The 57,671-nt window shown below is 51.2% G+C and carries 40 protein-coding genes and 1 pseudogene (1 of these 41 running past the window's edge); 13 read left to right on the top strand and 28 right to left on the bottom strand.

The window, feature by feature from the left end; all coding sequences use genetic code 11:
• Both M0R33_RS17890 and M0R33_RS17885 read right to left on the bottom strand, forming a co-directional pair.
• Positions 1–1,955: the 5' portion of a glycoside hydrolase family 3 N-terminal domain-containing protein gene (locus M0R33_RS17890; RefSeq protein ID WP_292572408.1), read on the bottom strand. The gene continues 295 nt to the left of window position 1, outside the view; the window shows 1,955 of its 2,250 coding nt (coding positions 1–1,955); its start codon is at positions 1,953–1,955; its stop codon lies beyond the left edge, outside the window.
• A 224-nt stretch (positions 1,956–2,179) separates the two neighbouring features.
• On the bottom strand, positions 2,180–5,179 hold the full coding sequence (locus tag M0R33_RS17885) for a bacteriohemerythrin (protein ID WP_292572406.1): 3,000 nt from the start codon (positions 5,177–5,179) through the stop codon (positions 2,180–2,182).
• A 688-nt stretch (positions 5,180–5,867) separates the two neighbouring features.
• Between M0R33_RS17885 and M0R33_RS17880 the strand changes: the two genes are divergently transcribed.
• On the top strand, positions 5,868–6,080 hold the full coding sequence (locus tag M0R33_RS17880; RefSeq protein WP_292572403.1) for a hypothetical protein: 213 nt from the start codon (positions 5,868–5,870) through the stop codon (positions 6,078–6,080).
• Positions 6,081–6,442: 362 nt separating this feature from the next.
• Here M0R33_RS17880 and M0R33_RS17875 read toward each other — a convergent pair whose 3' ends face one another.
• From M0R33_RS17875 to M0R33_RS17845, 7 genes are all read right to left on the bottom strand, one after another.
• Entirely contained in the window at positions 6,443–7,261 is an 819-nt protein-coding gene (locus tag M0R33_RS17875; protein WP_292572400.1) for a class I SAM-dependent methyltransferase, read from the bottom strand.
• Between the two features lie 491 nt (positions 7,262–7,752).
• Positions 7,753–8,703 carry a YfdX family protein gene (locus M0R33_RS17870; protein ID WP_292572397.1) on the bottom strand — a complete coding sequence of 317 codons (951 nt, stop codon included), beginning with the start codon at positions 8,701–8,703 and terminating at the stop codon, positions 7,753–7,755.
• A 387-nt stretch (positions 8,704–9,090) separates the two neighbouring features.
• Complete coding sequence (locus M0R33_RS17865; RefSeq protein WP_292572394.1) at positions 9,091–9,672, bottom strand: hypothetical protein; 582 nt, start codon at positions 9,670–9,672, stop codon at positions 9,091–9,093.
• 169 nt (positions 9,673–9,841) lie between these two features.
• A complete protein-coding gene (gene clcA, locus M0R33_RS17860) occupies positions 9,842–11,173 on the bottom strand; it encodes a H(+)/Cl(-) exchange transporter ClcA (RefSeq protein ID WP_292572391.1) in 1,332 nt (443 codons plus the stop codon).
• A 78-nt stretch (positions 11,174–11,251) separates the two neighbouring features.
• The gene (locus tag M0R33_RS17855; protein WP_292572388.1) at positions 11,252–11,887 is read right to left on the bottom strand and encodes an ABC transporter substrate-binding protein; all 636 of its coding nucleotides are present in this window, start codon (positions 11,885–11,887) and stop codon (positions 11,252–11,254) included.
• Between the two features lie 350 nt (positions 11,888–12,237).
• A complete protein-coding gene (locus M0R33_RS17850; RefSeq protein ID WP_292572385.1) occupies positions 12,238–12,414 on the bottom strand; it encodes a hypothetical protein in 177 nt (58 codons plus the stop codon).
• 268 nt (positions 12,415–12,682) lie between these two features.
• Entirely contained in the window at positions 12,683–14,311 is a 1,629-nt protein-coding gene (locus M0R33_RS17845; protein ID WP_292572382.1) for a SulP family inorganic anion transporter, read from the bottom strand.
• Positions 14,312–15,150: 839 nt separating this feature from the next.
• Between M0R33_RS17845 and M0R33_RS17840 the strand changes: the two are divergent.
• Positions 15,151–15,560 (top strand): annotated as a pseudogene (locus M0R33_RS17840) (DUF488 domain-containing protein).
• A gap of 351 nt (positions 15,561–15,911) precedes the next feature.
• Here M0R33_RS17840 and M0R33_RS17835 read toward each other — a convergent pair.
• Positions 15,912–16,334 carry a hypothetical protein gene (locus M0R33_RS17835; protein WP_292572377.1) on the bottom strand — a complete coding sequence of 141 codons (423 nt, stop codon included), beginning with the start codon at positions 16,332–16,334 and terminating at the stop codon, positions 15,912–15,914.
• Positions 16,335–16,669: 335 nt separating this feature from the next.
• A complete protein-coding gene (locus tag M0R33_RS17830) occupies positions 16,670–17,104 on the bottom strand; it encodes an HMA2 domain-containing protein (RefSeq protein ID WP_292572374.1) in 435 nt (144 codons plus the stop codon).
• A 585-nt stretch (positions 17,105–17,689) separates the two neighbouring features.
• On the opposite strand from M0R33_RS17830, the gene M0R33_RS17825 reads away from it, so the two are divergent.
• The 4 genes from M0R33_RS17825 to M0R33_RS17810 all read left to right on the top strand — a co-directional run bounded on the left by M0R33_RS17825 (position 17,690) and on the right by M0R33_RS17810 (position 25,210).
• Positions 17,690–18,535 (top strand): polyphosphate kinase 2 family protein, encoded by an 846-nt coding sequence (locus tag M0R33_RS17825; RefSeq protein ID WP_292572372.1) that lies wholly within the window; start codon positions 17,690–17,692, stop codon positions 18,533–18,535.
• A gap of 552 nt (positions 18,536–19,087) precedes the next feature.
• Complete coding sequence (locus tag M0R33_RS17820) at positions 19,088–22,387, top strand: efflux RND transporter permease subunit (RefSeq protein WP_292572369.1); 3,300 nt, start codon at positions 19,088–19,090, stop codon at positions 22,385–22,387.
• Positions 22,384–23,622 carry an efflux RND transporter periplasmic adaptor subunit gene (locus M0R33_RS17815; RefSeq protein WP_292572366.1) on the top strand — a complete coding sequence of 413 codons (1,239 nt, stop codon included), beginning with the start codon at positions 22,384–22,386 and terminating at the stop codon, positions 23,620–23,622. The genes M0R33_RS17820 and M0R33_RS17815 overlap by 4 nt, the downstream gene beginning before the upstream one ends.
• Entirely contained in the window at positions 23,615–25,210 is a 1,596-nt protein-coding gene (locus tag M0R33_RS17810; RefSeq protein ID WP_292572363.1) for an efflux transporter outer membrane subunit, read from the top strand. The genes M0R33_RS17815 and M0R33_RS17810 overlap by 8 nt, the downstream gene beginning before the upstream one ends.
• A 421-nt stretch (positions 25,211–25,631) precedes the next feature.
• Here M0R33_RS17810 and M0R33_RS17805 read toward each other — a convergent pair whose 3' ends face one another.
• From M0R33_RS17805 to M0R33_RS17775, 7 genes are all read right to left on the bottom strand, one after another.
• Complete coding sequence (locus M0R33_RS17805; RefSeq protein ID WP_292572360.1) at positions 25,632–26,252, bottom strand: hypothetical protein; 621 nt, start codon at positions 26,250–26,252, stop codon at positions 25,632–25,634.
• Between the two features lie 78 nt (positions 26,253–26,330).
• Positions 26,331–28,307, bottom strand: a complete 1,977-nt coding sequence (locus M0R33_RS17800) for a dockerin type I repeat-containing protein (protein ID WP_292572357.1) — start codon at positions 28,305–28,307, stop codon at positions 26,331–26,333.
• A 441-nt stretch (positions 28,308–28,748) separates the two neighbouring features.
• Positions 28,749–28,994: a hypothetical protein gene (locus M0R33_RS17795; RefSeq protein ID WP_292572354.1), complete on the bottom strand. Its 246-nt coding sequence runs from the start codon at positions 28,992–28,994 to the stop codon at positions 28,749–28,751.
• A gap of 18 nt (positions 28,995–29,012) precedes the next feature.
• A complete protein-coding gene (locus M0R33_RS17790; RefSeq protein ID WP_292572351.1) occupies positions 29,013–31,838 on the bottom strand; it encodes a DEAD/DEAH box helicase in 2,826 nt (941 codons plus the stop codon).
• A 10-nt stretch (positions 31,839–31,848) separates the two neighbouring features.
• A complete protein-coding gene (locus M0R33_RS17785; RefSeq protein ID WP_292572348.1) occupies positions 31,849–33,492 on the bottom strand; it encodes a hypothetical protein in 1,644 nt (547 codons plus the stop codon).
• A gap of 228 nt (positions 33,493–33,720) precedes the next feature.
• Positions 33,721–33,915, bottom strand: coding sequence for a hypothetical protein (locus tag M0R33_RS17780; protein ID WP_292572345.1), 195 nt, complete (start codon positions 33,913–33,915; stop codon positions 33,721–33,723).
• A gap of 194 nt (positions 33,916–34,109) precedes the next feature.
• The gene (locus M0R33_RS17775) at positions 34,110–34,532 is read right to left on the bottom strand and encodes a helix-turn-helix domain-containing protein (RefSeq protein WP_292572342.1); all 423 of its coding nucleotides are present in this window, start codon (positions 34,530–34,532) and stop codon (positions 34,110–34,112) included.
• Between the two features lie 136 nt (positions 34,533–34,668).
• On the opposite strand from M0R33_RS17775, the gene tmpT reads away from it, so the two are divergent.
• Positions 34,669–35,313, top strand: a complete 645-nt coding sequence (gene tmpT / locus M0R33_RS17770) for a thiopurine S-methyltransferase (protein WP_292572339.1) — start codon at positions 34,669–34,671, stop codon at positions 35,311–35,313.
• A gap of 11 nt (positions 35,314–35,324) precedes the next feature.
• On the top strand, positions 35,325–36,128 hold the full coding sequence (locus tag M0R33_RS17765) for a sulfite exporter TauE/SafE family protein (RefSeq protein ID WP_292572336.1): 804 nt from the start codon (positions 35,325–35,327) through the stop codon (positions 36,126–36,128).
• Positions 36,129–36,390: 262 nt separating this feature from the next.
• On the opposite strand, the gene tagF is transcribed toward M0R33_RS17765, so the two are convergent.
• The 8 genes from tagF to tssJ all read right to left on the bottom strand — a co-directional run bounded on the left by tagF (position 36,391) and on the right by tssJ (position 49,470).
• Positions 36,391–37,995: a type VI secretion system-associated protein TagF gene (tagF, locus tag M0R33_RS17760; protein ID WP_292572333.1), complete on the bottom strand. Its 1,605-nt coding sequence runs from the start codon at positions 37,993–37,995 to the stop codon at positions 36,391–36,393.
• On the bottom strand, positions 37,992–41,537 hold the full coding sequence (gene tssM, locus M0R33_RS17755) for a type VI secretion system membrane subunit TssM (protein WP_292572330.1): 3,546 nt from the start codon (positions 41,535–41,537) through the stop codon (positions 37,992–37,994). The genes tagF and tssM overlap by 4 nt, the downstream gene beginning before the upstream one ends.
• An 8-nt stretch (positions 41,538–41,545) precedes the next feature.
• On the bottom strand, positions 41,546–42,928 hold the full coding sequence (icmH, locus tag M0R33_RS17750; RefSeq protein WP_292572327.1) for a type IVB secretion system protein IcmH/DotU: 1,383 nt from the start codon (positions 42,926–42,928) through the stop codon (positions 41,546–41,548).
• A gap of 5 nt (positions 42,929–42,933) precedes the next feature.
• Positions 42,934–44,274 (bottom strand): type VI secretion system baseplate subunit TssK, encoded by a 1,341-nt coding sequence (tssK, locus tag M0R33_RS17745; RefSeq protein WP_292572323.1) that lies wholly within the window; start codon positions 44,272–44,274, stop codon positions 42,934–42,936.
• A gap of 35 nt (positions 44,275–44,309) precedes the next feature.
• Positions 44,310–45,800, bottom strand: coding sequence for a type VI secretion system-associated FHA domain protein TagH (tagH, locus tag M0R33_RS17740; RefSeq protein WP_292572320.1), 1,491 nt, complete (start codon positions 45,798–45,800; stop codon positions 44,310–44,312).
• 41 nt (positions 45,801–45,841) lie between these two features.
• On the bottom strand, positions 45,842–48,121 hold the full coding sequence (locus tag M0R33_RS17735) for a caspase family protein (protein ID WP_292572315.1): 2,280 nt from the start codon (positions 48,119–48,121) through the stop codon (positions 45,842–45,844).
• Positions 48,122–48,196: 75 nt separating this feature from the next.
• The gene (locus M0R33_RS17730; protein WP_292572312.1) at positions 48,197–49,000 is read right to left on the bottom strand and encodes an alpha/beta hydrolase; all 804 of its coding nucleotides are present in this window, start codon (positions 48,998–49,000) and stop codon (positions 48,197–48,199) included.
• Positions 48,997–49,470, bottom strand: a complete 474-nt coding sequence (tssJ, locus tag M0R33_RS17725) for a type VI secretion system lipoprotein TssJ (protein ID WP_292572309.1) — start codon at positions 49,468–49,470, stop codon at positions 48,997–48,999. The genes M0R33_RS17730 and tssJ overlap by 4 nt, the downstream gene beginning before the upstream one ends.
• Before the next feature lie 280 nt (positions 49,471–49,750).
• On the opposite strand from tssJ, the gene M0R33_RS17720 reads away from it, so the two are divergent.
• Together M0R33_RS17720 and M0R33_RS17715 are read left to right on the top strand one after the other, a co-directional pair.
• Positions 49,751–51,397, top strand: coding sequence for a serine/threonine-protein kinase (locus M0R33_RS17720; protein ID WP_292572306.1), 1,647 nt, complete (start codon positions 49,751–49,753; stop codon positions 51,395–51,397).
• Between the two features lie 178 nt (positions 51,398–51,575).
• Positions 51,576–52,742 carry an autotransporter outer membrane beta-barrel domain-containing protein gene (locus M0R33_RS17715; RefSeq protein ID WP_292572303.1) on the top strand — a complete coding sequence of 389 codons (1,167 nt, stop codon included), beginning with the start codon at positions 51,576–51,578 and terminating at the stop codon, positions 52,740–52,742.
• Positions 52,743–52,799: 57 nt separating this feature from the next.
• On the opposite strand, the gene M0R33_RS17710 is transcribed toward M0R33_RS17715, so the two are convergent.
• Positions 52,800–53,633, bottom strand: coding sequence for a S1-like domain-containing RNA-binding protein (locus M0R33_RS17710; protein ID WP_292572300.1), 834 nt, complete (start codon positions 53,631–53,633; stop codon positions 52,800–52,802).
• 60 nt (positions 53,634–53,693) lie between these two features.
• Positions 53,694–55,583, bottom strand: coding sequence for a DNA topoisomerase IV subunit B (gene parE / locus M0R33_RS17705; RefSeq protein WP_292572297.1), 1,890 nt, complete (start codon positions 55,581–55,583; stop codon positions 53,694–53,696).
• A 757-nt stretch (positions 55,584–56,340) separates the two neighbouring features.
• On the opposite strand from parE, the gene M0R33_RS17700 reads away from it, so the two are divergent.
• From M0R33_RS17700 to M0R33_RS17690, 3 genes are all read left to right on the top strand, one after another.
• The gene (locus M0R33_RS17700) at positions 56,341–56,574 is read left to right on the top strand and encodes an exodeoxyribonuclease VII small subunit (protein ID WP_292572294.1); all 234 of its coding nucleotides are present in this window, start codon (positions 56,341–56,343) and stop codon (positions 56,572–56,574) included.
• Positions 56,567–57,460 (top strand): (2E,6E)-farnesyl diphosphate synthase, encoded by an 894-nt coding sequence (gene ispA, locus M0R33_RS17695; protein WP_292572292.1) that lies wholly within the window; start codon positions 56,567–56,569, stop codon positions 57,458–57,460. Before M0R33_RS17700 ends, ispA begins: the two co-directional genes overlap by 8 nt.
• 51 nt (positions 57,461–57,511) lie before the next feature.
• On the top strand, positions 57,512–57,671 hold a 160-nt coding region (locus M0R33_RS17690), incomplete at its 3' end, for a 1-deoxy-D-xylulose-5-phosphate synthase N-terminal domain-containing protein (RefSeq protein ID WP_292572439.1).

Here is a 57,671-nt window from a genome sequence, read left to right as displayed (position 1 = left end):
AACGTAATGCTGCTTTTACCCAATTTCAAACCGCTGGTTTCAAAGCGGGTGTAACTCAAACCGTGACCGAACGGATACAGCGGCTTGTATTGGTTGGCTTCAAACGCTTCCATCGGTTTATGGTCGTACGGCGTCACATCGTTCGCGGCGCGCGGATAACTCAACGGCAATTTGCCGCTGGGATTGACGTCGCCGAATAGTATGTCCGCCATCGCCGCGCCGCCTTCCATGCCCGGCAGAAAACCCAATAGCACGGCCTGGGCCTGTTCGGCGATTTCGGTGATAATGCGCGGCCGGCCGCCGAAGGTCACCAGAATCACCGGCTTGCCTGCCGCGAAAATGGCCCGCGCCAGTTGCAATTGCACCGGCGGCAATTCCAGGCTGTCGATATTACCCAACGTTTCGGTATAGGTATTTTCGCCCAAGGCCAGAATCACCACATCGTGCCGGCGGGCCTGGGTCACTGCTTGCTCGATATTGATTTCCTCGTCATAACGCTGACCGCCGACATAGGTAACCTTACCGGCGGTTTTTTGCTGCAGGGCTTTCAATAAAGTTAATTTATCCTGCGGGTACCACTGCTCGGCATCGCCTTGCCAGGTGATGGTCCAGCCGCCGTTCATGACGCTGAGCAAATTCGCGGTGGGGCCGGTCACCAGAATGCTGGTTTGCTTACTCAACGGCAAAATGCCGTTGGCGTTTTTGGCCAACACGATAGCCTCTTCGGCCGCCTGGCGGTTCAGCGCCTGATCCTGCCCGGTGGCAAAGTTGCCTGCAACCGGTATGGACGGTTCGCTACGCTCGAACAATCCGCTTTGCAGCTTCACTCGTAAAATGCGCCCTACCGCTTCGTCAATCCGGCTCAGCGGCACCTCGCCGGTTTTGGCCAGCTCCAGCAGTAAATCGTAAAACGAATAATCGAACGGCACCATGCTCATATCCACACCGGCCATCACGGCGATCTTGACCGCCTCGCGCGGCGACGCCGCCATTTTATCGCGGGTATACAATCGGATGATGTCTTCCCAATCCGAGACGGTAAAGCCGCTAAAGCCCATCTCACCGCGCAGGATTTCGGTCAGATAATGGTAGTTGGCGTGGCCGGGAATGCCGTCCACTTCCGCCGAATTGATCATCACCGTCGGTGCGCCCGCCAGCACCCCGGCCTGAAATGGCGGCAGAAAATATTCCCGCAAGGCCCGTTCGCCTATCCAGGCCGGGGTGCGGTCCTTGCCGTTCAGCGGATAGCTGTAGCCGACATAATGCTTGAGGCAGGTCGGGGCTTTATAGGCGGCGGCAAAATCGTCGCCCTGATGACCGCGAATATAAGCGCTCCCCATGGCGCCGGCTAAATGCACATCTTCGCCGTAGGTTTCCCAAAAACGCGGCCACAAAGGTTGGCGGCCGATATCCATCACCGGCGAGAAATCCCAATCCAGACCGGAAGCCTTGACAGCCCTTGCGGTGATTTCGCCGGCTTTTTCGGATAATTCGGTATTAAAGGTGGCGGCCATGCTGATAGCCTGCGGAAACAGTGTCGCGCCCTGGGTATAGGTGGCGCCGTGTATGGCGTCGATGCCGTAGATTACCGGAATTTTCAGCCGGGTTTTAGCGGCGGTTTCGCGGATGACTTGTGTCATGTTGCGCCATTTTTCAATCGGCTGGGCTTTGTTGTTCGGAGTAGTCGGCGTATTCAAGATCGAGCCGACGTGATGGTTAAACAGCGCATCGTCCAATTTGGCCTGATCGATGGGGTTGTCGGCATCCTGACCGTTCTCCACCGACACTACGCTGAAGTCGATTTGCGTCATCTGCCCGACTTTTTCCTCCAAAGTCATTTGCGCCAGCAAGTGCCTGACTCGGTTTTCAATGACATCGTTTGCTTGTTGTGCGCCCACGGCAGACTCCCATCCAGCGGTTAAAAATAAAATGAATAAAAGGGCTCTAGTTTTCAAGTGTGTTTACTTAGGTTAGAAAGGAAAGCTCGGTTTAACGAAACGCACAGCATATACGAGCCATAGGGCTTTTCAACAACTATTAGTAAGTACGCAAAGAAGGCCGATGTCCCAGCCGGGCGGAATGCTTGCGCCTTGCCGAAACGTTCGAAATTGATAGGTGGGCATAAACGGTATTGCTAACCGTTATCGGCGATTACATCGAAACGCAAGAGCCCGACCGTCTATTGTAACAAGGCCTCAAACTGCCCGACCGGCACAGGCCGGCTAAACAGAAACCCTTGATAATGGTTACAGCCATTGTTGAGCAGAAATAGCCGTTGCTGTTCCGTTTCCACTCCTTCGGCAATGACGTCCAGGTTCAAGCTGTTAGCCATTGCGATTATGGTTCGCACAATCGCTTGATCGCCGCTATCGAATGCAATATCGCGTACAAATGACTGGTCGATCTTGAGTTGGTTCAGCGGCAGTTTTTTCAGATACTGTAACGATGAATATCCGGTACCGAAATCGTCCAGCGAAAATTGCACGCCTATGGCTCCCAACGCACTCATGGTCGCAATGGTATTTTCAATTTTTTCAATCAAGATGCTTTCAGTCAGCTCCAATTTAAGCAAGCGAGGTTCAACTTTGTATTTTTGAATGACTTCCTGTACCTGCGAAACAAAATCGGCCTGGAAAAATTGTTTTGGACTGACATTTATCGATAAAACCAATCCGCGGGCGGCAGGCAATTGTTGCCAGGCCTTGATCTGGGCACAAGCCTGCTCCAACACCCAGCGTCCTATGTCCACAATCATGCCGTTTTCTTCCGCCAATGGAATGAACTCGGCGGGAGACACCACGCCTCGCTCGGGATGAAACCAGCGTATCAAGACCTCCACACCCACCGGCTGATGTGCGGCATTTACTTGCATTTGGTAATAAAGCTGGAACTGTCGCCGACTGAATGCCTTGCGCAGTTCGTTTTCCAAGGAGGCTTTGGCTATCAGCCTGTCTTGCATTTGCGGATCGAAAAAACACAGCGCATTGCGGCCGGAGGTTTTGGCTTGATACATGGCGATATCGGCTTGCTTTAACATCTCATCCGCTTGCTCGATCCCGTTAAACAGTGCGGCGCCTATGCTGGGCGTGCTGATATAGTCGTGTTTGCTGAGTTTGAACGGTTGATTGATGGTATCGAGAATTTTCTCACCGATGCGCTCCGTCTGTTTCGCGGCCGCATAGATATCCTGATCCAATTCTTCCAGCATGACTACAAACTCGTCCCCACCCAACCGGGCTACCGTATCGTTTTCCCGCACACAAGCCTGCAAGCGGGCGGCAACTTGCTGTAGCAGTAAATCGCCCATAGCGTGCCCGAGCGTGTCGTTGAGCGTTTTGAAATTATCGATATCGATAAACAGCAGCGCACCTTTTCGGCCGCTACGATGGCATTTAGCCAGCGCCTGCTTTAAGCGTTCCTGCAGCAAACGCCGGTTGGGCAATCCGGTCAACGGATCGTAGAAAGCCAGACGCTCGATCTCTTCGGCAGCGGATTTTCTAAGGGTAATATCCGTCAGCGTACTGACATAATGCGTCACCCGCCCCTTATGGTCTTTGACGGCATTGATCGTTAAATACTCCGGATAAATTTCGCCATTTTTACGCCGATTCCAGACTTCGCCTTCCCAGGCTCCCTGCTCATGAATTCGCCGCCACATCGCTACGTAAAAATCCTGGTCTTGTCGTGACGAACGCAGAATACTCGGATTTCTACCAATCACATCCTCGGGAGGATAACCGGTGATTTTGGTGAAGGCTGTATTGACTCGCAAGATGCGATTATCGGCATCGGTAACCATCATGCCTTCTTGGGATTCAAAAACCGTGGCGGCTATCCGCAATTGATGTTCCGCTTGTTTACGGGCGGTGATGTCGATGAAGGTTGCAATCGCGCCGGTCAGGATACCGTCGATAATAATAGGTTGAGACCAGTACTCCACCGGTATCGAAGTACCGTCCTTGCGCCAAAAAACCTCATCGACAACATGAACGTCTTCTTGGCGACGATACGCCGTATACATCTTGCATTCTTCGGCGGGATAATGGCTACCATCTTGGTGCGAATGGTGGATAATTTCATGAATATGTTTGCCGATCACATCTTCGCTGGCATACCCCAACATTCGCAGGAACGATTGATTCACGAATCGGCAATTTCCCTCGGTATCGACACCGTAGGCACCTTCAGCCATCGAATTGAGTAATGAATCCATCTGTTGATGGGAGTCGCGCAGCGCTTTCTCAACCCTTTTACGTTCGGTAATATCGTCTTTAATCGCTAAATAATGCGTGACGGTACCATCCGCTTGATGCACCGGTGAAATAAGCGCCAACTCGGTATATTCGCTGCCGTCTTTTCGCTTATTGACGAACTCACCCTGCCAGACCCGTCCTTGGGCCAACACATCCCACATGGTGCGGAAGGTTTCTCCGGACGTTTTACCCGACTGCAAAATCCGCGGATTTCGCCCTACCGTCTCGTCGCGACTGTAGCCGGTTGCCTTTAGAAACGCTTCGTTCACAAACTCAATGGTGCCATCAAGATCTGTTATCACAATGGAACTAGGACTCTGCTCGACCGCCAACAACAATTTTCTTGAGAACTCATCGTCCCGTTTATGCTGAGCTAGCTCTCGCATCAATTGCCAGGTGTTGCTGGACAGGTTCTTGTAAATGGAAAGAATAACGTCGATCAACGCATGGCGCGCCTCTGCTATTTTTTCGTCGGCCTGTTGCTTGGCGGCTTCCAACGGCAACCCGGAGCGCATTGCCAATACGATATAGGCCAAATACCTGTCGTTTTCCAGGATATGTCCCGCTAACCAGCGAGCCAGAAATGACAGTATCTCTTCCAATGCCATGTTTTCGGCTGTAACCATTTGCTCTTGCTTTAGCTTGAGCACGGCTTCCACAAACTCATTGTGAACCTTTTTATGCTGTACCTCTAGCAAATCTTCGGGCAAATACTGATTCCAAAGCGCCTCTTCCGATTGAAAATGATGCCTTGCATAATCGGTCAGTTCGTCAAAAAGGATGTTTACGGTCGGAAGATCGGACTGAAAAGCTACATGACTGGCTAACGAATTCAGTAAGCGCACCAACTTTTTATGTTGCTCATCGATTTCAGCCAGTTCCGTATTGAAATTTTCATTCCATGGAAAAATATCAATTGAATTCATGGCTACTTACATAAGTGGAGTAATGATTTGGTAATGCGAAAATAATGTCATTACAGTGAGTCAATCGTTTTCCCCGCCGACAACCGACGGGCCCGACTAATATAAATATCATCATTTACCAGCGCGATGCCAATAAATACTAAAATTGTCACGCTCGGTACCAGCCCCGTGCGCAACACTCCCGCCTAAAATTATTCGATATCCGCCGCTTTCAAAAAAACGGATGTTGCCAAGCCATTCAGAATTATGCCAAGCAATTCCCAGATTTATTCTATTGGAGGGGTAAGCTGATAATCGATTGAAATGAATTCCGCCAACAAGCTACATCGTTTAGGTGACGACAATGAACAGTAAATTCAACAAATCCAACACACTCGATAAACCAATAGCAACTTCTAAACCTCATCAATATTATCTATATGAGATAGATTTGAGAATTAACAGCAGAAATTGGCTAACCCGAAATGTTCCGACCATTACTGAAAAACATAGCCCAGTCTGCATTTCAGCTATTTAACAGAATGTCGGCTTAACGCCGCCCAGCGAGCAAGCCATAAGTGATTACGCGTACAGTCACCGGTAAAAAAAGCAGCTACGCAACTCGCTAATTCATAAGGGAATTGTCATATTTCTGTCATAAGCCCTCTCTATACTGACTACTGACTTTGAAAATGTAGAGAGAATTAGTGTGTTGAATTGGATAAAAACGCTAGCCGCTTGCGACCTCAATACCGGAGAACTCGATAACCAAGATTTCCCGATCAGATATGAGTTCGTCCTTCCTCCAGAAATGCGGGAATTACTATTTGAAAAGACCGAAATAAATCGCCAGCTTGAAGCCAGAGATAATATTGAAAATGAACGATTGTTTTTAGATGAGCATGAATTGGCGCTCAGCTAAAAATAACCGCGCAACCGCCTAATACCTTTACCAAGGGTTGCCAGCCAACATAAGCACCGCGAGCATCCCTCACCAACCGACACGTCGTTATTACCGCTGCCTGTTATTGTGATTCCCCCCCATCATTGAAGCGGGCGGGGCAATGTCTTTTTTCAGCTGCCTTCCTTCCACGTAGTGCTGTTCGTCGATGCGTACCTTTTGTCGGCTTCTTTGCAGCGGCGATATTTACCAACGCAAGTGGTCAAAATGATCCAGAAACAAGGACTGACGGTTGCGCAAGCCTGCAAAGACATGGGCTTGGGCGAAACAGCGGTGCGGCATAACCTCAAATCATTTCAGCTTGGTTGATTGTTCGATAATAATCAGGACTTTTCAGCAACCGCATATATCACATTTGCTTGCACTGCTTGCAGCCGGGTATTTGCGATGAACGCCAAATTCGCTTGGCGCACATACTCGACCATTTCCGGCTCCAATTGCTCGATAGTGCCCCTGTAACCTGAACCGAGAAGCGTCGTCCACCAGTCTTCCGCCGATGCCAGAGGATGCGTTGCGTCCTCGGCCATGACCCATGGCTTAGTTACCCCTCCTTCGTTTAATATGGCACTGAGTGTAGAGTGCTCGGATATGCGATCCCATGGGTTGAATCCTTTGTATAAATCGGGTCTGACATCGCGAACTGCGTTCCAAAAAACCGTATTGGCCGGTTCAAAGAAATCCACCCCCCATGTAGTAATCGCAAGTTTTCCGCCTGGACGCAGAACGCGCCATAGCTCGCGTATGGCTGCCGCAATATCAGGTACGAAAAAAATCCCGAACACACAAACGACGGCATCGAAACTCGCGTCGTCAAAGCCGGTCTCAAGCATATCGCCATGCCGAAACTCAACATTATTCAAGTTTTTGCTTTTGGCTTTGCTGCTGGCAAGCTGAAGTAGTTTTTCGGCAATGTCGACCCCAATTACATATCCGCTATCGCCAACTTGTTCAGCCGCCGGTAATGCGGATGCCCCACTGCCGCAGCATACGTCAAGCACCGTGGCGCCAGGTTTCAAATCAAGCCGATTGATAGTGTTGCGACCAAATCGATCCCAAAAGGTATTGACGGGATGGTCGAACAAGTCGGCAGCCGCATCATAAGCCGCAGCGGCTTTAGATTTTGCGTCGAGCAAATGAGTCATGCGTTTCCCTTATTGGCTAGCTAGAATCAGACGGCACGGAAAATAGCTGTTGATGCCGCCCAAGTCAAGCCGCCAACAAATAATATCTTCCAACGCATGCCGTTAACCGGGCGAGAAAATTTTAGCCGCCTAAATTCAGGCGAATACAGCCCCTATGCAAGACACTTCACTGCGCAGCTACCTGCTCAACAACGTATCCAGACGCATTGCAGTTGACATCGGCAGGCAGGCTAGCGCTAACACTTTCCGCCGAAATGCAAATACAGCGACTTGAAGCGGATGGTTTCGATAATCCGATAACTGGACCAAATACGGATTTTGGGTAGACCGACAAGGCGTATCTAGCGCCGCCTTTACAAACCAACCGAAAAAAAACCGGCCAAAAAACATTACTACGATTTCTTGGCCGGCAGAAACGGCTGTCGCCGCATTGTGACACCACCTAAAGGAGAAAAACCCCGGGCACTAGGTGAAATGCCCGGGACTGGGTGCTACAAATGATTTTTGATACTTTCTTTCAAATGCGCCAGCGATTGTTTGGCTTTATCCCAAACCGCCGCGGAGCGTTCGGAACGAATCACTTTGTCGATGCCGTCTATGCTGTCGTACAAATTTTCGTAATCGTCATCCGTGCCGTAACCCAGTATTTGCGAGAGTTTCAACTTGTCCTTGGCTGCTTCGGTTAACTCTAAAATGTCGTGTCTGGCATCGGTTTTACTCAAATCGTCCTTATGTTCCAACTGCGATGCCGCCGTCAGCAACGTTTCGGCTTGCAAGACCGGCAAGGCATAGACTTCGGTGGTTTTCACCAGCGATCCCAACACCCCCGCCAACACAACTTTGGCTTGGTCCGGTTTATGGTCATCGATTTCCACAATGGCTTCCTTGATCGCCGGCGGAAAGGTGCCTAGCGGGATACTCACCGTAGTTAAGCGAATTTCGCTGACCAAATTATCCAGAATCCGCCGGGCATCCTGCACTTTACTATCCCCCAACAAATCGTCCGCTCTACTTACCAGCTTTTTGACCTGGTCGGTACTGTCATCCAAGTCGTAAATCCGAGCCGATACATCCGCCGGAATCATAGCCAATCCAGGCCGTTTGGCAAGCAATATGTCAAGTTTGCCCAGCACATCTTTCAACAACGACCGGGCTTTGGCCGAATCGCCATTCTCCAGGGTTAATAGCGCAGTATGGGCGCCGATAATCGCATCGCTGGCTTCATTGGCGATTTGCTGTTTTTTTTCCTCCATCAGTTTCTGTTTTTCCTGATCCGACGGTTCGCCGGGCACGGTAACGGAATGATCGAAGGTAGCGGCTATATGATGAATCACATGCCTTGGGGCAGTATGCGTCTGCGCGGCATGCGCAACAGGCACGCCGGCCAACAGGGCAGCCACAACCACGGTTATTGGGGTTTTGGGATAAATCGGGCTTTTCATGGGAACCTCCAGCTGAATTCGGCAAGCTATTGAGCTTGCTCAATAAGAAACGGACTGTTTGCTGGAAATAATGCAATCGCCGTTCCAATATTAGAATTGCCTGCCCGAAAACCGTTACCGCGCCTTGAAACCTTTAGTCCTTGCGCGTGCAAAGCGATTAAGCCCCCTAGCGACACGGTAAAAGCGCCACTTGAAAAGGTTCGGAAACGGGGAATTGGGTAATATTACCTGAGTGGCTGGTTGATAACCCCCACACAGGTTTGACCGAAAGGCATTGCGGGTGATTTTATCGGCCAAGTGCTCGACTGAATCCGCCGGCTCGATTCCGCGAGGCAATCGTTTAAGCGCAATGCCCGGCTTAAAGCAGTGCCTCAAGCAGCGAAAAACTTATTCTGGCAAGTCTGCTTGCTCGTTATCCTTGATGATGGTACCCACCGACTTAGCCAAATAATGATACAAGGACAGCATGGCTATCGCGGACGCAATCAACACCGCCACATAATGTTCCATATAGGCCACCATAATCAGACATAAGCCCAAAAACATGCCCAACAATCGAAATAGCCAGCCCGTGGTAATACCGCTCAGATAAGTGCCAAGCGCCAGTACCAGCAGTAAAATCAAACCGGTGGTTTGATTATCCAGACTGCCGATTTCGCGCAATATAAAGGTCAAATAAAACGCGATCGCCACCCCTAACCAATGCTGAATTTGCGCCAGTAAAATTTCGCGCGGCGCCATGCTGGCGTGTTGAATGGCTTGCCATTCCAGGTACAGGCAAGCACCGAAAAATACCGGCACCATCCCTACCCAATACCAATGGGCGGCGTATTCAAAAGCATCGGCAATGCCGACCCCCAATATCGATAAAAAAATCAATGCCGTAAAAATATAAACATCGTACCTTACAGATACCAAACCGCTGCCGACAATCCGTTTGGTTTGCAACCATAGTTCTTGCGCACTCATATCGTTCTCCCGCAAATTTAGACAATTGCCATCGTGTCAAAATGAAATGTTCTCTCCGATTCCGAGCGTATTTAACTCGCCACAGCCAAAAATGTGCCAAGCCGTCCACCCCCGAAGTAACCGAAAACAGCGCATCAGGAAAAGACGGCGGCAATCGCCCGATCCTGCTTCAGGATTTTTCATTATTGAGCAGACTCAAGCGCAACAAGGCATCGTATATCGGCGGACTGCCCAGCCAATCCGCAATCAACAGCGCCGCAAAACAGGCAATCAACAATGGCAGTATCAACGCATAATTAGCCGTCATTTCGATAATTAGAATAATGCCGGTTAACGGCGCCTTGACCACTGCACTGAAAAATCCCGCCATGCCCACCACGGCAAATAATTTGGTATTCACAAGCAGTGCTGGGAATAACATATGCGTGGCTTCACCCAAGCCCCACCCCAACAGCGCGCCGACCACCAAGATAGGCATAAAAAAACCGCCGGCGCTACCCGCGCTGGCGCTACCGAGGGTCAGCACAAACCGAATCAGAAAAAACAAGGCGATGGTTGGCAATGTAAAGGTTTCGCCGTCTTGCAGCACCCGGTTGACGAAGTTTTGTCCGCCACCCAATAAATCCGGTTTGACCCAGCCCGTCAGCGTAATGACGGCTGCCAGGAAAAACCAGAAAACCAATTTTGACCCCAACGACAATTGCGGTAGACGCTGTCCCCACAACAAGGCGCGGGTAAACAAGCTACCAAACAGCGCCGACAATATGCCGACCGGGACGAATGCAATCAGCAAATCCAGCGGCGGCGCGCCGGATACCACCACATGAAACTCCGGATGCTGACCCAGGATCAAACGGCACAACATATCCGCCGCCAGACAGGCAATCGCCGCGGCGAAAAACTCCAGCGATGCGCATTGGCGCTCCAGCTCCTCCAACACGAACACCAATCCCGACAACGGTGCGTTGAACGCTGCGGCCAAGCCTGCGCCCCCGCCCGCCGCCGCCAGGATGGCGCGATCGGCAGGTTTCCAATGCGAAAACCGGTCGGCAACTGCCTGCCCGATCGCGCTGCCCATATGCACGCTGGGGCCTTCCCGGCCCAGCACCAGCCCGCCGGCACTGCCGATCAAGGTGCTGATAAACTTAACCGGCAATACCCGCCAGTAACGAAACGGCTGTTGCTCTTGCAGAATTGCTTTCAAGTGCGGAATGCCGCTGCCGGCAGTCTCCGGCGCTAACCAGCGTACGATTTCCGCTGAAAGCACCAACGCACTGATCACATACAGCCACAACGCAAAGATGCCCCACAGAGTGCCGGCATGGGCCAAACCGATCAAATGGCCACGTAACACCTCGCCGGCATCGATGCAAAGATGAAAGCCCACCGACAAACTCCCGGTCAGCAGACCGATCAGGATTGCCGGCAACATCAGCCGGTGCCGTCGCTGCTCTCTGAAAGCCGCCGATTTTGGGGCTGGGCGCGCCCGCGTCAATGTCATGATTTCATTTAATCCTGGATATGCGGCAAGGCCGGGGCCATGCTGTTTCGAGTGTTCCGTTCGAGCCTGCCGATAACGCTATTGCCCGGTGGCGTCCGCCTCCCGGTTGCGTGTGTTCAATTTATCGATCACTTTGTCCAGCGAACCGCCGGCATTGTCGATATCGTTTTGAAAGGAACTACGGTAGGTTGTCACCAAGCTGACCCCGTCAATCAATATATCGTAAACCTTCCAGACGCCTTGTTCGGACACCATGCGGTAATCGACCGCCACCGGTTTCCGTTCGGCCTGAATGACCTGGGTTTTAACGTAAGCCTTGCGGACATCGTCAACGTGATGAAACGGTAAAAATTTGATTGTCCAATTATTGAATTCGACAAAACCTCTGGAATACACCCGAATCAACAAGCTCTTGAAAGCCTGCTTGAAATTGTTTCGTTGGTCGGTAGTCGCGGTTTTCCAATATTTACCCAGCACCAGCACGGAGAACAGATCGAAATCGGTGTGCGGTTCGATAACCGAGGAGACATAGTCGGTCACTTGCTTAAAGTCCCGCGTCGAATTCCGATCCTGCAAGCGGGCCTGAATTTTATTGGATAGTTCCGCGATAATGGATTGCGGATCTTCAGCGGGCTGTGCCGCAGTATCGCCGGCCCAACCGGGGCTGCCGGACATCATGAATGTCCAGGCCATCATTATGCCGAATAGTTTCATAGTCTTAATCGCGCAACACCGTCAACGGGCTTGTTCAGACCAATTCGTCGACCTGAACAATGCTTGAGTGCACAAGCAGAGATTAGAATCCTCGCGCACCAAATTCCGGTTTGTTGATTCACCTAGCCCCCCTCCATCAGGAGGTTGTCGTAAAGCCCTCTCTCCTCGCGGGACAGGGCAGGGGTGAGGGGGGAATGCAACGTAAGCGTTTGGCTTATATCCCCTCCTAACCTTCTCCCCGTGGGAGAAGGAACTGTTTTACTTTTACGACAACCTCAATTGCCTCTCCTGCTGGAGAGTGTTAGGGTGGGGAGAATTTAAAACAGCAATTTGACGAGCGCAGAGTACCTCTACTCCTCTTGTTCTTTAATAAAATTTGCTTCAAAAAAATCGCCGTCCAGGTTGACTTCCATGGGCGCCATCTTGGAAGTTTGTTTCGCTTCCGCATACGCATCGATTGAAAACGGCAGCGCGGAGATCAGCACCAAGGCAGTATATTTGGCAACATTATGAATGTAGTTTCTCATCGTTTTACTCCTTAAGTAATCCACGAAGAACAAGTCATTGCCGGCCTGTTTGACCGATGACTCGAAATCCTTACGCGATTATCATGCCAACAACAGGAAACCCACGTCAGACGCAGGCGGGCGGATTTTGCCAGGCAATAGCCTCTGTATTTTTCAGCGCTTAGTGTTGAAAATAACCACCAATTCCCGAAATTTAAACCAATTTCGCAAATTGTCTCCGCTATGGAATGGGTATCAACCGAATAAACCGAAGCGTTAACCACCCGCTTCAACCGCGCATTTTCCGCGCCGCCACCACCGCATCGTCCACGCTCCAAAACAACCCATCGGCGAAGCTGTCGCCGGCCAAGGTTTGTAACACATTAGCAATAGGATCCTTGACTCTGGCCAGCAGCAGTTTTTGCTGGTGCAAATCCAACTCCACCGCCAATTCAATCAAACATTCGGCGGCGGTAGCATCCAGATCGGCACTTTCTTCCAGACTGATCACCAGAAACCGCACATTGCCGCGAGCCAACAGCTGTTTACGCACTTCCGCCAAAATGCCTTCCGCGCTGGCAAAAAACAACGGTTCTTCCGGACGCAGCACCAGAATATTGTCATGCGGCAAAGCCGCCGGATGGTATTGCTGATCCACATAATCGTGGCCATGTTCCAGCTCGGCCAGCTCCCTGACCACGGGGCGGCTAAAAGACCGGATAGCCGCCGCCAACGACAAAGCCACCGCCAGCAACATGCCGTGCAAAACACCGAATACCAGCACGCCGGCCACGGCGGCCAGCGCCAGATACTGGTCTCTGTCGATACGCCACAGCTTCAGTAATGCGGCGGGGTTCAGCGCATGCCGCAAGGCATTGATCACTGCGGCAGCCACTAAAGGTTCCGGAATATCGCCTATCCATTGCCGGCCGAATATCGCCATCAGCAACAGTATCAGCGCCGCCACCGCGCCGGCCAGCTTAGCGGTGGCGCCCGCCTGTTCATTGGCGGAACTGGCCGAAAATCCCGCACCAACCGGCATGCCGTGCAACAGGCCGGACAGCAGATTGGCGACACCGAGCGCGAACAACTCCCGATTGGGCTCTACCGTTTTACCGTGCCGCAGCGACAGGCTACGAATACTGCCCCAAGACTCGGCCACGATAATCACCAGCAGACCGAAAGCCAGCTCCGTCAGCCGCAGCCATTTATCCATGGAAAGTTCGGGCAGGTCGAGTTCCATCGGTTTTAACTGCAAACTACCGACCAGTGCCACATGCTGAGCGGTCAAATCGACCGCATTGTTCAAGCCGATACCTGCCGCCAATACCAAAAATGCACCGGGTAACTTGGGAAAGCGCGTCAAAACCCACAGCACCAATAAAGCCCCGACACCCAATACCGTACTGTATGGATTCCAATCCTGGTTACGCGCAAACAGCTCCAGCAAAATGCGCGGCGGATCGCTGGCCTGGGTAGCGACACCCAGCAGCTTGGGTAATTGTTTGACAATAATGGTAATTGCCAACGCAAATGAAAAGCCGTACAGCACCGGCCTGGACACAAATGCCGACAGCTGCCCCAAACCAGCCTTGGCAATGGCCAACAATCCGCCTCCGGTTAATATCACCAAGGCGGCCCCCAACCCGGCGTAAGCATCGACACTTTCCGGCCGCAACGACATCACCACCGCAGCCAACAGCGCCGCCGCCGACGAAGTGGTCGAGACGATCGCATACGGGCATTTTCCCAACCAGGCATAGCACAGCAAGCCGGCCAGGGCCGCCGTGATCGCCGCCTGAATACTCAAATGCGCAATCGCGGCATAAGCCACCGCTTCCGGCAACAGGATAAAAGCCACCGACAAGCCGGCGGCAAAGTTAGTCAATAAGAAATTACGGTTAAGCCAGGATTGCATTAGGTTAAAAATCGATTGGTGATTACAAACATTTCGGGAATAGTTTTCATTGTTCCCGATTAATGGATCAAAGGCTAGAGTGAAAAAAAGGGGTAACAGGCTAACTTTCCGGACTGGAATGAGCGGACGGGTGTGAAAGCGCCTGATTAAAATGAGCTGAATCCCACACTAGATTTTGCGAGTTCGGCTGGCTTATATATAGCCGACAAAGCTTCAATTCGGCAGGGATCGGCGCAGGCTGTGTAAAAACGCAAAAAACCAAAAGGCGATGGAAAAGGCGATGGAAAAATCAATCGACTTATCTCCACCGTTTTACCTTTGTGTGAAAAAGTTTATTTCTCAAGCCTAAGAAATAATCAACCAAGTGGAACAATATTATATTTTTGTATTTCATTTTTACGTTTTTACACAGCCTCGGTCAAAGGCTGCCCACCAAAGATATTTATCTAGCGTCTTAAAATGGATTACTAGCTGACACTTAAAACCCCCAAATCAGCAGCTAAATTTTCATAACTTGATCCATTGCGCGTATTGCTTGTAATGCTGATCCTGCCATGCGCCATAGCAGAACAAAGCCGCCGATCATAACAGCGCACTTATTGGACAACCACGCCTACCGCGACAAAGCGACGCCACACTGGTCAGCGATTGGGTGAATAATCCTAGGCATAATAATGAGCGGTGCATTGCTGGTCTGGGCGAATATCAGTATACAAACCTATCGGTTCAGCCTTGCATCGGCTAAACTATTGCCGAGAGGGTAAAACAATGGCGATTTTCACAATAGGCTACGAAAGCATCAATATTAATGTTTTTCTGGCACTTTTAAAAAATACAATATCGACACCGTAATAGATATCCGCGAATTCCCAGGTTCACGTAAACCAGGTTTTGCGAAAACTGCGTTATCCAACTCACTCAACCTCTCAGGAATAGAATACGTGCACGTCGTGGCGTTGGGTTGCCCAAAACCAGTCAGGGACAATATAAGCAAGACAACAACTGGAAACGCTACACACAAGGATTTTTGGAACACCTGAATAACCAAGATCAAGCCATCGCGTACGTGGCGGACACAGCAGCCTACTCAAATTGCGCCTTACTTTGCTACGAAGCCGATTACCGCTTTTGTCATCGATCCATGGTGGCAAATGCCGTCCGCCAATATAACGGGATCGATATCGTGCATATCAACTCGGCCGAAACTAAAACAAGGAAAATTGCGTCACCTCCTGTGGCTATAGCTTAAACTAATAATTAGCCATTGGTGCTGAAAACGGTGCTGATTACCCATCAGAAACATGAGGTCTTTGCTTGGCAGATGATGTTCCAACATGGCGCGAAATGGCGCTTCCCAATTTGGCCCGTGCTTGTAAAAACAATTCCAATAGAGCGCGCCCGACTCCCAATCGACAATCTTATGGTGATATTCCTTCTCGCCGGACGCCGCATCACAAAGGTAATGGTAGTAAAAATCGAACGGTAATTTTTTCAATGTCGCAATGTCGCGTTTCGCGTCCTCTTGCGAAAACAGGTCTCCCTGCATCTATTCCCGCATCAGTTTTTCTTTTTCTTCCGGCGTCCACTCCAGGCTTTTGGCTTAGACAATTTCTAGCTTTACGACTTTTTTCGGTCGCAGCAGCGCAAGCGACAGACCGTCGTCGATACGTGCACGCTCGATGGTGTCGAAACTATTAAACAATGGGATTTGCTCTATCCAAGCCTGCCTAAATGCCCAGTTCTGCTTGTTTCCGATCTTTTCGCCGCACGCCAACGTATCCACATATAGTCGATAGCTCTCTGCTCGATGATCCTGAGTTGCCTTGCGGGTTCTAACGTCAATCCACTGCCATTTACTAAATTGCTGCTTATCCTCAAGTAATCGGAATGGCACAGGATAAAGACGTCGCATCAGTCTCTTATCGGAAATTCCGGCGACACAAGACGTTTCCATATATTTGGAACTCGGCGACGGATAGGTTTTTGCGAGAATTATAATCCGTTCGATGGAAGAATTTGGCACAGGTCGTCCTTATACTTGATCGATTTATTGATTAATTTGTTAATATTTTTCACAGTTTGCCATAGCGTATGCATCACCCCGTTCGCACCTTTGGCATAGGGCCGTATGCCGGGTAAGAGCAAAGCGAAACCCAGCAAATGCTTTGAAATAATCGAGTGTCTTTGCATTCAACTTACTCGTTAGAATTACAAAATTTGTTAGCTTCAAAGCTGGGTTTCATTATCATTCGACCCAGCCTACTTCTGCAAATCCAACGTCGACGGGTTATCAATGGACATTGGCAAAACTAGAGCGGCTGTCGGTTTTGCTCATTCAATTCTAACGGCGCCACACCCTCAACGAAATAGGGTTTTGCGATAGATAATCATGTGCACGGCGACACTGGCCACGAATAAATAACCAGTCAATGCATGCCAACGTCTCCAGTGTTTGCGCCTTGCGGTAGTCAGCGCTAACGACGCGGCCAAACTCCCAACCATGGCGATTTTGTTATAGCGGTTGAGCTGTTTTTTGGTGATGGGCGGTGGTATTAATTGTTCGTTCAAGACTTGATCAACAGCGGCATCCAGCTGTGCCTCCAATGCGGCAATTTCGATGGCAGCGGGATCGAAATTCACCACGACGCTGCCGGTACGAACATCGGCTTGCACGGCGCTAATAGCCGCTATTTTGGCTAGCTGTTTTTTAAGTTCCGTCAATCGCGCCTGGTCACGTAGGCGTTTGTCCCGTACTCTGATGCGGCCCGGCAACGAAGATACTATTCTGCTCATTTTCCACTCTTACCCGTTAGATAGTTTAAGTTGATGTTATTTGATCCGGTTTAGACGATGCGACACACTGTCTTTCATTCGGCATTACGCCCAGCTCGCCAAAATCAGGAACACAGGAGACGAGCTGCGGTCGTTTTTTATCGTGTGGTTTGCGCCCCAATCCCGGGCTTTTTCTTTAAACAAATCCGTCATGTTGTTATTCCATTAGATCAGAGCCTTTGAAAACGGGGCTTAACTCTCGACAAAAAGCCTTGGCAGCGCAAGCCGGCTAACTTTACAACACGATCGGCAAACTATCAAAGTTACCAACCATGCGGATATAGACTTGTCACACCTCAAATTTCGGATTTTAAATTTTCCTCACCCTAACCCACTCCGGCAGGAGCGGGAATTGAAGCGCCGAAAATTAACAAGCAAAAGATTTAAAATACCCAACCAGGGCCAGCGAGGCGCTGGGCATTTGCAAGCGTGCATTTTAACCGTTTGCCTTGGCGTAGTTTGCCGCTTGGGGTGGACAGCCTTATCATGACGACGGCACGTTCGCTTTTTCCGGCCTGCCACGCCCGACTTAACCGGAGCAGCACCATGAAATACAGCAAGAAATTCCGGGTCAAACCCGGCAGCCGACTGGAACTGGATAAGATCGATCCCGGCTACAAGGCCAAACACGACTGCCACCAGCAGGCGCTGCCGGAAATTGAGGCCTACAGTCAAACTTTGCGTGAGCTGCAGTATTTGTTGTACGCGGAAGGCAAGCGTTCCTTGTTGATTTGCCTGCAGGGCCGCGACGCGGCCGGTAAGGACGGCACCATCAACCACGTGTTGGGGGCGATGAACCCGCAGGGCTGTAAGGTAACGGGCTTCAAGGTACCTTCCAAGGAAGAAGCGGCTCATGACTTTTTGTGGCGTTACCACCCGCATGCCCCCGCCAAGGGCCAGGTCGCTATTTTCAACCGCTCGCATTATGAAGATGTGCTGGTGCAGCGGGTGCACGACATGGTGCCGAAGTCAGTATGGTCCAAACGCTACGATCGCATCAACGATTTCGAAAAAATGCTGTACGACAACGGTACGTATATTCTGAAGTTTTATTTGCATATCGATGCCGAGGAACAGCTGCGACGCTTCAAACAGCGCATCGACGATCCGGCCCGGCATTGGAAAATCAGCGAAGCCGACTATGCCGAACGTCCGTTCTGGGACGATTACACCAAGGCTTTCGAGGATGCCTTGAGCCATTGCAGTACCCAGCATGCGCCTTGGTTTGTGATTCCGTCCAATCACAAATGGTTTCGTAATCTGGTCATTTCCCGCATCGTTTGCGAACACCTGGAAGCCTTGGACATGCAGTTTCCCGAGCCAAGCGTGAATATCGAGGAAATCAAGAAAAAGTATCATGCCATCGAAACGGCTGAAAGCCTGAAAACCTAAGGCTATTAGTATCCATCAGGGATAAACTTCCGCCCTGCCAGGTAGCGAGCACACCATTCCACAGCTTTTCGGTAGTGGGGCAACGGACACCTGCCGTCGGCAACGATCCGCGGCGTTTATATTCCCGCCCCCCCCCAAAAAAACCATGCAAACCTCCGTCTATCAGGTAAGGCTCGGCTTTGCCAGCGTTACCGGGCTAAATTCAATTGGTTCAGATCAGCATTTTTGGTGACTCACGCGTGGGAATTTTCCCCACTCATATTTTCTCACCACTAAGCTATTGATTTAAAGGCATTAAAAAATGGCCCTCTTATTGCTTTCCCAAAACGGTGTCGTTGTTGAATTCGGTCAGCCGAATCGGCGGCGACAAGCTATTTAAACCGATACAAAGGATGAGCGAATGAATAAAACACATAGTTATCGCCGGGCCGGCCGCCATGCCGAACGCTGCCTTGCCCCGCCGGTGGACCTTTCACCACGAGTTACTGGTTGGCTGCAATCAACACAAGCTAGCAGGCGTCGCCGCGCTCACGCTTTGACAAGGATGCCGTTATGAACGAAATCGTCGTCATTGCCTTAAGAAGGCCTTATACATTTGTGGTTCTATCCATCCTGATTTTGATATTCGGGGTCAAGGCCATCGTCAAATCGCCGACCGACGTATTTCCGAATATCAAGATCCCGGTGATTTCGGTGGTGTGGTCGTATGCCGGCATGCTGCCATCCGACGTATCCGGACGGATCACCTTCTTCTTCGAACGGGCGCTGACGTCCACCGTGGAAGGCATAGAACGTATCACCAGCCAGTCTTATTTCGGCAGCAGCATTATCAATATCCTGTTGCAACCGGAAACCAATTTGTCGGGCGCCGAAGCCGAGGTGGCGGCTATCTCGCAAACCATTACCAAGGCACTGCCGCCGGATATTTCGCCGCCGATGATCATGCGCCTGGAAGCGTCTTCGGTACCTGTGGCCATGCTGCAGGTCACCTCGGACAGTTTGACCCCAGCCGAGTTGTACAACGTCGCCTACATGCAAATCCGTCCGTTGTTGGTCACCATACCCGGTGCCATTCTGCCGCATCCCTACGGCGGCAAGCCCATGCAGCTGCTGGTATCTCTGGACAAACAAAAACTGCTGGCCCACCACTTGTCGCCGATGGATGTGCACAAAGCCTTCGGCGATCAAACCCTGGTACTGCCGGCCGGCGACCAGAAAATCGACAAGACCGACTGGATGGTGATGACCAACGCCTCGCCGCTGGCGGTCGAGGATTTTAACCATATTCCGATCAAAACCGTCGGTAATACCACCATTTATATGCGCGACGTGGCAGACGTGTCCTTGTCCGGCCCACCGCAAACCAACTCGGTACTGGTGGACGGCAAACAGGCGGTGATGATCGTGGTGATGAAAAGCGGCGACGCTTCAACCTTGTCCGTAGTGGATGGCATTAGAAAAGCCCTGCCGCGCATCCAGAAAATCGTCCCTGCCGACGTCGGGGTGAAAATCCTCAACGACGCTTCGGTATTCGTGAAGGACTCGATCAAGGATGTGTTGCACGAAATGGTGTTGGCTTCGGCGCTGACCGGTCTGGTGGTATTGCTGTTTCTCGGTTCCTGGCGCGCCACCACCATCATCGCCACTTCGATACCATTATCAATACTGTCCTCCATCATTTGCTTGAACTGGATGGGCGAATCGATCAACGTGATGACCTTGGGCGGTTTGGCGCTGGCGGTCGGCATTTTGGTGGATGACGCTACCGTGATGATTGAGAACATCGACACCCATATGGAAATGGGCAAGCCGTTGGAAACCGCGATTATCGATGCCGCCAACCAGATCGTCATCCCGACTTTCGTAGCTACCTTGGCCATCGTCATCGTCTGGTTTCCGTTGTTCGAACTCAGCGGGGTCTCCGGCTGGCTATTCCTGCCGATGGCCGAAGCGGTGGTGTTCGCGATGTTGGCCTCGTTCATCCTGTCGCGCACCCTGGTGCCGACCATGGCCAAATTCATCCTGGTGGACCATAACGCCCCGCATGCGCATCAACCCGGTGCCAGAGCGGCAGAGCACGACGCCGAAAAAGCCTATGCCTTGGCAAACTGGGACTCCGAGATCGAAGCCTTGCAGAACATCGGCGGCACTCATTTTGCCGAGGCCGTGCCTGATCCCGAGCTGGAAGCCGAAAAGTCCCGCACCGTGTTCGGCCGGATTCAACAAAGCTTCGAACACGGCTTCAACCGCTTCCGCGACCGTTATGACGAGTTGTTGGCGCAAGCCGTGGCCCATCGCCGCGGCTTTATCGGCATTTTTCTGGTCATTACGCTGGCTTCTTTAAGCCTGTTTTATGTCAATGGCCGCGATTTTTTTCCGGAAATCAAATCCGGCACCTTGCAAATGCACATGCGGGCGCCGTTGGGTACCCGGATAGAAGTGACCGGTCGCATTGCCTCCTTGGTAGCCGAAGACATCAAAAAACTGTTGCCGGGCCAAGTGGAAGACATCATCAGCAACTGCGGCCTACCGGTCGGCCCGCATAATCTGGCCTTTATCCCCACCCCGACCATAGGCACCCAGGATTGCGACCTGACCATCAGCCTGAAAAACCAGCAATCGCCGGTATGGGAATTTCGCCGCACCTTGCGCAAAGGTTTGGGCGAGCGTTATCCGGGTACAGTGTTCACCTTTCAGCCGGCCGATTTGACCGCCAAGATTCTGAACTTCGGTTCGCCATCGCCTATCGACGTGCAAATCAACGGCATGGACTTGGAAGCCAACTACGCCTTCGCCCGCAAACTGCAAGGCAAATTGCGCAAAATCAGCGGCACCAGCGACGTGACCATTCAGCAAACCATGCGCACGCCGACCTTGATGGTCAACGGCAACCGTAGCTTGGGTTTGAATATCGACTTGCCGCTGAAGGACGTGGCCGACAACATGCTGCTGTCCACCTCCGGCAGCCAGCAGATCGACCAGCAATATTGGCTGGACCACAAGACCGGCATGTCTTATCAGGTGAATATCTACACCCCGCAACCGCAGATGACCCGCATCGAGGATTTGCTGACCGTGCCGGTGGATACCGGCAAACTGGACGCCACGCGGGAAAACAATGTGCAACTGCTCGGTAACGTGGCCACCTTAACCGCTACCGGCACGCCCGGCGTGGTCACGCATCAGGACATCATGCCGTTGATCGATGTGTACGTGTCCGCCGAAGGCCGCGATTTGGGCAGCGTGCTGGCGGATGTGGAAGATGTGGTTGCCGACATGCAAGATCAGTTGCCGCGCAGCGCTGCTATCGAAATCAAAGGCCAGGCCGAAACCATGCACGAAGCCTATCTGGAATTGCTGGGCGGACTGGTGGCGGCGATCGTGTTGGTGTACTTGCTGATCGTGGTGAATTTCCAGTCCTGGTTGGACCCGTTCATCATTATAACCGCTCTGCCCGGCGCCTTGGCCGGCATCGCCTGGGCGCTGTTCGTCACCCACACCAATATTTCGGTGCCGGCCTTGACCGGGGCGATCATGTCCATGGGCACCGCCACCGCTAACTCGATTTTGGTGGTGTCCTATGCCCGCGAGCGGCTGGAACTGCACGGCGATGCGATCCGGGCCGCCATCGAAGCCGGTTACGCCCGCATTCGTCCGGTGATCATGACCGCCTCGGCCATGATAATCGGCATGCTGCCGATGGCCATGAGCAACTCGCAAAACGCCCCGCTCGGCCGTGCCGTAATGGGCGGTTTGACCGTGGCCACCTTTGCAACCTTGTTTTTCGTGCCCTGCGTGTATGCGCTGATCTACCACGCCCGTAACACCCGTCTAAAGGAAATACACTCATGAATAACACTCGAACCATAAAACACACCACCACCCTTTGGGCTTTGATACTGTTGGCGAGTTACTTGGGTTACCAGTTTTACCAACGCCGGCAGGACGCGGAAGCGCTACGGGAACAAACCCTGGCAGCCGCCATACCGACTGTAGCGCTCACCAGCGCTACCCCGGGCGAAGCCAGCGAAACCATCACCTTGCCCGGCACCATCGATGCCTGGTACCAGGCGCCGATTTACGCCCAGGTCTCGGGCTATGTGAAGATGTGGTACAAGGACTACGGCGCCCAGGTTAAAAAAGGCGAAAAGCTGGCGGAAATCGCCGCCCCGGCCCTGGATGCCCAATTCGCCCAGGCCCAAGCCGACCTGGAAGCCCAGCAGGCCAAATACAACCTGGCGGTGGTTACCGCCAAACGCTATTTGGCCATGCGCGAATCGCACGCGGTCTCCGAGCAGGCCATTTCGGTGCAGCAAGCCAACATGTTGGCGGAAAAAGCCCAGGTGAACGCGGCCAAGCACAACGTCAGCAACTTCGACGCCAAAATGCGCTTTAAAACCATCGTCGCGCCTTACGACGGCATCGTCACTCGCCGCAGCATCAACGTCGGCGATTACATCAATAACGAAGGCTATATCAGCAGCAGCATCAACGACGGCAGCACCATGTCGGACTTGTTTCAGGTAGCCGACATTCATAAGATGCGGCTGTTCATTTCTGTGCCGTCGCCGTTCGCCCGCTTCCTGAAATCCAGCATGACGGCGGACGTGACGGTACCGCAATTTCCAGACCGCCATTTCACCGCCCGGTTTTTGACCACCGCCAACGGTATCGATCCCAATACCCGCACCGTGGTGGCCGAATTTACCATCGACAATGAAGACCATGCCTTGTGGCCCGGTTCTTACGCCACGGTACGCATCAGTGCGCCGGTCGACCAAAATGTGATGTCGATTCCGTCCAGCGCCATGGTGTTCGACGACCAAGGTACCCAGGTCGCCACGGTAACGAAAGATGACCGCATTCACTTCAAGCCCATCAGCGTCAGCAAGATTCTGGATGCCACGGTGGAAGTGATATCAGGGGTGTCCGCCAGCGACCGCATCGTCAACAACCCCAGCGCCGCGCTGCTGGAAGGTGATGAAGTACGCATCGTCACGCCGGCGCCTGGTTACGATAATCCGCAAACCAAGGTGGAAGTGGATCACGCCGCGGCTGCAAAACAGACGGTGGCGGATCATGGTTAAGATACGCAAACTTCGCGCTGCTCGCCGCACGCTGCGGCACGGCGGCTGGCTGTTGCTGACTTTGTCAATATCGGGCTGTATGCGCGGACCGGCGGTCGATCTGGCGCCGGACTATCAACCGGCCCGGTTTGTGGTACCCAATTCATGGCATGGAGCCAGTCCATTCGTGGATGCCGTGCCTGCCGATGGCGAATTGCGCGCCGATTGGTGGACGCTGTTTAACGACACTATCTTGAATCAGTTGGAACAGCAGGCCATGGCGGCCAACCCGGATTTGCAGGCCGCGGCCGAACGCTTCGTGCAGGCCCGCGATACCATGATGAAAATCCGCTCCCGCCTATTGCCGCAGATCGGTATTGAATTCGGCGCCTCGCGCAACAAGCAGTCCGACAACAGCCTGTTTCGCGCGCCGGGCGAACCCAACTACGACACCAGCATCAATACCGGCGGCATCGCCTCCTGGGAGCCGGATTTCTGGTCGGAAATCCGCAACGCCGCCCGCGCCCAAACCTATCGGGCCGAACAAAAAGCCGCCGACTTTGCGCTGGCCCGTTTGAGTTTACAGGCCGAAATAGCCTCAGATTACTTTAGCCTGCGCGGCCTGGATGCGCAAAATGCCACCTATAAGGCCTCGATAGACTATTACAAACAATCGTTGAACATCGTCAAAACCCAATTCAACGGCGGCATCGCTTCCGATCTGGACGTGGCGAGGGCCGAGTATTTGCTACACAGTACCGAAGCCAAACTGCTGGACATTCAGGCCCAGCGCCAAGTGATGGAGCATGCCATTGCGATACTGGTGAACCAAGCACCGGCCAGTTTTCAAATCGCACCGGTGGACGAACTACGCCTGGCGAATTTCAAAATACCGGCCAAATTGCCGTCTACCTTGCTGGAACGGCGGCCGGACATCGCCGGCATGGAACGGCACATGGCGCAGGCCAACCGTGAAATCGGTATTGCCCGGGCGGCGTTCTTTCCAAGAGTGACCTTTCAGGCCGGCGGCGGCTTCGAAGATAAAGGCATAGACATGATCAAACTGGCCAGCAGTTTATGGTCTTACGGTTCGTCGGTATCGCTGCCGATTTTCGACGGCGGTTTCCGTAGAGCCCAATTGCAACAATCCTGGTCCGCCTACCGGGAAACCGAAGATAGGTACCGCTCGACGGTGCTGAATGCTTTCCGCGAAGTGGAAAATGGCTTAAGCCAAACCCGGCTGTTTGCCGAGCAGGCACAAACCCAGGAAGCCGCGGTCGGTGCGGCGCTGAAATCGCAAAACCTGTCCATGGAATTGTTCCGGGGCGGGCTTAACTCCAGTCTGGATTTGATCTACGCCCAGGTCAACACCCTGGAGGCGCGCATCACGGCAGTCGAAGTCAAAACCGCGTTGTTGAAATCCTCGGTGGCGTTGATACGCGCGCTGGGCGGCGGCTGGAACCGTAACCAGTTACCGGCCGACGAGCAAATACAACCTTTCGAACCCTTGCAATATAGCGGTCTGGACAAGCCGGTGGCAGCCGGCAACATCGATGTGGATACAAGCAATAAGGGCACGTTCAACGATTTAACCAAGGGCAGCCATTAACGCGACACGGTAAACGCCGGACCTTGGGCCCGGCGTTTTGCGTTGATCATCGGTCGGCTGGGAACCGGCTACAAGTTATCGTGCCAATGTTTGGCGGATTGCCCGGCACAGCTAATCAGCTGTTTGAAATAGCCAGGGGTACAATCCGGTGAGAACAGTTGACGCTGACGACCAAAAGACCACTGCCCCGCTTTTCAAATAAATGACAGGTCGTAGCCCCTGAGCAGCCATTCAATGCTTCCATAATAGATTGAGGAACAAGTACGAAGATTCAAAACGTGGACTTTTAAAAGAGCCTGATGTTTTCAATAACCGAGAAGGCCGTATGTGCTTTTAGGCTTTTAGAAACCCTCCGCCCTACTATCGGACCTTCGGCAAATTAAAATGGAAGCTAGTGGCATGATTGCTTGCTTAACCTGAATCAGCCAATCGATAGCCTATTTCTCTGTCTTGGCAGGGATCGCATCATCGCTGCTACTCCAACTCCAATAAGCATCCCCAAAGGCGGCTCTGGAATATTATTGTTTGCGACAACAGTTATACTAGCGTTAGTAACGGGAGGAATAAAATTGACAAGCCCTGGATCTTCAGGAATAAGTCCTTCTGTAAAAAAGAAATTTAGGTCATCAGCCAAAAGATCAATCGTCGCGGTCCCTAAACCGATAGCTTTTAGATCTAAAGTGCCCAGCAGAATGCCGCTTCCGGAAATGGCTGGACCAAAAAACAGATCACCGTTTGACGCACCGCGAATACCATCGCTGTCGCTGAATGGAGCAAGATTTAAAAGATCATCAGCGAATAGTCCTCCTGGGGTAAACCCCACAAAATCAAGTACTCCTCCTGAGCTAAGCGAAAGATCGAACCCAAAGCCTATAATGGATTCAGATACGTCTATATCGGCTAAAACTGCTACCTGTACGGTATTGCTGAACAATACCGTTGTACTTGAGGGAGTCAAGTTAATCGATGCTGCATTTGCGGTTTGAAAAACGGCAAATCCGATCGAAAACAAAGTTCCGCAAAGCATTAATTTTTTTGACATATCGTGCTCCATATTTTGTGTTTATTCGTTTAGCCGATTGAATAGAGCGGTCAATACCCCGACCGCTCCGTCCATGACTCACGGCCTAGATTTTTTAATCAGTTCGCGAAGTATGCGCAGGTCATTGATGGTAACCCGACCATCGCCATCGAGATCAGCGTCCGGATTGTACTTCGCATCGCCTATCACACTGCCTAGGCTTTGTTGGAACAGCGTCACATCGGCCTGATCCACTTTGCCATCGCCGTTGATATCTCCCGCTATTTTGGCTACGTAACCCTCGAGCTCGCTAGCCGTATAATCTGAGGTCGCAGCTACATCTGTGGCTACCAGGTTGGTGCTAGTCCCGTACATCAATAGGCTCTTGACGAAATAAGGCCCATCTCTACCGTTCTTGCCGATTCGGGTGCCGTCAAAGACAAAATCAATTTGGCTGTTGCCGGCATTTAAGAAAGCTCTCTTAGTGTAGAAACCTATCTCAGTGCCGCGTGAATCGACCAAACGCGCACTCCATTCGTAAGTACCGCTGTTTATCAGTTTCACGGCCACACCGACCTGAAGTTGATTAAACAAACCGTTCCCGTCAGTATCGATGCCCTGGTCGTTTGAGGCGCCAGTTAAAGTAATGGCTGATATATTCCGAGACGAATCGAAATCGGTATACAGGTATTCCTTGGTTTCTTGTGGCAATGCTAGCCGGTCAATGACTTCCTGAGTCGATGGGTCGCGGAGCGAAACTTCGATCCGGTAAGGACCGTCTATTTGCTGCCCATAGATATCGGGGCCGGCGAAATTGAGAGACACTTGCCGGGTGCCAGGTACAACGGTGATCAGTTGTTCGCTGAACACGGTGTTGTTTCCGGCTGCATTACTGAGGGCACCGGTCAACAGGAAGGTTCCACCGCGGGAGAACGACGCCCCAAAGGTGACGGAGAGCGTGTCGTGCAGGCCATTGCCGTTGCTGTCTATGCCTTGGTCCGATTGAGCCCCGACCGGCTCGATCACCGACTCGAAAGCACCGGCTTGGTAGGCTTGCGTCGGAAAATCGAAGCTTGAAACGGTATGACTGTTGCCGTCCTGCAAGTACACCACGCCTTCGTAGGGACCATCCTTTCCGGATCGTTTCAGTGGCAGACCGGAAAATACCAAGGATACGGTCTGCCGGTCGGCCGAGAGCGTAATTTCGGCACTGGCGTTGACCAAGGTTGCGCCGTTTTTGATGAGACTGCCTATCATGCGATAGTTGCCGGCGGCGCGGCCGGTTAATTCGACATTAGCGCGGATGCCTTCCAGCGTGCCATCATTGTTCTCGTCAATTCCTTCGTCGTCTACCCCGGTGATAGTGGTCAGTAGCTCGCAAAAGGAACGATGGTCGTATGCTGGGGTCTGCAGCGTAAGATGGATGTTGTTACCTCTCAACACCAGATCGTAAGGGCCGTCTTGCCCGGATAGATAAATCAGCTCCCCGGAAAATATGATAGTTACCTTTTGGCTACCCGGAGCGTTTACCTGAAAAGTAGCGCGGCTGGATAACTGCGATTCATAAGCCGGCCTGTTTGCCACCAAATTGCCGTTCTTCTCAAGCCGCCCGACTATCGTGTAGCTACCGGCAGTCAACACCTCTACGTCGACATCGGCGGCAATGCCTTCATAAATGCCGTCGCCATTGCTATCGAGCGTTCGGAAACTTGCCGTACCCGGAAGTTGCAGATCCGTGCTTGCCATCGCCAGGGTAGCCGGTGCCATCAACTTGGGAGTGGGAGAAGCCGGCAACGTGTATTCGTAGTCGCCCCAACCTTCATAGTGGCCGCTGTAAAGGTCGTAGACCTTGGCTCCTTCCGTCGTGACATAGTACTCTCGTCCTCTGGCATCGTTCGCGTCAGTAAAAAAAACATCTTGAGAAGGCGGGTCGAAAGGCGAAGATCTTGGCCCTAAAGCGCTACGCGCCAAAATTCGGGGGGCTTTAGGCGACGAGAGCCTGTCGTCACCATCCTGTCCGGCCGCAAGTGCTGCCGGTACCAATAGTAGCAACGCTAAAATCGTGCTTAATGGCATAAATAATCTCTCAAGGGTGTATGGCCTGCGATAATGTCGACGAATTTCCATAAATACTCCATAGGTTATAAAAGTTTTTCGCGCATTTGCACTTTTGGATGAATGAAATTATTAGCAACCCTAATTTGTTACTGTAACGCTCATAAAGGCCTGGCCTCACCCTAGAAAATAAAAGTCAACGTGGCGTTAGTGTTACTGTTTCCATTCGTTTATTGATGACTTTTATAGTCATTTAGCAAAAATAGTTAGAGACAAAATCTAGCCGCTAACATCATTCTCATGAAACTAAATAGACGATCGCTTCTAGGTGCATTCAAGCAAAAAATTGGTTTTTCTGAAATTAGTAGCAAAGAGCGTAACTCATTACCTACAATCGGTTTTACAGCTTCTTTGTAACTGTAACCTTGAAATTCCTCCTCTTTGCTAACCCATGAAGATTATTCACCTTGGTTGGCAGGATAGAAAGATACAAGAATCAAAGGGGTCACCCATTAGTTCTGCTAGTTCACGTTCGGCGTTTTCATCCCAGCTTAATTCCGGCGCTAACGATGAATCATAGCGGTAGTTTTGGGGTGGTTTGCGGTTATTAAATTCCGGTTGAATGCCGATGTCCGGGCGTTGGACGGCTTCCTGCGAGTGGGTGTAGTTACTGGATTGCTGTCCGTTATTGTCGTTATTGCTAGCCATGTAGTGTCCGTGATGTTTTTAATTTTCTATCCAAGCTGCCGTCACCCACTGGTGATTTTCCGGCTGCAAATATTGGTTGCTAACTTGCGCTAAACGCTTGTCGGCGGCTTGTTCGGCTTTTTTGAGTAAGTCTTGGTTGCGCTCTTTATCGATATTTACCTGACCGGTGACGGCGGGTTGCTTCAACCATTCGCCGAAGGCCTGTGGATTAGTTTCTACTTTGCCACTGTTGAGCAATTGATAGACGGTAAACTCTTGGCGCAAGCGATTACCTTGGTCATTTTGCCAGCGCAAGATGCTGGTGAAAACGGCAGGGCCTTTGATGGCTTCGGTTTTGAGGACTGCGGTAAGACCAGCAAAGTCGTAGGCTTTGGCTTTTTGCAGCAGATATTGCATTAAAAACGAATCCAAATCCAACATGTGAGTGTTGGGACGATGCGCGGCGAGTTGCCGATCCAACGTCACTTCATAGCGCGAGCGTTTGCTGTTCAGTTCCTGTTGAATTGTTTCCGGTAAGCGTATCTGCCAAATGGCACCGTTATGAGTAGTTTCAACGATCTCGATATTGAGTTGTTTGAACATGCCTTCAACAAAAGCAACGCTGTGTTCTTTGCTGATGCTCAGTTCATTGCGGGTTTCATTGGGATCGTAGCTGGCGGCATTCTGGAATAGTTCGCGCTGTTTCTCGGTGGCTTCTTTCGCGCGTTGCAAGGCTTCATCGATCCGTTGCTGGGTTCTGTCGATACCGGCTTCTATAGCGTCGTTAAGGATTTGTTTGACGTCAACCAAATCGGCAATTTCACCTAGGATGTCATCTTGTAGTTTTTCGTTGAACTCGTCGCCGTTCATGACGCATAAATCCGATACGACTTGCTCGATGCGGGTGTACATCAAACTCATGATTTGTTCGTCGACGGTGCCGGGCGAGTGGATGTTAAACACCACGACACGATTTTGTTGGCCGTAACGGTACAAACGGCCAATCCGTTGCACCAAGCGCATCGGGTTCCAAGGCAGGTCAAAATTGACCATGATGTGGCATTGGCGTTGTAGATTAATACCTTCGCCACCGGCTTCTGTGGAGATCAAAAACTGGGCTTGATCTTCAAAGTTGTTAATCGCGATTTGCCGATCTTGATGCGACATGGAGCCGTTGATGAGTTCTACGCTCTGGGTGCCGAAACGTTGTTGCAGGGCTTCTTTGAGGTAGTTTTGGGTATTGCGGTATTCGGTGAAGATCAGGATTTTTTGTTGGGGATGTTCCGCCAATACAGTGCCCACTAATTCCTGCATAAACAACTGTAGTTTGCCGTCATTGGCTCTGAGTTGCGCGGCTTCCGCCAGAAGATCGTCAAGTAATGACATTTCGCCGTCGAAAAATTCTTTGGCATCGGTGGCTAACTGTTCTTCCCACTCTCCGGCGTAGCGTTGATCGCGTTCGTCCAGATCGTTAATGGTGTAGCCTTTTTCGTATTCGCCTCGTAAACGATGTTTGCGGCGTTCTAAGGCACTTTGAATAGCGGCAACGCTGGAAGCAGCAAGTTTACGGTAGACGGTCATGACAAACCCGATAGTATTGCCACGAATACCCATGGCTTTACCGGCGGCGTAACCTTGCTTGAGATAGTTTTGTAAGGTCTCGTCAAAGGCTTTAGCTTCGGGGCTGGCCATGACGCGCATAGCTTTGGTGGTTTTGCCGCGAAAGATGAATTCACCGTTGGCATTGGTGACATCGGCTTTATGGTTACGAAACACCATGTCGCGCAAAATTTCCGGATTGAGCGATAGCGTAGTGATTTCGTCTTTGCGCTCGGGATGTAACAATTCCAATAAGGCGGTGAACTTATCGTGCATACCCTGGTGAGGCGTGGCGCTGAGTAAAATCATCGCATCGGTTTTAGTACGTAAGCTTGCGGCTAATTCAAAGCGTTGTGAAGAATCAAGTTTTAGTCCGTATTGACGACGAGTTAAGCGGTGGCCTTCGTCGAAAACGATTAAATCCCACGGATCGGCTTTGAGCAGGCTTTCTAAGTGATTTTCTTCTTTTAACCGGTCAATAGACCCGATGACGTGATCGTACATTTTCCAATGGCGGGTTTCGTTGATTTGAAAGTCTTCCCCGTAGATTTGGAATTTGTCTAACTTGAACTTGTAATGTAGCTCTTCCTGCCATTGCTTAGTCAGTCCGGCAGGCGTAATCAGCAGCACGCGGCGCAAATTGCCTCGCTGTTTGAGCGCCGCCATCAACATACCGGTTTCAATGGTTTTGCCTAAACCAACATCATCTGCGATCAACCAGTTCAGATTGCCGGAGGCCAGGATATGGTGAACCAGATGGATTTGATGTGGTAATGGATCAATGTCCAGATTGGAAAGAGACCCGGTGTTCTCGTTCCATAACTCCAAGGCATGGGCTAAAGACTTGAGTCGAAAACGTTCTGCGCTATCTGCGGGGCCTTTGTCGCAGAGGGTGAAACGATGTTTGACGCCTTTGATTTGTCGTAAATTTTCATAAGGTAACCAGACTTGTTGGCCCAAAGCCAGGAAGTCTACGAGCACCTGATCCCTGCCACCTATGGTGCGGGTTTTTACGATGACGCCTTCACCGAACGTTTTTCTAGTGCGGGAATTTGGGACATCCTGAACATCCATGTTGAGTTTGAAACCGCTACGCAACTCTGACAAGGGCACCAAGCTGCTTTCATGGTTTCCATGCCATTTGACTTTAACTTGAATGCCTTCAGTGCGCGGAATGGTGGCTTCAACGCGACCGATTTTTTCGTCGCCTGAGGTATTTTTCAGCTTAACCCACGAGTTTTGTACTGGTATCAGTCTGTTATTCATCGCTAATTCGTTATTCCTGTGTATTGCAGTAAATGTCTTCCAGTAACGATTTGAATCGCGTGGGTTTAGATTTCAGCAGTGGTTGTGGGGTTACAGGTTCATCATCAAGGTCCTCGGCTTCATCTTCGTCAGCAATAACGGCCTTGGATTTGTTTTTTGGTTTACTGGCAACTTTTGAGTCATCCATGAGATAAAAATTATCCTCATCAATAATGACGGAAGGTTTGACGACGTCATATCTTTGCTCCAAATCTTGCAGCATATTTTCGAGGTCAATACCTTGCTGTTTTAGCGAATCAACACCTTGCGCGAATTTAATTTCCTCTCGTGGCAGTTCAATTAAGGTGTCTTGTTCATATGCGGCTATGAAGGAAAATTGTTCATTTGCTGGCAATGTGTGGCGAACTGAGCCGGTGCGATATTTAAGGTATCGGATAAAGGCTTTATATTGCTTTTGCAATCTCGGACTACAGTACCAATCGTCGTAAATATCATCGACAAACAACTGAATTTCTTCCTCAGAAGGTAGATTGTTGAATACTCTTATAATCCGAAGCGCCTCACGCCAGCTCATACATTTATAAGCGGCTCTGGTTTCTTGACCAGGTTGCTTTGAGGTGTGAATAAACGAAATCCAATATTGTTGGTTCTCAGTCCACAAACTTCTAACAAAAATCGCCAACTCTAATTCAGCCGGCACTAGGCCTCTTGCTAACTCATGTTCTATTGCAACCCTAGCTGCTGCCCAGCCATTTTCATAAAAAACTTGTTGAAGTAAACCGAGATTTTGAATACCCCAATCGTAGGCTTGAATGACCTCGGTTGCGATCTGCTTGGCTCGCTCGACTCTGCTAATCTTGCCACCAATCTTTACCTGATGATCCTGCAAATAGTGAACTAAATCCGGTTCGTCAATATCGTCAAAATCTTCAACGCCGTCCCAGTCAAACTCGTCCTCAATTGATTTTTCTTCTTCACTGACGAAAGCTTCTTCTACATCATCTTCCTCGACTTCATCTTCTAAATCGGGTAGTTCTGCAAGTTCTTTTTGAAAAGGATCGTCGAAAACATCTGACTGGTAGGGTAAAAAATAGTCTTCATTATCAAGAGTATTATTTGAATTTATTTCAATGAATTCAGGATCAAATTCTTCCTCATCTTCCTCGTCTAACTCAAAAACATTGTTTACGGAAGTTTCGATTTTAATCTGAATAAAAACATGATCGTTAGGCTGCTCAGTTTCTTGCTGACTTGGTAGTTCGATTACTTGATTTTCGTTATCGGCCTGAGAAGATTGTTTTGAAATTGCAGAAAATTGATGAACGTCCTCGCTTTCGTATGAATAATCTAACTCATCTTCGGTTGCAGAGTTCTCTATGTACTCCAGGTCGTCATGATCTAGTTCATCAAAACCGTATGACGTAACAAGAGTACCAGCCGCTAATCCTGTATTGCGCGAGCCTAAAGAGAGCTGTAGATATTTAACGGCTTGCTCTGGTTTTTTTTCTAGCAAATAGATTCTCCCCAGCGCACTCAGCACAGAGGAGTCATTTGGATAGTCTTCTAAATATTCGTTAATTAAATCTATTGCTGATTTTCTGAGTCCGGAAGAAACCAGCTTATTAACTTCTTGAAGAAGAGATTTTCTGTCCATAAACCGAGCATTTCCCTTCAAAATTTAATTTGCCTTATTTCAATCGGCATGTTGGTGGTGTTGTCCATAACTAAATGCATGATCCTTTACAAGTATTGCAAACCGTTGAGTCAGTAGTGATCGAAACCAAATCATTTGTGATGATGTATTTATTCTAGCATTTATCCTTTGACAGCCACTATCTGCCTAGCTCTGCTATTCAATCTTGGCATGCGGCTTTGGTAACAGCTATGCAAACATGCAGTCCATCAGTAAAACATCAAACTCCGTACTGTGAGCATTGATCGTATTTTTGAACCCTTGCACCCAGCGATACAGTTTCGGGCTGGCATAGAGCACTTCAACATCTAAGTTGGCGTGCTGATAAACGCGCTTGTGAGTGAGTTTTTTAGCCTTACCGCTGAAGTGCTGGATACTTGGCAATTGTATCGGGGGTCAGGCCTTACAATTTTTCCCTACAAATGTCAAATGTAAGGCCTGACCCTACGCTTTTTTATTGACCCTACGCTTTTTTAGGCTTGATCAGCAATCTATCCATTGCGAAAGTGCAATCCAAATAGTCATCTTGCCTGCGCGTTGGTTCACCAAATAATCAGTGATTTAGCAATTTGCACGCCTCATTTAAATTTGTTTTCCTTCAATTTACTTGGCTGTCTAAATCGATTCTTACCTGCAACACGAAGAAGACGAAGAAATTTTGGACATTCAAAATGGTTTGGTGCATTGCAGACCGCAGCATGACGGAGTCCATTTCGCATGGCCGTCAGTTCTTTAATCTTTCTGTCCAACTCATCCGCCTTGGCCAAAAGCAATGCTCTATTGATTTCGGGGCCTTCAGGGGTAAACATTTCACTGATCTCATCAAGCGAAAAACCGGCGCCACGCCCCAAACCGATTAAAGCCAGCCGCTCTAGCACATCGGAGTTGAATAGACGGCGCAGACCCACGCGACCAGTAGACTGGATCAATCCTTTTTCTTCATAGAATCGTAACGTCGAGGCTGGAAATCCAGATACCTTTGCGACCTCAGTTATATCCATAATTTTACCTGTCGAAATTAATACTTGACTTCAAGTTGACTTGAACTTTTATCCTAACTCGGAACACAACTTGGTTCAACACTGAAACATCAAGGCAGTGGTGATTTTTAATACGTCAATGATTTAAGGAGTCGATATGGGAACAAGTTTCTGGCATCAAAAATGGGAACGCGGTGAGATTGCGTTTCATGAAAACGAAGCAAATCCGTTTCTGGTAGCGCATTTTGAAAGACTAAATTTGGTAAAAGGTAGTCGTGTTTTCCTGCCGTTGTGTGGCAAGACACGTGATTTTGCCTGTTTGCTTACCTTCGGTTATCGAGTGGTTGGCGCAGAATTGAGCATACTTGCCGTTAATGAGTTGTTTAAAGAACTTGGCTTAAAGCCGAAAATCTCTATAGCAGGCAAATTGACCCGGTACAGCGCTAAAGATATCGATATTTTAGCGGGTGATATTTTTGATCTGTCTACTGAAGAGATTGGATCCATAAGCGCGATATATGATCGCGCAGCTTTAGTCGCCTTGCCTTCCGGCATAAGAGAGCGCTATACCTCCCATCTGATGAACATTAGCGGCACGGCACCGCAGTTACTGATTACTTATGAATACGACCAACGTCTGATGGATGGGCCTCCGTTTTCAGTGACCGAAAACGAAGTCAAGCGACATTATGGCGCTGCTTACCGATTGAGACCAGTTGAAAGCAAGAATATCGAGGGAGGACTGAAAGGGGAAGTTGCAGCAACGGAGACCGCCTGGTTACTCCAAGACGCTAATAAATAGGGTGGTTTTATATGCCCGGTGTTGAATGGATATTGTTTTACTTTGTGTTGGGTGCTTTGGTTGGTTATATGGCGGGTTTGCTGGGGCTTGGAGGTGGGGGAATATTGGTTCCTTTGCTGTCATCAATTTTTCTTCAGCAAGGTATTAGCATGGATAAGGTAGTTCATGTGGCATTGGGAACGTCATTGGCTTGCATGCTGATTTCTTCAGCAGCAAGTATCCGCGCACATGCTTCTCGAGGTGCGGTTGATTGGCAAATCGTTCGCGGAATGTCGCCGGGAATTATTGTTGGCACATTTCTGACTACCCAACTCGCCGCCAACGTTAGCTCGGCCTTTATTGCCCTATTTTTTGCGCTGTTTATGGCACTTATAGCTATGCAAATGTTTATTAATTGGCAACCAAACCCTAGTCTAACGCCGACAAGCTTCGGCGGACTAATTGTGGTTGGAGTGGCGGTCGGATCGGTATCAGCACTTGCCGCAGTGGGTGGCGGTTTCCTTACGATTGCATACTTAGGATATAAGAATGTGGACATTAAAAAAGCTATTGGTTCTTCGTCGGCAGTTGGGTTTCCAATCGCTGTTACGGGTACTGTTGGCTATATGATTAGCGGCTGGCACGACTCATTAAGCAATCCCTATGTCTTCGGGTTCATCAATGTGCCGGCATTTTTAGCAATATCGATTGCTAGTGCTATTGTCACCCCCTGCGGCGCTGCCCGCTCCCATAGTCTGCCTGTAGTTTATTTAAAAAAGATATTCGCCATTATTTCGCTGATTTTTAGTGTAAAGATGCTAGTTTCGTTCGTTTAGTATTGATCTGAGATTATTAGCCTCAACAATGCCATAACCAGGAACGAAAAGTAGCGCGATAAAGATTTCGTAGGCATGACGGACATATCGTAACGGCAACTTTAAAGCACATGCTTGTCATTGCACTAAATTTCCTGGCCGTATCTTGTTGGCCAGTTTGGACAAACGCGACAGGCTGAAATGGGTCGTCACTTGTCCTTAACTTTTGGATTTGCACGGGATAGAATTTCAGCAATCACTCTTAAATTCAGCGTTTGTATATTTAAACCTGAACAGCAATGACAGAGATATTGTCTCTACCGCCTCGCTGTTCTGCCTCGTTGATTAGGCTGCGGGTTATGTTTTCGACCGAACCGTTGCCGCAAAAGCCGGCAATGTCGTCATGGGATAACTCTTTATCCAGACCGTCGCTGGATAAAATAAATAGATCGCCGGGACATATCTCCCCCTGCCCCCAATCCAGTTGTAATTGCGCATCGGCGCCAACCGCCCGGGTAATGACGTTTCCGCGCCCTTCCTCCAAACTACCGTCCTGCGGCGACACGCCTTGACTAATCGCTTCGTTATAAAGCGAATGGTCCAACGTCAATTGTTTCAGTTCGCCTTGCCGATAGCGATATAGGCGGCTATCGCCGGCCCACAGATAGCCAAACTGCTTGCCGGAAATCAACAGTACCACTACGGTACTGCCGATAATACTGGCGTTTCCGCGTTGCTTGGCCAACTCCACCAATTGCCTGTTAACCAGCTGCAAGCTGGACGCCACCTGTTCGCTGTAATGTTCCAGATCGTCAATGGGAGGAATATTAGCCAAAGCTTCTACCAAAGCCTGACTGGCCACATCACCGGCACTATGGCCGCCCATGCCGTCGGCAATCGCCCACAGACCGGCGTCGCCGCGCACCAGAATCGCATCTTCATTGAGCTTGCGCCGTAAACCCACTACGCTCAATCCGAAACATTGCCGCTGGCTGGTTTGGGCCTGCAATGCGGATTCAAGCATTTTAAAGTACGTGGCAGGGTCCGTGCTTACAGGAGGGTTCGCAACGCGGTGACTGTCTTCAGCCGGTGGCTCGGTAATTTTCTCGACCGGCAAGTCCAACGCTTTAGCGGCAGGCTCCGGCTTTTTTTTAACCTTGGCGCTGGAAAACCGCCAACCCCGAGGCGGCCATTGGCCGTTCAAAAAACCTACATAAGCATCCAGCGGCGGCAAGCCTTCGCACATTAACAAACTGGCTTTCTCATCCTCGCTGCCCGCCGACCGCCAAACACTGCAGCGGGCCAAAAACTGGTCTTTTAACATGTCGCCCAGCTCGGTAAAAGCCTGCTGCGTTTCCGTGTTATTGTCTAATTGAAATTGAATCGCCACTTTGGCCGAGCCGGGCTGTAACAGCCTGGTCGGGGTTTGCACGGCTTCCTCGTGTAAAAAATCATGCAAACAAAGCTGTTCCAAATCCGCGTCGAAACGCTGTAAATCAAATTCGTAATCCAGCGAAGACAAGGCCAATTCAGACAAAGCATCAAACCAGCCGCAATCGGGCTCGAACAAAGCCTTAAGCCGATGCGATTGGACTTTAGCCGCCAGCGTCAATGGAAAATACCGCCCCACCTTATCCACACTGGGCATCAGTACGCCGGCCCAGGCGTCATCGCCGCACAAACCCGGCGCCAAAGTAAATTGCCAGATCGGGCTAAACAAGAAGGTATCCAGCCAGCCTTTACCTAATTGCTCACGGCTGGCGGCGATCCCGCCTTGCAACCATTGATCCCAAGGCTCTATGAATTGGCGAGGCAAACGGCGCGATAAAAAATCGCCATGACTGGGTAATTTGCCGTAAAACCCGGCTGCGAAATCCGGCCTACTCACAAGGCATCCGGGCAGCGAAAACCTTGCAATTCCCGCAGATTAAACGGATTGTTAACACTGGCGGCCAGCAGTTGGTAACTGGCACTCATGCCTTGCAATTTGAAGGTGAGCGTAAATCTTTCCGGCGCATTGCCCTGCACAATGGTGGCTTCATCCAGCAAGCGAAAAAACGCCCAAGTACCTTCCTTGCTGCGGCTGACCTGGCGGCCATCCAGGGTTTCGAATACTATGCGCACCCCCTGACTGGGGTTCGGGCCGGGCCATTTCATGCTGATAGACTGCTCCGGGCCATGCCGATACACCGCTTCCTGCCCCTCCACCTGCAAACGAAAGGTACCGACAGTGTTATCCAATAATTGCGGTTTTAATTCGAACTGTACCTGCGGCATGTTGCCGACCGCAAAAAACGCATCGCGTATTTTGGAGGCCGTTTGAAATTGCCGAATCGACGCTTGCGACAAACCCAACGGTTTTTCGGAGGCCATTTCAGTCCAAACCGGTTTACTGATATCGACAAAGGTTTTTAAGTTGGTTTGAAAAAACTGGTCGATCAAACCGGATGGGGCAAACAGTTTGGCAAAATCGGCCAGCAGTACGTCCTGCGACGAAGCGCTGGAAAACGGATAACGGCCGTTCAAGGCGGCTTTGCAAGGTGAAGCAACACCCGTTTTGACCATATCACTGAGCTGGGCCTTGGCCGCCGAAGACAGTTTATTGCCGCCGCTATTGACGATAATCTGAAACCAGGTTTTTAAAGGCTCCGGCAAACGGGCAAATTCCAACTGCGCCTGTTTCAGGACATCCATGCCGGCGCCGCTAAATAAATTGGCCTGATTTTGCAAAGCCTGGCCGCCGGTATTGGCGCTGCTGAGTTGCAAAAAATAATCGCGCAGGCTTTTCAATTGTTGTAATACCGGGTCCAAGGCACTCGGTTTGTCCGGCCCGCCCGCGACTAGATTACGCAATGGTTCAAACTTATCTTCCACCATCTGCACGGGATCGGGGCCGCTGTCCAGACCGGCGGCATCCTGGGCCAAAGCCAGAGTTTGGCTGCCTGCCGCACCTACCGCCGCCATGGCTTTATCGGCGACGTTGGCCAATGCATCGCTGACTTGCTTATTCAAGCGGCTTAGGGCGGTATTGTCGTCGATACTGGCCAGCAAGGCATGCAACGGCCCGTCCGGGCGCGACAAAATGTCCAGGATTTGCGCGGTCTGATTGGTAGTCATCGCCGATTGCAGTTTCAATTTAGCCAGCAAATCGGACCAGGCCGCCTGGTATTCGTTTAAATACAGCTTTTTCAATTCGCCATGCAGTTGCTGAACTTGCAAGACATCAGCCTTGGACTGGCTACCCAATACCCAATTTTGCTCCACGGCATCCTTGACGAAATTCCGACTTTTTTTTAGAAACAGTTCGGTATAACCGTAGGCCGTGAATAGACCCGGAATGGTATAAGCCGATACATCCTTGCCGTCCGACAACACGAATACCCGGGTGGTGTCCGGCCCCAAAGCTTTACCTAACTTAAAATCGTGACTCTGGTCTATCAAGGCCTCGGTTTTGAAGCGGGAATAGATCTGGCCGATCAACGGCACCTGGGTGAGCTTATTCCGTACTGCGCCGACAAAGCCTTCATCGATTTGGATCGGGTCCAGTTGCAGCTTGAGTAGATTATCCAAATGCCGCACCAACTGTCCCAGACTTTCCGGGTCGGTCGCGTATTGCCTGTCCCAATCCGCGCGTATCCAGGCCATGGCGGTAGCGGGATCGAGTTTATCGGTCTGATTGAACATCAAATAAACTTTCAACAGCTGGTACAACACATCCAGGTTGTTAGCCTCCTGCCCCTGCATGCGTTCCTTCAAACGCATCTGAATGGCGGGTAAAAAATAATTGCGCAATATCGTTTCGTAACTATGCTCGGCGGCGGCCTGAATTTTGTCGGCTTGCGAGAGGCCGAAGCCGGACATGATGCCACTGTCTTTATAGACATCCTGAATGCCCAGCAAGATATTCAAGCGCGGCAACAAGGCGTTGAAATTGCCTTGACTATCGCTGCCGCTGCTTTTGAGGGCATGGTATTCGGCGATCTGCGCCTCTACCTTATCCAGCATGGACTGGTTGTTGAAATAACTGGCGGTCCACAAACCAATCACCAGCAAGAACAGCAAACCGGAACCGATATACGCGGCCATTTGCATCAAACGTTTACGTTTGGCCAATTTGGGATCTTGTCCGGCCAGCTCCGCCTCCGGGAACAATACGTCCTTTAACAAACGGGTCAGGAAATAGCTTTTACCTTTGCCGCTATACATCGGCGCGGCTTGCCTATCCAGACGAAAGGCGCCGGCCAGAATGCCCAGCACCCGGTCGATGGGCGTGCCTTCCTGGGTGCCGCTGGTGAAATACACCCCGCGCAATAATACCGCTTGCTCATAACGATTGACCGCAAACGTCGCCTGCAAAAAATCCAGCATGGCCGGCTTTAACAAAGCCATCTGCTGCGGAAAATCCAGAATGGCCGCCCGGCGCTGCATATCCCGCTCATCTTGAATACGTCTGAGTGTGCGCATTTGCAAACGCTGCAGCAATTCGGCATAAGCGTCGCCATACTGGCCCACCACATCGTGGTCGCCCTGCAAGGTAGTGGCGGAGAAGGTTTCCCCCCAGACCTGGGCGCGCTGTTCCGGGGTTAAATCGGCGAAAAAGTCACTGAATCCAGCTACCAAGTCGGCTTTGGTAAACAGCAAATACACCGGCAAGCGCACGCCCAGCTGTTGATACAGTTCGTTGATACGGTTGCGAATGGCTTTGGCATGTTCGACCCGTTCCTGCTCGGATTGCTGCAACAGGTCGGAAATACTGGTGGCGACGATGACACCGTTCAAGGGCCGCAACGGCCGATGTTTTTTGATCAGATTTAAAAACCCGGCCCATCCGGCCGCATCCACCGCCTGGTGGCTTTCCTGGGTGGTATAGCGGCCGGCGGTATCTAAAAACACCGCATCGTCGGCAAACCACCAGTCGCAATTCCGGGTGCCGCTGACGCCTTTGATCGAATGCTTGCCGAGCTTTTCCGCCAACGGAAAATGCAGACCGGAATTGATCAAGGCGGTGGTTTTACCGGAACCCGGCGCGCCGATAATGGCATACCAGGGTAATTGATAAATATACTGGCTGCCGGATTTGGCTTCCGTGCGCGACTGCTTCAACACCGTCAAGGCTTCTTCAAAGCCTTTCCGTAGTGTGTCCACTTCATCTTCGGACGCCATGGCAATCTGATCGGCATCGTTGGTGACCAATTGCTCGACCAGTTGTTTTTCGGTGTTACCAGCCCGAATCTGCATGATCAGCCGGTAAATCACCCAGCTGACAAACAGGGTGGCGATGACCAAAATCCTGACCAGTTCCGATTCCAGCGGCGCGCTGCCGGCGATGGCAATCAATGGCCCGGCCAGCCAGATCAGGATGCTGAACGCCAGCAAACCCAGAAACTGAATAACCCATTTATTGGTAAAAAATGCTTTGAGCTTGCCCATTTATGCTCTCACTGAATCAGTAAATCGACACGGCGATTAATCGCACGATGTTCGGGAGTATCGTTAGGCACCAGGCCTTCGCTGTCCGCCCGGCCTTCGGAACGGATTTTGCCTTGCAGCGCCGGCGCCACCTTCAACATATCGTCGCTGACCGATTTGGCCCTGGCCGTGGATAAATGCCAATTGGACGGGAAGCGCGCGGAGCGGATCGGTACATTATCGGAATGACCGGTCACCAATACCCGGTCATTACCCGCCACCAGTTCGTCGGAGATTTTTTTCAGCATGGGTTCGAATTCGGGTTTGAGTTGGTCGCTGCCGGAGGCAAACGAATTACGGATGCGCAATAATTTGTCGTCCACCACCTCGACCATATCGGCGGCAATTTCCTTGGCCAGCAATTGCTTAAAGCGTTCGCGGCGTTCCGGCACCACCGGCTTCGCTACCGGCACCGGCATCACGCTGGTAGCGGTCTGGGCGATTTCGATCGGTTGCTTGCCCAAGCCGAATAGTTCGGCAAAAAGTTGGTCCGACCGGGCGTTCAACGCCAGCACAAAGCCGATATAAACCAAAATCAAAGCCACGCCCAATACCGCACCGACCACCCATAACGGCACGTAGCGCACCAAAGCGTTGCGCACGTCGCGTAAACCCTGCCAGCGCGGCGATAGTTCCCGTTCGTAATCGCCCTTCACCCGCTCTATCAGCTGATAAAGCTCAAGCCGGTATTTTTCCAGCTCGTTCAGACCATTAGTCAGAATCCGAAACTTGCCTTGAAAGCCTAAACTGAGAAACAAATAAGCCAGTTCGATTAAATGCAGATTCTGGGCCGGTTGTTTGACCAGCATGCCGATGATGTCGAAAAATTTCTCGCCACCCCAGGCTTCCTTGTGAAAGGAAATCAACAGGCTTTGATGGCCCCAATTACTCTGTGAGCCCCAAGGGGTGTTGAGTATAGTTTCATCCAGAAAGCTGCATAGCGCATAGCTGGCCATGCGCACATGATCGGCACTGGTGCCGGACTGTAATAACTTATTTTCGAAGCCGCTGACTTCGGCCGACAAGCGCTGGCGCAGTTCGTCCACCGCCGGATAAACCGCGGTTTGCCGCAAGCGGCTGGCCAGTGAAATCATCGACAATGCCGCCGCCGCCATGGGATTCTGCTGAAACTCCGAGGTCGGCAAGGCTACCGGCGCGGATGGATTGAATCCCGGCATGGGCGCGGGTGAAGGAGGCGGTGGGGGCGCCGCAAAAGTGGCTGCGGGCTGCACCGTTTGCGCAGGTTGCGCCGGAGGCGTCTGAGCCGGAGCCGGACGCCGTCCACCCGGCATGGGCCGGATGACCGTGCGGTCATCATCGCCGAAAGGTCCGAAGGGATCGTTTTCACTCATGACTATCAACCTTTTCTAATGGCCCAAAACTCGAGCTGCAATTCCGGAAAACTCCCGCCGATATGAATGGCAAAACCGCCGGAGGCCGACATTTTGCCCCACAGCTCGCTTTGCTTATTCAATTCGAAATACGAATAACCGGCATGATAAGGAATCTGCCGCGGCGCCACCGGCAGGGCCTGGATACTGATACCCGGCAATGCCGAACGGACTAATGTTTGTATATCTTCTACCGGGCCGATTTTGACTTGCGGCGGGAAGTGCGACCGAATCAGTTCCGAAGAGACTTGCGCCTTGGCCGCCAACACGAAGATGGCCCCTTCCAGCAAATTGATTTCCGGACGCTTGGCCACGTACACACCCGGCTTGACTTCGGCCAGCGGCAATTGCACCGCATTTTGCTCAAGCACCATGCTCAGCAAACCGCGCAATTCGTCGATCAAGGGAATAAAGCTGAATTTCAAATCATCGTGTTTGTAGTCTGGAAAAGCCATCGGCCGCTTACCGGGCCGGTAAAACGTCGACAACTCGCCGGCCAGCTGCAAACATAATTGAAAGAACTCTTCCGGGTGCATGGCGGCGGCATTAGCCAAATGCGCCAGCAAAGGTTGATAGCGATTGATCATTTGCAGCAACATGAAATCGGCGATTTCCGCCACGCCGCCGCCCTGCCCGCCACCCGCCACCCGGGCCGCCAAGGCCTCGCCGCGGGTATGAAACAAACCCTGCAACTCGCGGGCAAAGCCGGCCAGGATACCGGCACTGGAACAATGCACGGCCGGCGGAATGTATTGATCGTCCAAGATAACGGTTTTATCGGCCCGCAGTTCGATAATACGCGCCACGCCTAAACAGACATAGCCGGAACGCTCCTGGCTGTCGCACATCAAGCGCGGCCTCAGGCTGCCGATTTGCACATCGTAGCGGCCATCCGCGCCGCTGTTATGGTCGCGTACCTGCCGCTCGCCCAAATGATAGCGGGCCATATTGTCGGGATACGATTCGCTGTCCACTTCGATGGCATCCGAACGCCGCAACGGTAGGGCCAGATAAACCACGCTGGCTTTTTCATCTTCCGGCACTTCCAGCGGCAACGGTAAATCGTCGTCCTGCGGCAGATTGAACGGCGTGCCGTCCTGAAACACCCCACTGCATTCGCTCAGGCCCAGTTTACCGATGGCCAGACAGGTTTGATCCAGCTTGAGGCGGGAAAATCCCCATAAATAAGTCCTGACCCCCTGGGATAAGCCCCGCACCAGACTTTCTATATAGCGATCATGCTGTTGAAAATGCTGAGGGCGAAGAAACATTCCCTCAGACCAGACTATCCGATTATTTTCTGACATATTTTAGTTCCCAAGCCCGAAAGCGATGGAGATTATTAATTTTTCGCTGCCCGGCTTAGTAACAGCATTTGTTTTTCATAGGCGTCGGCAAATGCGTCGCCAAAAAATTCTTCCTGAGCGACCGCCTTGAGCTGCGGGTATTTTTCAACATAATATTCCCAGCATTTGGTCTTTTTCTGAAACAAAACCCCCTCTGCTTGCGTCTTTTCTATCCGTTGCGGATCGAAACTGCGTAAAATCTCCGCCAACGCCGCCTGAATGCCGGCAGTCATGGCAATCTGATGATTCATGATGTCGTTGAAGCCTTCACTGACGGCCTGTTTGGGCGGCAAAAACCCCGGGTTGGTGGGCGCCAGAATCAGTTTAATGGCATCGTCGACGTTCGGCGTGAATTTGAGCGGGTTATTATCGACCGAGCGCATGGTTGTCACCGAGACCCGAAACTGGCTTTTCAATTCCGCCCTGGCCCTCAGTACCTGCATCAGGCCCTGCACCATGCTGCGCAATAATTCGCCGGAAGTTCTCATCAATGCCGGCCATTGCTCCGGCGGCATAAAATGCGAATCGCTAATACCGGCTCCGGCCAAAAATTCGCGCAATAGTGCGTCATCCGCGGCGGCACTTACCGCCGGCGTGGGTTGCGCTGTCGATTTCTTCGGCTCGACTATTTCAGAGCGATCCACGGGCTGAGCGGGAAAAACGGCTTCGATTGCCGGTTCTTGAAAAGTCGTCGGCGCGGGTTCCGGCATGTCGAATGGAGGAACTTGCGGTTCTTCCGTCGGGGTTTCATTAGATGGCTGCCATGGTGTTTCAGCCTCCTCAGTCGCAAACTCAAACGGGCTTGCTTCCTCCGGCTTAGGCTGTTCTTCGGCAAAAAAATCAGCCGGCAAGGGCGGCAAATCGGCGGACTGTTTGCTGCCTGCGGGACTATTAATACCCGGCAGCTCATCCAGTTTGGATAACAAATCGCCGAAATCCAGATCGTCAACTGCCGCGCTACCCGGCGTTTCGGCAATTTGCGGCGGGGTAAAACTTTGATGAATTGCCGACGATTCGGGTTGTTCAACAAAGCTGGAAAAAAAGTCCGCTTTGGGCTGGGATACGTCTGACTGCGCAGGCACAAAAGGGCCGTCCAGCACACTGTTTTGGGCCAAATCCAATTGCCTTACCGGTTGTTCTATATTGACGGCAAAACCAGCCGTAGCCGACTCCGCAATGGTCGCCAGCAATTCGTATTCGCCTATCCGGATTTTTTCGCCGTCCGATAGCGGTGCTTTGCTTTGCTGCAGCGGGATTTCACTGTCGTTGATATAAGTCCCACCGGTACTGCTGTCCTCAATAAAATACCGCCCGGCTTCGCAAATGATGCTGGCATGCACCCGGGAAATAAATTTTTCCGGATCGGGCAGAACCAATTGATTATTCGGCGCCCGACCAATCGAACCGCCTTGACCATCGAACTGGGCGCTAATGGGCTGATCGGACGGTAAGCCTTTATAGGTTAGGACTCTGAGAATTAACACCATAACTCATACCTACCGAATAAAACGCTTGGTTGCATTTAAATTTAAGCCTCGGGAACAAAAAAGAAGGGACTGCCTTCATGGCCGGCATGTTGCAAGGGCGCATATTGGGGCGTTTGTTCGAAACCGGCTTTGGAAGCGGAAACACGTACCTGATTGGCCACATCCCGGAAGATGTCGTAATCTTCGATCACCCGTTTATTACCGCGTAACACTTTTAAAAACGCGTTGGCAAATACGGAATGATTGCCGCCGCCGCTATCCATGACCGGCTTCACCCCGCCCGAGGTCAGGACGGTACGGGCCTTACGGCTATTCATAGCCTTCAGCCAGCGTTCGCGTTTGGCTGCGTCCATGCCGTCCGGTAAACGTGCCACGGCGGAGCCGGTCAATGCTCCGGAATAACAGGAGTCGGCCACTACCATGATGTGCCGGGCCGGCATGATACTTAGATATTCCGTGATACTTTGACTGGAAATCCAGTTGGCGGTATTACCGACTTCCGAATCCACCGGCAACCAATAGGCGCTTTGTGTTTTTTGATCGATTTCACCGTGGCCCGCATAATAAATCAGCAGATTATCCTGTTCGGTGAGTTTTTGGTTCAGCTCATTCAATGCCGACATAATGGCGTGACGATTGGCGTTTAATAAAATTTTAGTTTTGAACCCATAACGTTCCCGCAACAGCACTTCCAGACTTTTGGCATCGGTGATCGGCGTTTGCAGATCCGGATAGGCTTTATAGTCGTCATTGCCAATGATCAGCGCATAGAACTTACCAAACTGAATATCGCCCACTTGGTGGGGTTGGGCGATGTTGCTGCTGGCGTAGGCCGCCTGCTCGGTATGATCGGACGCCAGTAAACGCAGACTGAGATCACTGCTTTGATTGCGCTTATCGGTAGCGACCAAACGTACCAGGGTTTCCTTGCCCTGCAAGGCCAGATCGGTTTCGAACTGACCATTGGCATCGACCACCAGCGGTTTATCGTTCAGCAGCAACCGGCTCAGACCCGCCTTGGTATCGATGCGTCCGACCAAATGTTTGCTGGCTTCTCCCAAACTGAACTGAATACTGGGAATACCTCGGGTCACGGTGACGGAGGGTTCGAGCAGTTCGATGTTAGGCCCGTTGCCGGCGGAAGCCAGTTGGGTAGGTTGCTTTTGCTCCAACTTTTCTTTCAGGCTGGTTATTTCCCGAGCCTGTTGCTGCAACGCCAATTTGCGGGCGTCGACTTTCGTTCTATCCAACTGTTTACCGGAAGTTAACCAGCTGGTCAATTCGGCGGACTGGTTTTGATAGGTTTCGATTTGCTGACTGAGACGGTTTTCCAAATCGTTCTTGGCGGTATCGGTAGCTTTGTCGACGGTTTTTTGCTGTTGGGCGGCTTGCAACTCCTGCTGCATGCGTTTGCGTTCCGTACTCAAGGTTTTTGTCAGTGCACCCAACTTGGCTTGCTGGCGTTTTAACTGGGTTTGTTTTTCTTTTAACTGCTGTTCTAAAGCCGACACTTCACTGGAACCAGCGGGCGTCTGCGACTTTTGCTGCTGCAATTTAGTGCGTAAGGCTTCCAATTCGTCTTGGGCCTTGCGGAGACTTTCCTGTTGATCTAACGCTTCCTGGCGGGTATTTTGCAATTGTCGGCGTAATTGGTCGGCCTCCTGGCGGGATTGGGCGACTTCTTCTCGTAAGGCCGCCAATTCGTTGCTGGTATCGTTACTGTTGGCGCTAAGCGTTTGCGCATCGACCGCCGGGGTAAATTGCAATCCAGCTTCATCCAGCCCTGCGGATTTGCGATACCAGCGCATGGCCGTTTCCCTGTTTTGCGCTACACCCAAGCCTTTCTCGTACAAATGACCCAGATTTAATTGCGCTTGAAAATTGCCCTGATTGGCGGCTTTTTCATACCATTGGGCCGCAGCCTGATAGTCGGCTTTTTCACCTAGCCCTTTTTCGAAAATCTCGCCCACATACAATTGCGCGGCCGCATCGCCTTCCTTGGCTTTGGGCAACCATATATTCAAGGCGCTGGCATAATTGGCACGATCATAAGCCACGTATTCGCCGCCGCGCACTTCGCAATCGGCTGCCGTGGTGCGTATCGGACGCCGCGCGGATAAATAGGTCATTTGCGAGCCCAATTTACGCACCTGCCCAGGCAATAGACAATCCACCACAAATAATTTGTCGGTGTCTTGAATCACAAACCCCTCAGTGGCCTTAGCCATTTCTTCCTTACTGGCTTCATGGGCGCAGGACGCCAATAAAACAGTGGAGATCGCCAGCACCAATTTTCGCGCTTTAAAAAGCTTTACAGACATACCGCCGCCTTGTCGTTGAGTTCAAATCCTGCATCGAAAATAGCAGAAAACCGCCATAGCGACAAATGCCTGATGCTATTCGGTGATCCGGTTCAGTATTTGCGACCACACTTCCAGCCAGCCGTCATGATGATCAATCGCCGGCAGAATCTCAACATGAGCATGGCCGCGTCGGGCTAATGCCGATAAAAACAAATCGGGTGGTACGGTCCGGTCTAGTGCCGCCAAAAAATGCCATTCTGGAATACCGGACTCGGGTTGCCTGGCCGGATTGAGCGATTCGTTTAAGGGAAGATAATGATGATATGCGGCCCAAACATCGATATCGTAATTGCCCGCCAAAGTCACCACCAAAATAGTTTGCGAAAGGCGACCGGCCAATAGCATGGCCAAACTGCCGCCGCCGCTATGCCCTATCAATACCAGTTGCCGAAATCCGTGACTTGAACAGAATTGCTCCAGCGCCGCCGTCATGGCAGCGACCACCGCTTCGCCGTACCGGCCCGAAGTCCAAAGCGAGGCTTCACAGCCAGGATCAGCCGCATGGCCGTTATAACACGGCCGCCCCAGATACAATGCAGGCTTTTTATCCAGACCCAGCAACGGCAACATTAACGATGAGTGCGTGGTGGGATCGGCGGCCGGCCATCTGCCGCGTTGCCACGGCCGACCGTCCCCTTCCAAATATACATGCAGCGTTTTATTGCCGGTCTGCCCGGGTTGATAAAAAGCCGTCAACCGATAAGGACCGCCCGACAACTCCAATGCTTGCAGGTTTAAATGCTCGGCCTGGGCGTACAGCTTTACAGCCGGCGAACTGCAAGCGGCAGCGCCCAATAAACAGCAAAAACAAACCAAGCGGCGGACAAACGGCGTCAATTCGGATTTGCCACCGTTAATTGGTTATTTTTCAATTTGATTTGCAGCGTTTGAGTTTGGTGCTCTTTGACATTTGCCGCGGCCCGCCATTGCGCGGTATCCAATTGCCGGAAACCGGCAAAAAAGCCAATGGCTTGCACATCGTTATCCGGATTCAGACTCAGGCTCTTAGTTTCGCCGGGCTGTAATAGTAATTCTTGTTTGCGAACTAGATCAGCCGCCAGCGTGGCTTTTTCGCTGTTAAAGAGGGCAAAAAAATCGGCGGAATTGAAATTACTTTGTTCGCGCAATTCGTAGATCCGCAACATAACCGGCGCACCATTACCATTAATGTCGGCATTCAGATCGGCGGATGTCTCTATTTGCAAATTCACGATGGTCGGCGGAGGGGGGGGCGGCTGAACCGGCGGTTCGCTGGCGCAACCCAGCAACAGGGCGTTCAGCAAAACCGGATATATATGTCGTTTCATTTTCTATGTCCTGATGTAAGTTGGAATTAAGCTAACCATTTTGAAGCCGCCAACCGTTAACTGCCAATACGGCGCATTACTTCAATGCCTAAAAAAATCCCGGTTAAATTTATCGAATCGATTAATAATCTTGGTTCGTCATGGTAATCCGGTTTAGCAGCGGTTTCCAGTCAGGACATTCATCCCCATAAACCCACATCAATCCTCAAGCATGCTCACCAGGACGACAGCACCCGGGGTTTCGGCTAAAATCGGCTAAACGCCATCATTTTGCAGCATCATGAACTCATTTGACCAAGCATTAAACGCTTTTCAACTGTCGAACATCAGTTTTGACCAATTATTGCAAATCGCCCGCCAAACGGGACAAGCATCTGACGCTATCGTTGCGGAAGCCAAGCGTTATTTGGAATCCGAATACCGGGCCGGACGCTTATCGCCACAATTTTATGCCGCACTGGACTCGGAACTCGGCGACAAAACTCAAATCGCGCCGCCAACCAAACACCCAACCGCTGTTGCGTCTCGCGCTTTAAACAACCAGGATGCCACGCTTATTCAGGACCCGCACACCGCCACCGAGCCGCCCACCATCATGGACACGGAATCGCTGCTGAATGGCTTGCGGGAATCTCATCCCCACGAGGAGTTAACGGTCGGCAGCACATTGAAAAACCGTTTTGTACTGCAACAACTGCTGGGCGTCGGCGGCATGGGCATGGTGTTTAAGGCCACCGATTTACGCAAAATCGAAGCCCAGGACAAAGAGCCTTACGTGGCGTTGAAAGTACTGAATCAGGATTTTCAGGCCAACCCCATGGCTCTGGTGTCTCTGCAACGCGAAACCAAACGCGCGCAAACTTTATCCCACCCCAATATAATCAAAGTATACGATTTCGACCGGGATGGCGGCCATGTGTTTATGTCCATGGAATATCTGCAGGGTAAACCGCTGAGCCATCTGATCAAGGAATATCCGGATGGTATGCCGTATAAACAGGCCTGGCCGATTATTCACGCCATGGCCGACGCCCTGCGGCACGCGCATAAAAAAAACATCGTGCATTCGGATTTTAAACCCGGCAACGTATTTATCGATGAAAGCGGAGAGGTCAGAGTGCTGGATTTCGGTATCGCCTGCGCCATCGGCCGTGGCGATAAAGATCATCAAGACGCCACTGTCTTCAATGCCCGTTCGCTAGGCGCATTTACCCCGTCTTACGCTTCCCTGGAGCAACTGCAAAGCAGCGACCCGGATCCGCGCGACGACATTTATGCCCTGGCTTGCGTCAGTTACGAACTTTTGACAGGCAAACACCCTTTCGGACGTTTATCTGCCGAAAAAGCCCAGGAAGTAAATCTACAGCCTAAGCCCATTGCCAAATTATCTCGCCGACAATTCAAGGGCCTGCAGAAAGCACTGGCTTTTGAGCAATCCGCGCGCACCAAGACCGTGGATGCATTTTTGTCTGCATTGGGTCCACGGTCCACGGTATTTTACGGTTTATGGGGGGCGGGAGTTTTCGCGTTTAGCTTGGTCGCTGCCAACGTTTATTTGAGCATGATCGCCCCGCCCAAGGTAGTTGAAACGCCTAAAGTAAGCGTACAACTATCGCCGGAACAACAACAAAAAATCAAGGATCTACTGGAATTGGCCAGCATTCACGCCGATGTCGGTTACCTGACCGCGCCCACCGGCAGCAACGCCTTATGGGCTTACCGGGAAGTGCTGAAAATTGATCCTTACAATAAAGCCGCTACCAACGGCATCATAGGTATCGCCGATACATTGGAACAACAAGCGTGGGAAGCCTATGAAAGAAACGACCGCTCAACGGCCTTGAAAAAAGTCCAGGATGGCTTGGAGGCATATCCGACCCATAAAGGCTTACTCAATTTACAGGCCAAACTCCGTTCCAACCTGTAGTTACCGAGCGCGAAACATTATTTCAGTCGGCATTACCGTGAACTTACTCTATAATTTGGCCATTCCCGAATATATTTTGTTAATGGAGTTCATCATGCGGCACCTCACCCGATCATCAGCAATTGCAACATTGCCATCAAACAGGGTCAAGACGTACGACAAATCCCGACAAATACTGATGGGATTAGGGTCGCTATTTTTGGGAAGTTCGGTTTTAGCCCAGAGCGTTAATCCGAATCAACAGGCTGCTGGAGGGGCCTTAAACAACTGCTTTACTATCTATGACGATCTGTTATCGAACGAGGCCATAGATTCAAGTGACATCCCGCCTATATGTAGCACCAGTTACACGCAGGAAAGCATTCAGAGCATCACCCCCGACCAAATATTCTCCATGGGCTCCATGGCGACCCGGATCAACGGCGGAAAAATTACCCAGCCTTCCAATTATTTCGGTTTAAATCAAAAAAAGCATCTGGGCGGCGGTTCCGGCGATATCGAAATTCCGCGACTAAACTTTTGGAGCAAAGTTGACAGCGACTTCGGTTCCAGAGACAACACCTTCAGCCAACCCGGGTTCAAGTTCGACAACCATAATTTTGTGTTTGGCGCCGATTACCGCCTAAAAGATAATTGGGTGGCGGGCGGTTCCTTCTCGTATCGGCACAATAACGCCAGCTTCAATGCCGGACGCGGCGAGACCACTAACGACAGCTATACCGGGACGATTTACACCGCATACAACATTACCGATGACGCCCATGTGGAGGCCACTGCCTCCTACGGCGGCTTTAACTACGACACCAACCGCAACATCACGGTAAACGGACAATCGTCTGTCGCCAAAGCCTCGCCTAACGGCGGCCAATATGCCTTTAGTTGGGGCGGCGGCTACGATTTTAATTTCCAAGCACTGACTATCGCCCCTTATGTGCGCGGCGAATACATGAATCTGGATATCGACGGTTACAGCGAATCCGGCAGCCTTTACGCGGTAAGATTCGGCAAACAAAGCATAGAATCATTAACGTCGACTGTCGGCATACAATCCTCCTATGCGATCAGCTTTCCCTGGGGCGTCTTGATACCGCAACTACGCGGCGAATGGCACCACCAGTTCAAGGACGGACAGCGCCAAATCCAGGCTGGCTTCATTAACGATCCACTTAATCAAACCTTCGTGATGACCAGTGAAGGCCCCTCCCGCGATTACTATACTTTCGGCGCGGAAGTTTCCAGCGTGTTTGCCGGCGGCATGTCGGCGTTTTTGGCCTACGAGACCTTACAAAGTTATAGCAGCATCAACAGCAATAAATTAATGCTCGGCGCCAGACTGGAGTTTTAACCTTACCGCTTGTTTGGGCGTGAACAGCGGTTATCACGCCCAATTAGGCCGCTCCAGCTAGTCTTTGCCGACCAGGCGAATGCCCTTATCCTCTATGACGATCCGGCGTTGTTTATACAATCCACCGATAGCTTGCTTAAACACTTTTTTACTGACCGCAAACGTGTCATAGATCATTTCCGGCGGGCTCTTGTCTGTCAAGCCGATATACCCGCCATGCTTTTCCAGCACGGCCAGAATTTTCTCGGACGTGCTATCGACTTTTTGGCCATATTTTTCCCGGCTCAAAATCAAATCCAACTTACGGTCGGGACGGACTTTTTTGATAAATCCGCTCAATATCTGCCCGCGCTGCAAGGGCTGGAAAATTTCGTTTTTATACAAAACCCCCCAATATTTATGATCCACCACGGCTTTAAAACCCAGCGCGGTCTCATCGGCAATTATTAAGGTGACCGCCTGCCCGTCTTTGTAATAAAACGCTTCATCCTGAATAAAATCGTCCAGCAACATCGAAGCGGCAATGCGGTTGTTTTCATCCAGAAACAAACGCACCAACACACTGCGTCCTTCCACCATTTTGCCTTTTTGTTCGCTAAACGGCAGCAACAAATCCTTGGGCAAACCCCAGTCTAAAAACGCCCCGGCATGGCTTAACGACACCACCTTCAACCAAGCCACTTCATCGGCCTGAGCCTTAGGTTTTTGCGTCGTCGCAATAGTCTGATTCTTGCCGTCTATATAAACAAACACCTGAAGGCTGTCTCCGACTTGGCCTTTGACATCCTTGTCGACAAGCGCAATTTCGCCCAGTTCGCCGCCATCCAAATAGGCCTGATTGTCGCGCTGATTACTGATGGTCAGCGTGTTGAGTTTGCCGAGTTCGATCATGATATTCCGTTGTAAAAATTAATGCGTCGTTGCGTAAGATTTAGCACTGGTAAAGTAGCATCAAACCTGCGCCAAATTACCCTTATCTTCCAGCCAACTCTTGCGGTCGCCGGCGCGTTTCTTGGCCAGCAATAAATCCATCTGCTCAAAGGTATCGTCGTTTTCGAGTATAGTCAGTTGCACCAAACGCCTGGTGTCCGGATTCATAGTGGTTTCGCGCAACTGCGAGGGATTCATTTCACCCAACCCTTTGAAGCGTTGAATATTCACCTTACCGGTGAGTTTTTCCGCTTCTATCCGGGCCAGCACCCCGAGGCGTTCCGATTCGTCCAAGGCATAAAACACCTTTTTACCGACATCGACCCGATACAGCGGCGGCATGGCCACGAACACATGCCCGGCCTTGACCAAGGCTTTGAAATGCCGATAAAACAACGCACAGATCAAGGTGGCGATGTGGTTACCGTCGGAATCAGCATCGGCTAGAATACAGATTTTGCCGTAGCGCAGATTTTGTAAATCGTCACTGTCCGGCTCGATACCCAGCGCCACTGCAATGTCGTGCACTTCTTGCGAGGCCATTACTTCGCCGGAATCGACCTCCCAAGTATTCAGAATCTTGCCGCGCAACGGCATGATGGCTTGAAATTCGCGGTCGCGGGCTTGTTTAGCCGAACCGCCGGCCGAATCGCCTTCCACCAGAAACAATTCGGTACGGCTGATATCCTGCGCGGAACAATCCGCCAGCTTGCCGGGCAAGGCCGGGCCACTGGTAATTTTTTTGCGAATGATTTTCTTACTGGACTTCAAGCGTTTTTGGGCACTGGCCAGGATAATCTCGGCGATTTTTTCGCCTTCCTGAGGGTGCTGATTCAACCACAAACTGAAACTGTCCTTGGCGACACCGGAGACGAAGGTCACGCATTCCCTGGAACTAAGCCGTTCCTTGGTTTGCCCGGAAAATTGCGGATCCTCCAACTTTACCGACAACACGAAATGGCAGCTTTCCCAGACATCTTCCGGGGCAATCTTGACCCCGCGCGGCAACAGGTTGCGGATATCGCAAAACTCCCGCATGGCCTCGGTCAAACCGGCCCGCAGGCCATTAACATGGGTACCGCCCTGGGCGGTAGGCACCAGATTCACATAACTTTCGTTTATGGTTTCCGACAAGCTGTCCGGCGTCCAGACTATGCCCCATTGCACTGCTTCGTTACTGGCCGCCATATTGGCCATGAACGGCGGCTGCGGAAATATTTCCGCGTCGCCGACTCTATCCAGCAAATATTCCTGCAATCCGTTCTGATAACACCACTCGAATAGCTCATCGCTGAGTTCCGACTTCAGGCTGATCTTCAAACCCGGGCACAGTACCGCCTTGGCCCGTAGCACATGCTTGAGTTTGGACACCGACACCCGGTTCGAATCGAAATATTTGCCGTCCGGCCAAAACTGTACGCTGGTACCGGTATTGTTTTTGCCTACCGAGCCGGTTTGCGCTAATTCGCTGACTTTATCGCCGCCGGCAAACTCCATCTGGTAAATACCGCCACCGCGCTTGATTTCCACCAGCAGCTTTTCGGAGAGCGCGTTAACCACCGACACGCCAACACCATGCAGACCGCCGGAAAATTGATAGTTTTTATTGGAGAACTTACCGCCGGCATGCAACTGAGTCAGGATCACTTCCACCCCAGGCAGACCCTGTTCGGGATGCATGTCCACCGGCATACCGCGACCGTTGTCGACCACCCGCACCGATCCGTCTTTGTATAAGGTCACGTTTATACTGTCGGCGTGACCGGCCAAAGCTTCGTCAACGCTATTATCCAACACCTCCTGTACCAAATGGTTGGGGCGGGTGGTGTCGGTATACATCCCCGGTCGCTTACGCACAGGATCGAGACCGCTTAAGACCTCGATCGCCGCCGCATTGTATTCGTTACTCATTGTTACTCATCATTGGCTGTAAATGGATACTAAAATGCCAGGCACTCACTTAATGCATTGATATTACATAAAAATATGACATTATTTATTATCGCTTACCTTAAAAGCGTCCATCGCAGCGACAGGATTTAAGCTTACGGCGGTTTCCGGCAATGACGGACTTAAGGGGTATATCGCATGATGTGGGCATTACTGCTACGGCCTAGCAATTCTCGTAGGGTTTAAATTGCCGCCGTTCGTTCTGAAATGGCCGGCAAAACTGTGGCGTAGTATAGGGGTAAGTTGGCCGTCTGGAAAATTAAAGCTGAATTGCTGCGCAACTACCCTAATCACATCGACAGAACGAGAAAACAACCGCCCTTCCCGTTTCGGTACTACACGGCTTTTTTTCTGGGACGGCATTCGCGGACAAGCGCCTAGTCCGCACGCTTAATTTTTAGCTATTTATTGAAAGTATCTCAACAGTCGGCATAGGCGGAACACTTAAGATCGATAGGCAAAAAATCGACGCGATGGCGTCAAATGGCTGTCGATTTTCGACCACCGGCATAGCGAACCGGTGAATTTACGCGCCAAACAGCCCATAAATCGACCCTTTTTTAGCGCCACAAAGTTCCTTTACGATCAACCAATTGACCGCACGGACCTTATCCCATTGATAACCGACTATTTTTTCGTCTATTGTTCTTGGATGCTCGGTGCCAGGAAAAACATACTATAATGCTTGGTCATTTTTGAACACCGCAAGCTATATAACATGTCAAGACGCAAAAGCGCATCCCATTTTGAGGAGGCGATGGAAGAATTGGAGCAACTGGTTGAGCAAATGGAACGCGGCGAACTTTCATTGGAAGAGTCCTTAAAATCCTTCGAACGCGGCATTAAGCTGACCCGCACCTGCCAGCAAGCTCTGCAGGAAGCCGAACAAAAAGTACACGTATTATTAGAAAAAAACGGCCAACAAAGCCTGGAGCCCTTTAACGATGAGTAAATTAAAAGCCTACCTGACTGCCTGCCAAAACCGTGTCGAACGCGCCTTGGATGCCCGTCTGCCCGGCGACAACATTTTGCCGCAAAAGCTGCATCAAGCCATGCGCTATACCGTATTGAACGGCGGAAAACGTACCCGCCCGCTGCTGACTTATGCCACCGGTCAGGCGTTGAGTTTGAGCGAAGATGTGCTGGATGGCCCAGCCTGCGCGGTGGAGTTTATTCATGTGTATTCATTGATCCATGACGACTTGCCGGCCATGGACAACGACGATCTGCGTCGCGGCAAACCCACTTGCCATAAAGCTTACGACGAAGCGACCGCCATTCTGGCCGGCGACGCCCTACAGGCATTGGCTTTCGAAATACTGGCCAACGACCCCAGCATTCAGGTAGACGCCGCGGCGCGTTTAAAAATGATCAGCAACCTGACCAAAGCTAGCGGCTCGCAAGGCATGGTAGGCGGTCAAGCAATCGATTTAGCCTCCGTTGGCACCAAGCTAAATCTGCCGGAACTGGAAAACATGCACATCCATAAAACCGGCGCGCTGATTCGTGCCAGCGTCAACATGGCGGCGTTGTCCAAACCCGACCTGGATCCAGTGGTTGCCAAAAACCTGGACCATTACGCCAAATGCATCGGCCTGTCATTCCAGGTGAAAGACGATATTTTGGACGTGGAAAGCGACACAGCCACGCTCGGCAAAACCCAAGGCAAGGACGTCGATAACGACAAACCCACCTACCCGGCCTTACTAGGCATGGCCGGTGCCAAGCAAAAAGCCCAGGAATTGCACGAACAAGCCGTTGCCAGTCTGGTCGGCTTCGGTAGCGAAGCCGACTTATTGCGTGAACTGTCCTTATACATTATCGAACGGACACACTAATTTTCATTGCAATTCGCGCGTAGACCCTAGTTAGAAGGAAGCTTTAGCAGTATGACATTTTCAGGAAATTCCCCCTTACTCGACACTATCCACAACCCGGCGGACGTCCGCGCCCTGTCCAAAGAGCAGCTGAAGCCGTTGGCGGATGAGGTACGGGAGTATTTGACGCATACCGTGAGTATTTCCGGCGGACATTTTTCGGCCGGACTGG

This window comes from Methylomonas sp. (assembly GCF_023228165.1).
GTDB lineage: Bacteria > Pseudomonadota > Gammaproteobacteria > Methylococcales > Methylomonadaceae > Methylomonas.
Note: the sequence above shows the minus strand (reverse complement) of the source record. Positions and strands in the feature narration are given on the sequence as shown.

What these genes read in the sequence shown, in the direction of transcription:
- M0R33_RS17885 (WP_292572406.1), bottom strand. Translation starts at nt 5,179, where the DNA reads ATGAATTCAATTGATATTTTTCCATGGAATGAAAATTTCAATACGGAA.
- M0R33_RS17875 (WP_292572400.1), bottom strand. Translation starts at nt 7,261, where the DNA reads ATGACTCATTTGCTCGACGCAAAATCTAAAGCCGCTGCGGCTTATGAT.
- M0R33_RS17870 (WP_292572397.1), bottom strand. Translation starts at nt 8,703, where the DNA reads ATGAAAAGCCCGATTTATCCCAAAACCCCAATAACCGTGGTTGTGGCT.
- M0R33_RS17865 (WP_292572394.1), bottom strand. Translation starts at nt 9,672, where the DNA reads ATGAGTGCGCAAGAACTATGGTTGCAAACCAAACGGATTGTCGGCAGC.
- clcA (WP_292572391.1), bottom strand. Translation starts at nt 11,173, where the DNA reads ATGACATTGACGCGGGCGCGCCCAGCCCCAAAATCGGCGGCTTTCAGA.
- M0R33_RS17855 (WP_292572388.1), bottom strand. Translation starts at nt 11,887, where the DNA reads ATGAAACTATTCGGCATAATGATGGCCTGGACATTCATGATGTCCGGC.
- M0R33_RS17850 (WP_292572385.1), bottom strand. Translation starts at nt 12,414, where the DNA reads ATGAGAAACTACATTCATAATGTTGCCAAATATACTGCCTTGGTGCTG.
- M0R33_RS17845 (WP_292572382.1), bottom strand. Translation starts at nt 14,311, where the DNA reads ATGCAATCCTGGCTTAACCGTAATTTCTTATTGACTAACTTTGCCGCC.
- M0R33_RS17830 (WP_292572374.1), bottom strand. Translation starts at nt 17,104, where the DNA reads ATGAGCAGAATAGTATCTTCGTTGCCGGGCCGCATCAGAGTACGGGAC.
- M0R33_RS17825 (WP_292572372.1), top strand. Translation starts at nt 17,690, where the DNA reads ATGAAATACAGCAAGAAATTCCGGGTCAAACCCGGCAGCCGACTGGAA.
- M0R33_RS17820 (WP_292572369.1), top strand. Translation starts at nt 19,088, where the DNA reads ATGAACGAAATCGTCGTCATTGCCTTAAGAAGGCCTTATACATTTGTG.
- M0R33_RS17815 (WP_292572366.1), top strand. Translation starts at nt 22,384, where the DNA reads ATGAATAACACTCGAACCATAAAACACACCACCACCCTTTGGGCTTTG.
- M0R33_RS17810 (WP_292572363.1), top strand. Translation starts at nt 23,615, where the DNA reads ATGGTTAAGATACGCAAACTTCGCGCTGCTCGCCGCACGCTGCGGCAC.
- M0R33_RS17805 (WP_292572360.1), bottom strand. Translation starts at nt 26,252, where the DNA reads ATGTCAAAAAAATTAATGCTTTGCGGAACTTTGTTTTCGATCGGATTT.
- M0R33_RS17800 (WP_292572357.1), bottom strand. Translation starts at nt 28,307, where the DNA reads ATGCCATTAAGCACGATTTTAGCGTTGCTACTATTGGTACCGGCAGCA.
- M0R33_RS17795 (WP_292572354.1), bottom strand. Translation starts at nt 28,994, where the DNA reads ATGGCTAGCAATAACGACAATAACGGACAGCAATCCAGTAACTACACC.
- M0R33_RS17790 (WP_292572351.1), bottom strand. Translation starts at nt 31,838, where the DNA reads ATGAATAACAGACTGATACCAGTACAAAACTCGTGGGTTAAGCTGAAA.
- M0R33_RS17785 (WP_292572348.1), bottom strand. Translation starts at nt 33,492, where the DNA reads ATGGACAGAAAATCTCTTCTTCAAGAAGTTAATAAGCTGGTTTCTTCC.
- M0R33_RS17775 (WP_292572342.1), bottom strand. Translation starts at nt 34,532, where the DNA reads ATGGATATAACTGAGGTCGCAAAGGTATCTGGATTTCCAGCCTCGACG.
- tmpT (WP_292572339.1), top strand. Translation starts at nt 34,669, where the DNA reads ATGGGAACAAGTTTCTGGCATCAAAAATGGGAACGCGGTGAGATTGCG.
- M0R33_RS17765 (WP_292572336.1), top strand. Translation starts at nt 35,325, where the DNA reads ATGCCCGGTGTTGAATGGATATTGTTTTACTTTGTGTTGGGTGCTTTG.
- tssM (WP_292572330.1), bottom strand. Translation starts at nt 41,537, where the DNA reads ATGGGCAAGCTCAAAGCATTTTTTACCAATAAATGGGTTATTCAGTTT.
- icmH (WP_292572327.1), bottom strand. Translation starts at nt 42,928, where the DNA reads ATGAGTGAAAACGATCCCTTCGGACCTTTCGGCGATGATGACCGCACG.
- tssK (WP_292572323.1), bottom strand. Translation starts at nt 44,274, where the DNA reads ATGTCAGAAAATAATCGGATAGTCTGGTCTGAGGGAATGTTTCTTCGC.
- tagH (WP_292572320.1), bottom strand. Translation starts at nt 45,800, where the DNA reads ATGGTGTTAATTCTCAGAGTCCTAACCTATAAAGGCTTACCGTCCGAT.
- M0R33_RS17735 (WP_292572315.1), bottom strand. Translation starts at nt 48,121, where the DNA reads ATGTCTGTAAAGCTTTTTAAAGCGCGAAAATTGGTGCTGGCGATCTCC.
- tssJ (WP_292572309.1), bottom strand. Translation starts at nt 49,470, where the DNA reads ATGAAACGACATATATATCCGGTTTTGCTGAACGCCCTGTTGCTGGGT.
- M0R33_RS17720 (WP_292572306.1), top strand. Translation starts at nt 49,751, where the DNA reads ATGAACTCATTTGACCAAGCATTAAACGCTTTTCAACTGTCGAACATC.
- M0R33_RS17715 (WP_292572303.1), top strand. Translation starts at nt 51,576, where the DNA reads ATGGGATTAGGGTCGCTATTTTTGGGAAGTTCGGTTTTAGCCCAGAGC.
- M0R33_RS17710 (WP_292572300.1), bottom strand. Translation starts at nt 53,633, where the DNA reads ATGATCGAACTCGGCAAACTCAACACGCTGACCATCAGTAATCAGCGC.
- parE (WP_292572297.1), bottom strand. Translation starts at nt 55,583, where the DNA reads ATGAGTAACGAATACAATGCGGCGGCGATCGAGGTCTTAAGCGGTCTC.
- M0R33_RS17700 (WP_292572294.1), top strand. Translation starts at nt 56,341, where the DNA reads ATGTCAAGACGCAAAAGCGCATCCCATTTTGAGGAGGCGATGGAAGAA.
- ispA (WP_292572292.1), top strand. Translation starts at nt 56,567, where the DNA reads ATGAGTAAATTAAAAGCCTACCTGACTGCCTGCCAAAACCGTGTCGAA.